Origin of the sequence: Paenibacillus sp. W2I17 (assembly GCF_030815985.1) — a bacterium.
GTDB lineage: Bacteria > Bacillota > Bacilli > Paenibacillales > Paenibacillaceae > Paenibacillus.
Genome location: NZ_JAUSXM010000001.1, coordinates 6,397,375 through 6,455,045 on the forward strand (window position 1 = coordinate 6,397,375; position 57,671 = coordinate 6,455,045).

At 45.1% G+C, this 57,671-nt stretch carries 50 protein-coding genes and 4 pseudogenes (1 of these 54 running past the window's edge); 38 read left to right on the forward strand and 16 right to left on the reverse strand.

The genetic code is table 11. The features are described 5' to 3' along the window. The first annotated feature begins 107 nt into the window (after positions 1–107). The 3 genes from QF041_RS28490 (at position 108) to QF041_RS28500 (ending at position 2,397) form a co-directional block, all read left to right on the forward strand. The gene (locus QF041_RS28490) at positions 108–752 is read left to right on the forward strand and encodes a hypothetical protein (RefSeq protein WP_307416524.1); all 645 of its coding nucleotides are present in this window, start codon (positions 108–110) and stop codon (positions 750–752) included. Between the two features lie 834 nt (positions 753–1,586). Continuing rightward, entirely contained in the window at positions 1,587–2,120 is a 534-nt protein-coding gene (locus QF041_RS28495; RefSeq protein WP_307416525.1) for a hypothetical protein, read from the forward strand. A 73-nt stretch (positions 2,121–2,193) separates the two neighbouring features. Then, positions 2,194–2,397: a hypothetical protein gene (locus QF041_RS28500; protein ID WP_047843932.1), complete on the forward strand. Its 204-nt coding sequence runs from the start codon at positions 2,194–2,196 to the stop codon at positions 2,395–2,397. 140 nt (positions 2,398–2,537) lie between these two features. Here the strand turns inward: QF041_RS28500 and QF041_RS28505 are convergent, their stop codons facing one another. Then, the gene (locus QF041_RS28505; protein WP_307416526.1) at positions 2,538–3,143 is read right to left on the reverse strand and encodes a GNAT family N-acetyltransferase; all 606 of its coding nucleotides are present in this window, start codon (positions 3,141–3,143) and stop codon (positions 2,538–2,540) included. 270 nt (positions 3,144–3,413) lie between these two features. Between QF041_RS28505 and QF041_RS28510 the strand changes: the two genes are divergently transcribed. The 5 genes and pseudogenes from QF041_RS28510 to QF041_RS28530 all read left to right on the forward strand — a co-directional run bounded on the left by QF041_RS28510 (position 3,414) and on the right by QF041_RS28530 (position 5,569). Further along, positions 3,414–3,902, forward strand: coding sequence for an NUDIX hydrolase (locus tag QF041_RS28510; protein WP_307416527.1), 489 nt, complete (start codon positions 3,414–3,416; stop codon positions 3,900–3,902). Positions 3,903–4,146: 244 nt separating this feature from the next. After that, positions 4,147–4,299: pseudogene (pyrH, locus tag QF041_RS28515) on the forward strand (UMP kinase); the annotation flags it as partial. A 259-nt stretch (positions 4,300–4,558) separates the two neighbouring features. Next, the gene (locus QF041_RS28520) at positions 4,559–4,726 is read left to right on the forward strand and encodes a hypothetical protein (protein ID WP_307416528.1); all 168 of its coding nucleotides are present in this window, start codon (positions 4,559–4,561) and stop codon (positions 4,724–4,726) included. 15 nt (positions 4,727–4,741) lie between these two features. Next, positions 4,742–5,029, forward strand: a complete 288-nt coding sequence (locus QF041_RS28525; RefSeq protein WP_307417072.1) for an NUDIX domain-containing protein — start codon at positions 4,742–4,744, stop codon at positions 5,027–5,029. A 114-nt stretch (positions 5,030–5,143) separates the two neighbouring features. Continuing rightward, on the forward strand, positions 5,144–5,569 hold the full coding sequence (locus QF041_RS28530) for a hypothetical protein (protein WP_307416529.1): 426 nt from the start codon (positions 5,144–5,146) through the stop codon (positions 5,567–5,569). A gap of 151 nt (positions 5,570–5,720) precedes the next feature. On the opposite strand, the gene QF041_RS28535 is transcribed toward QF041_RS28530, so the two are convergent. Next, positions 5,721–6,095 carry an iron-sulfur cluster biosynthesis family protein gene (locus tag QF041_RS28535; RefSeq protein ID WP_307416530.1) on the reverse strand — a complete coding sequence of 125 codons (375 nt, stop codon included), beginning with the start codon at positions 6,093–6,095 and terminating at the stop codon, positions 5,721–5,723. 277 nt (positions 6,096–6,372) lie between these two features. Between QF041_RS28535 and QF041_RS28540 the strand changes: the two genes are divergently transcribed. The 8 genes from QF041_RS28540 (at position 6,373) to QF041_RS28575 (ending at position 19,465) form a co-directional block, all read left to right on the forward strand. Beyond that, positions 6,373–7,401, forward strand: a complete 1,029-nt coding sequence (locus QF041_RS28540; RefSeq protein ID WP_076328228.1) for a LacI family DNA-binding transcriptional regulator — start codon at positions 6,373–6,375, stop codon at positions 7,399–7,401. 180 nt (positions 7,402–7,581) lie between these two features. Then, complete coding sequence (locus QF041_RS28545; protein WP_307416531.1) at positions 7,582–8,853, forward strand: ABC transporter substrate-binding protein; 1,272 nt, start codon at positions 7,582–7,584, stop codon at positions 8,851–8,853. Positions 8,854–8,954: 101 nt separating this feature from the next. Beyond that, on the forward strand, positions 8,955–9,842 hold the full coding sequence (locus tag QF041_RS28550; protein WP_036668619.1) for a carbohydrate ABC transporter permease: 888 nt from the start codon (positions 8,955–8,957) through the stop codon (positions 9,840–9,842). Continuing rightward, positions 9,835–10,680 carry a carbohydrate ABC transporter permease gene (locus QF041_RS28555; protein WP_017687022.1) on the forward strand — a complete coding sequence of 282 codons (846 nt, stop codon included), beginning with the start codon at positions 9,835–9,837 and terminating at the stop codon, positions 10,678–10,680. The genes QF041_RS28550 and QF041_RS28555 overlap by 8 nt, the downstream gene beginning before the upstream one ends. A 93-nt stretch (positions 10,681–10,773) precedes the next feature. Further along, positions 10,774–12,270 carry a glycoside hydrolase family 30 protein gene (locus QF041_RS28560; RefSeq protein ID WP_307416533.1) on the forward strand — a complete coding sequence of 499 codons (1,497 nt, stop codon included), beginning with the start codon at positions 10,774–10,776 and terminating at the stop codon, positions 12,268–12,270. 329 nt (positions 12,271–12,599) lie between these two features. Next, on the forward strand, positions 12,600–15,638 hold the full coding sequence (locus tag QF041_RS28565; RefSeq protein ID WP_307416534.1) for a beta-galactosidase: 3,039 nt from the start codon (positions 12,600–12,602) through the stop codon (positions 15,636–15,638). Positions 15,639–16,082: 444 nt separating this feature from the next. Next, positions 16,083–17,423, forward strand: coding sequence for a glycoside hydrolase family 43 protein (locus tag QF041_RS28570; protein WP_307416535.1), 1,341 nt, complete (start codon positions 16,083–16,085; stop codon positions 17,421–17,423). Between the two features lie 197 nt (positions 17,424–17,620). Continuing rightward, positions 17,621–19,465 carry an RICIN domain-containing protein gene (locus QF041_RS28575; RefSeq protein ID WP_307416537.1) on the forward strand — a complete coding sequence of 615 codons (1,845 nt, stop codon included), beginning with the start codon at positions 17,621–17,623 and terminating at the stop codon, positions 19,463–19,465. A gap of 130 nt (positions 19,466–19,595) precedes the next feature. On the opposite strand, the gene solA is transcribed toward QF041_RS28575, so the two are convergent. After that, entirely contained in the window at positions 19,596–20,729 is a 1,134-nt protein-coding gene (gene solA, locus QF041_RS28580; RefSeq protein WP_307417073.1) for an N-methyl-L-tryptophan oxidase, read from the reverse strand. Positions 20,730–20,860: 131 nt separating this feature from the next. Between solA and QF041_RS28585 the strand changes: the two are divergent. From QF041_RS28585 to QF041_RS28610, 6 genes and pseudogenes are all read left to right on the forward strand, one after another. Then, positions 20,861–21,417 (forward strand): annotated as a pseudogene (locus QF041_RS28585) (GNAT family N-acetyltransferase). Positions 21,418–21,527: 110 nt separating this feature from the next. After that, positions 21,528–22,283 carry an exodeoxyribonuclease III gene (locus QF041_RS28590; protein WP_036617303.1) on the forward strand — a complete coding sequence of 252 codons (756 nt, stop codon included), beginning with the start codon at positions 21,528–21,530 and terminating at the stop codon, positions 22,281–22,283. A gap of 234 nt (positions 22,284–22,517) precedes the next feature. Further along, the gene (locus QF041_RS28595) at positions 22,518–23,501 is read left to right on the forward strand and encodes an alpha/beta fold hydrolase (protein WP_307416538.1); all 984 of its coding nucleotides are present in this window, start codon (positions 22,518–22,520) and stop codon (positions 23,499–23,501) included. Between the two features lie 50 nt (positions 23,502–23,551). Further along, complete coding sequence (locus QF041_RS28600) at positions 23,552–23,698, forward strand: hypothetical protein (protein ID WP_221824551.1); 147 nt, start codon at positions 23,552–23,554, stop codon at positions 23,696–23,698. A gap of 32 nt (positions 23,699–23,730) precedes the next feature. Next, positions 23,731–24,312: a hypothetical protein gene (locus QF041_RS28605; protein ID WP_307416539.1), complete on the forward strand. Its 582-nt coding sequence runs from the start codon at positions 23,731–23,733 to the stop codon at positions 24,310–24,312. Positions 24,313–24,524: 212 nt separating this feature from the next. Beyond that, positions 24,525–25,502: a diaminopimelate dehydrogenase gene (locus tag QF041_RS28610; RefSeq protein ID WP_372238418.1), complete on the forward strand. Its 978-nt coding sequence runs from the start codon at positions 24,525–24,527 to the stop codon at positions 25,500–25,502. A gap of 153 nt (positions 25,503–25,655) precedes the next feature. Here QF041_RS28610 and QF041_RS28615 read toward each other — a convergent pair whose 3' ends face one another. Both QF041_RS28615 and QF041_RS28620 read right to left on the reverse strand, forming a co-directional pair. Beyond that, positions 25,656–26,510: a pentapeptide repeat-containing protein gene (locus QF041_RS28615; protein ID WP_307416540.1), complete on the reverse strand. Its 855-nt coding sequence runs from the start codon at positions 26,508–26,510 to the stop codon at positions 25,656–25,658. 84 nt (positions 26,511–26,594) lie between these two features. After that, positions 26,595–27,648: pseudogene (locus QF041_RS28620) on the reverse strand (LacI family DNA-binding transcriptional regulator). Between the two features lie 245 nt (positions 27,649–27,893). Between QF041_RS28620 and QF041_RS28625 the strand changes: the two are divergent. The 4 genes and pseudogenes from QF041_RS28625 to QF041_RS28640 all read left to right on the forward strand — a co-directional run bounded on the left by QF041_RS28625 (position 27,894) and on the right by QF041_RS28640 (position 33,398). After that, a complete protein-coding gene (locus tag QF041_RS28625; RefSeq protein ID WP_307417074.1) occupies positions 27,894–29,168 on the forward strand; it encodes a glycoside hydrolase family 140 protein in 1,275 nt (424 codons plus the stop codon). Positions 29,169–29,234: 66 nt separating this feature from the next. Beyond that, positions 29,235–30,278 carry a Gfo/Idh/MocA family protein gene (locus tag QF041_RS28630; RefSeq protein ID WP_307416541.1) on the forward strand — a complete coding sequence of 348 codons (1,044 nt, stop codon included), beginning with the start codon at positions 29,235–29,237 and terminating at the stop codon, positions 30,276–30,278. Between the two features lie 2 nt (positions 30,279–30,280). Further along, positions 30,281–31,369, forward strand: a pseudogene (gene eutH / locus QF041_RS28635) (ethanolamine utilization protein EutH). Between the two features lie 88 nt (positions 31,370–31,457). Then, a complete protein-coding gene (locus tag QF041_RS28640) occupies positions 31,458–33,398 on the forward strand; it encodes a beta-glucoside-specific PTS transporter subunit IIABC (protein ID WP_307416542.1) in 1,941 nt (646 codons plus the stop codon). Positions 33,399–33,522: 124 nt separating this feature from the next. Here the strand turns inward: QF041_RS28640 and gdhA are convergent, their stop codons facing one another. Continuing rightward, entirely contained in the window at positions 33,523–34,908 is a 1,386-nt protein-coding gene (gdhA, locus tag QF041_RS28645) for an NADP-specific glutamate dehydrogenase (protein ID WP_307416543.1), read from the reverse strand. 388 nt (positions 34,909–35,296) lie between these two features. On the opposite strand from gdhA, the gene QF041_RS28650 reads away from it, so the two are divergent. From QF041_RS28650 to QF041_RS28670, 5 genes are all read left to right on the forward strand, one after another. Continuing rightward, complete coding sequence (locus QF041_RS28650) at positions 35,297–35,770, forward strand: GreA/GreB family elongation factor (protein ID WP_307416544.1); 474 nt, start codon at positions 35,297–35,299, stop codon at positions 35,768–35,770. After that, the gene (locus tag QF041_RS28655) at positions 35,760–36,266 is read left to right on the forward strand and encodes a cation:proton antiporter regulatory subunit (protein ID WP_036617317.1); all 507 of its coding nucleotides are present in this window, start codon (positions 35,760–35,762) and stop codon (positions 36,264–36,266) included. Before QF041_RS28650 ends, QF041_RS28655 begins: the two co-directional genes overlap by 11 nt. 3 nt (positions 36,267–36,269) lie before the next feature. Further along, the gene (locus QF041_RS28660) at positions 36,270–37,475 is read left to right on the forward strand and encodes a cation:proton antiporter (RefSeq protein ID WP_017687037.1); all 1,206 of its coding nucleotides are present in this window, start codon (positions 36,270–36,272) and stop codon (positions 37,473–37,475) included. A 568-nt stretch (positions 37,476–38,043) separates the two neighbouring features. After that, a complete protein-coding gene (gene exlX, locus QF041_RS28665) occupies positions 38,044–38,712 on the forward strand; it encodes an expansin ExlX (protein WP_373461409.1) in 669 nt (222 codons plus the stop codon). 109 nt (positions 38,713–38,821) lie between these two features. Beyond that, a complete protein-coding gene (locus QF041_RS28670; protein WP_307416546.1) occupies positions 38,822–39,769 on the forward strand; it encodes an alpha/beta hydrolase in 948 nt (315 codons plus the stop codon). A gap of 69 nt (positions 39,770–39,838) precedes the next feature. Here the strand turns inward: QF041_RS28670 and QF041_RS28675 are convergent, their stop codons facing one another. Then, on the reverse strand, positions 39,839–40,717 hold the full coding sequence (locus QF041_RS28675) for a PhzF family phenazine biosynthesis protein (RefSeq protein WP_307416547.1): 879 nt from the start codon (positions 40,715–40,717) through the stop codon (positions 39,839–39,841). 195 nt (positions 40,718–40,912) lie between these two features. Between QF041_RS28675 and QF041_RS28680 the strand changes: the two genes are divergently transcribed. Next, the gene (locus tag QF041_RS28680) at positions 40,913–41,839 is read left to right on the forward strand and encodes an NADP-dependent oxidoreductase (protein ID WP_307416548.1); all 927 of its coding nucleotides are present in this window, start codon (positions 40,913–40,915) and stop codon (positions 41,837–41,839) included. Here the strand turns inward: QF041_RS28680 and QF041_RS28685 are convergent. Beyond that, positions 41,823–42,458, reverse strand: a complete 636-nt coding sequence (locus tag QF041_RS28685; protein ID WP_307417075.1) for a type 1 glutamine amidotransferase family protein — start codon at positions 42,456–42,458, stop codon at positions 41,823–41,825. The two genes, QF041_RS28680 and QF041_RS28685, sit on opposite strands and share 17 nt — an antisense overlap. 199 nt (positions 42,459–42,657) lie before the next feature. On the opposite strand from QF041_RS28685, the gene QF041_RS28690 reads away from it, so the two are divergent. Both QF041_RS28690 and QF041_RS28695 read left to right on the forward strand, forming a co-directional pair. After that, positions 42,658–43,395 carry a cyclase family protein gene (locus tag QF041_RS28690; protein ID WP_307416549.1) on the forward strand — a complete coding sequence of 246 codons (738 nt, stop codon included), beginning with the start codon at positions 42,658–42,660 and terminating at the stop codon, positions 43,393–43,395. An 850-nt stretch (positions 43,396–44,245) separates the two neighbouring features. Beyond that, positions 44,246–44,767, forward strand: a complete 522-nt coding sequence (locus QF041_RS28695) for a hypothetical protein (RefSeq protein ID WP_307416550.1) — start codon at positions 44,246–44,248, stop codon at positions 44,765–44,767. Positions 44,768–44,898: 131 nt separating this feature from the next. Here QF041_RS28695 and QF041_RS28700 read toward each other — a convergent pair whose 3' ends face one another. Together QF041_RS28700 and QF041_RS28705 are read right to left on the reverse strand one after the other, a co-directional pair. Continuing rightward, a complete protein-coding gene (locus QF041_RS28700; protein ID WP_307416551.1) occupies positions 44,899–45,252 on the reverse strand; it encodes a hypothetical protein in 354 nt (117 codons plus the stop codon). A 430-nt stretch (positions 45,253–45,682) separates the two neighbouring features. Beyond that, positions 45,683–45,883, reverse strand: coding sequence for a hypothetical protein (locus QF041_RS28705; RefSeq protein ID WP_091034774.1), 201 nt, complete (start codon positions 45,881–45,883; stop codon positions 45,683–45,685). 207 nt (positions 45,884–46,090) lie between these two features. On the opposite strand from QF041_RS28705, the gene QF041_RS28710 reads away from it, so the two are divergent. The 3 genes from QF041_RS28710 to QF041_RS28720 all read left to right on the forward strand — a co-directional run bounded on the left by QF041_RS28710 (position 46,091) and on the right by QF041_RS28720 (position 48,796). Then, entirely contained in the window at positions 46,091–46,546 is a 456-nt protein-coding gene (locus QF041_RS28710; protein WP_307416552.1) for a hypothetical protein, read from the forward strand. A 539-nt stretch (positions 46,547–47,085) separates the two neighbouring features. Then, the gene (locus QF041_RS28715) at positions 47,086–48,093 is read left to right on the forward strand and encodes an ROK family protein (protein ID WP_307416553.1); all 1,008 of its coding nucleotides are present in this window, start codon (positions 47,086–47,088) and stop codon (positions 48,091–48,093) included. A 58-nt stretch (positions 48,094–48,151) separates the two neighbouring features. Then, positions 48,152–48,796 carry a sugar O-acetyltransferase gene (locus QF041_RS28720; protein ID WP_307416554.1) on the forward strand — a complete coding sequence of 215 codons (645 nt, stop codon included), beginning with the start codon at positions 48,152–48,154 and terminating at the stop codon, positions 48,794–48,796. Between the two features lie 59 nt (positions 48,797–48,855). On the opposite strand, the gene QF041_RS28725 is transcribed toward QF041_RS28720, so the two are convergent. From QF041_RS28725 to QF041_RS28735, 3 genes are all read right to left on the reverse strand, one after another. After that, a complete protein-coding gene (locus QF041_RS28725; RefSeq protein ID WP_307416556.1) occupies positions 48,856–50,676 on the reverse strand; it encodes an ABC transporter substrate-binding protein in 1,821 nt (606 codons plus the stop codon). Positions 50,677–50,750: 74 nt separating this feature from the next. Further along, entirely contained in the window at positions 50,751–52,262 is a 1,512-nt protein-coding gene (locus tag QF041_RS28730) for an ABC transporter permease (protein WP_307416557.1), read from the reverse strand. A gap of 36 nt (positions 52,263–52,298) precedes the next feature. Then, positions 52,299–53,741, reverse strand: a complete 1,443-nt coding sequence (locus QF041_RS28735) for an ABC transporter permease subunit (RefSeq protein WP_307416558.1) — start codon at positions 53,739–53,741, stop codon at positions 52,299–52,301. A 151-nt stretch (positions 53,742–53,892) separates the two neighbouring features. Between QF041_RS28735 and QF041_RS28740 the strand changes: the two genes are divergently transcribed. Continuing rightward, positions 53,893–55,644, forward strand: a complete 1,752-nt coding sequence (locus QF041_RS28740; protein ID WP_307417076.1) for an ABC transporter ATP-binding protein — start codon at positions 53,893–53,895, stop codon at positions 55,642–55,644. A 109-nt stretch (positions 55,645–55,753) separates the two neighbouring features. On the opposite strand, the gene QF041_RS28745 is transcribed toward QF041_RS28740, so the two are convergent. The 3 genes from QF041_RS28745 to QF041_RS28755 form a co-directional block, all read right to left on the reverse strand. Beyond that, positions 55,754–56,533: a hypothetical protein gene (locus tag QF041_RS28745; protein ID WP_307416559.1), complete on the reverse strand. Its 780-nt coding sequence runs from the start codon at positions 56,531–56,533 to the stop codon at positions 55,754–55,756. A 114-nt stretch (positions 56,534–56,647) separates the two neighbouring features. After that, positions 56,648–57,409: a LuxR C-terminal-related transcriptional regulator gene (locus QF041_RS28750; RefSeq protein ID WP_307416560.1), complete on the reverse strand. Its 762-nt coding sequence runs from the start codon at positions 57,407–57,409 to the stop codon at positions 56,648–56,650. 26 nt (positions 57,410–57,435) lie between these two features. Beyond that, positions 57,436–57,671 carry the 3' portion of a suppressor of fused domain protein gene (locus tag QF041_RS28755; protein ID WP_307416561.1) on the reverse strand. The gene runs 829 nt beyond the window's last position, so 236 of the gene's 1,065 nt are visible here — the last part of the coding sequence; its start codon lies off the right edge, out of view; the stop codon is at positions 57,436–57,438.

Genomic DNA, 57,671 nt, shown 5'->3' on the forward strand with positions numbered 1-57,671 from the left:
ATCGGAAAGGCGGTGTGGCAATGCCAGCGACCTGGACATTTAGTGCAAACAAGAATAGACGTGCTCCCTTTTGAGAAATAATCTTAGACAAGGGGGATATTTGTATAATGAAAATTTCAGACCGACTATTAAGAGAATATCTAGATCACGTTTATTGGATATGTGGAGGCCCTTGCGGCGGAAAGAGCACGATGACTAATTTACTTTCTTCAAAATGGGAACTGAATTATTATTCCTCCGATGACCACACTTTCGATTATCAAAAAAAGGCTAATCCGCAGGATCATCCAGCAATTTTACGACACTTCATTGATTGGGAATGGTTCTTTTTAGGGCGTGGGAACGATAGAAGTCACTGGTTAAATTCAGTGTTTGATGAAAGCGTTGAGTTTATTATTTTGGATTTGTTACAGATGGGGAAAGAGAAGCCAATCGTAGTAGATACTTTTATGGAACCTGCTTATCTAAGGGAGATTGTTGACCCCAACCGAATTGTTTATATGTTTGCAGAAGATGACCTAATTCGAGCGGAGTATCTGGATCGAGATCATCTGAGAGGCATGGAGGATGTGTTCCCTAATTTATCAGATCCACAACGTGCACGGGACGAAACATTAAACACGGTGGTTCGAGCATCGAATCATTACCTGCAACAAGCAGAGCAGTATCAATTAAAATGGTTCATGAGAACATCTCAGTCCAATAAAGATCAGATGTTATTGGAAGTTGAAAAGCATTTCGGTTTTCGATGACTGAAGTGTCAAATACTGTCGGTCGTCATTTGTTTATACTAAAAGTATACGGTACTCAATAAACCCCAGAAAGTAGTCGATCAACCTGATCGGCTACTTTTGTTCAGTAACGGGCAGGTAACTCAATGCCATCTTGTGAATTATAGGTGTAACTTTTATTGATTGATAGCGTTGTTCATAACGAGGAACTTCTATAGGTTTTTAGAATAACTAAAAGAATACGAGGAATGAAGTAATGAAGAAAAAGAGACTTTTTTTTACTGTCGTAGCATTAGCTTTAACAACAGCGACCGTAACTGCCTGTGATTCAACAAGTCCAACTCAAGAGAATATGTCTACTCCAAAAACTGGTGTATTATCAAGAAAGTCCGAAAAGTACAACACTTTCTAAGTCTTTAAGCGAACAAGAGAGCAAACCGTCCCACTATATTGCTTCTGGAGGCGCAACACTACAGCAACCCTTTTCCGTAAATCCGGAATTTATACATATAAAACTGCTTATGAAAAACAATAGTAGCCATGAAGTCAATATTAGTTTAACGCACTTAGATACTAGTAAATTGTATTTCGCTAGAACGATTGCTCCCGGGGAATCTTTAGATTGGATAAATAGTAAAGAAGGTTTCACACAGGGTATGAGTACTGGAGACTACTTGCTTCAATGGAGTGGTGGCGGTTATCGCGTTGAAGGGGAACTATGGGGATCAGCTGGTGCAGACCCGGACGATACTGTTCATCTATCTTATTGAACTAACGGGCAGGTTAGTGTGAGGACAATGGAATAACATACTATCTCATATAGAATACTTTATCTTTAAAAGGGAGGGGAACACATTGCATAATATGATGAATAAGAGACAATTTATTGAGATGACAGTTAAAGAACAACATTCTGTAGTATTTAAAGTTAATAATCGAGATGAATTTTTCCGTGGTGTTGCTAAAGGATTAAAGGAAGGCTACCTAGTTGTTGAAACAGAAGAAGGTAAAAACTTTAAATTTAATATGGATGACATCATTGAGATTTATGCTATCAAGTCTTCATCTCCAAAGCATAGTGCTATCCAATCCCACAGTTTTATGAAAGATAGCAAGGATGACCTTGAAAACCTTGTACTCCAGTTTGAAAGTTTAAATGACGATGTAAAGAAACAAATTACCTCTTCTTTATCAAAAGTGCTTAGTAAGCAAGTGATCATTTCGAAAATGGATATAACTTCATACAATGTATCTGAAATTGAAATGATTACTAAAACGATAAATGGATATCTACTCACTATTAAAACACTGGATATTCATTCCGAATTTTTCGAATCATACAACCAAAAGACTTGTTTTGGGAAAGGGCTAGATCACAATCGAGAATAGCCTAAGGGAGGAAAAATTATAAATGCTAAAATAGCAGGTCGGGAACTGTCAAAAATCCCTGGGAGGTGAGTATGTGAAAGAAGGAATTAAAAATGTTCTGTTAGGTACTGTAGTTTTTGTTGTTGGCTTTTCCATTATTCTGCTTCTTACAAGCTCCGATATTGAAGCTGAACTTACATATTATGCTGCCATAGCATATGCTCTTTTATACTTAGCCAGTGTTATATCTGTTTGCACTGCGGTACTCCTGAAAAAGATGACTCAATTAAAAAAGTGAAATTACTCTTAAGCTAGCGGGAAACGTTAGCTCAATAAGAGCAGCCGATCATTTTGATTGGCTGCTTTTATTGAGCTAACAAATGGCATTTGGCTAGGAAAATATCAGGGTGCTTCTTTTACTTTCTTTTGTGCAAACATCTATCTTGTGTTTTCTGGCGAGTATTTAATATGGATCATATGTTCAAGAGTGCTTTTTACCTCAGGCCAGTCGTTATCCGTAATGCTATAAAAAACATTGTCATGAAATCTACCTTGAGTATCCCGCCTATGTTTCCTAAATATGCCTTCTTTAGTTGCCCCAATCCGTTCTATCGCTCGCTGTGACCTTATGTTATAGCCGCTGATGGAAAATTGCACGCGGACTAGCGCTAATTGTTCGAAGCAATAATTTAACAGTAAAAACTTACATTCCGTATTTACACCTGTACGCCAGTAAGTTGGTGTTAGCCATGTCCAGCCGATTTCCGCATTTTGATTGATCATATCAATATCTCCGATTCTTGTGGTTCCAATAATTTTTTCTGACATGAGTTCGACGATGCCGAAAGGGAGTTGGGTGCCATAAAGCTGGTTTTGTATGGCTTGTTCGATTAAATGCTTAATATCATCATATGTTGCATTTTTTCTCCAAGTAAATTCCCATATGTTTGGATTCATCAGAGTTTCAAGTAAATCTTCTTTATGTTTAGATTCTAGGGGTAAGAGTTTTATTGTCTTGCCTATTAAAGTAACATTTTGATTCATCTCATTTACACCTCCGATTCCGTTGTGATTCATTATCTTATTACGTTGTGGGATTAGTATATATTTATTGGTATCGACGTTGAATGCATTAACCGTTGAATTATTGTACTTTCATGCATCACAAATTCCATACAAGTGTTCTATTAAGTTCAACTAACGGCAAGTTAGTTCAATCATGTCGACAGTATCTTTTAGAAATTCACAAAGGCAGGAAAGTATGAGAAGTATGTGGAATAAATATACAAATTTATCTTATTTGGAGGTTGTAAAATGACGTTCCCGACACATATTGTATCTGCAGGTGGAATTGTAGAGGATGGAACTGGAAATATCCTTTTAGTAAAAGCCCATGACGATGGTTGGGTGTATCCTGGTGGGATAACTGAAGTAGGAGAAAACCTGATTGATGGTGTCATGCGTGAAATCAAAGAGGAAAGTGGAATAGACGCCACGGTTAGCTATTTGATTAGTGTTATTTCGAATACAGCCATCCATAAGTGGTATGACGGTGTGACTGATGTCCCTACGAAGGTCATGTTTGATTTCGTGTGTAAAGCTGTGGGTGGAGAGTTAGCTACTTCTAATGAAACGAGCGAATGCAGGTGGGTTCCAAAGGAAAATGTTCTGGATTTGATTACTTTACCTGGAATCCGCATGCGTTATGAAGCTTATTTGAACTTTAACGGCTCTGTGAATTATATGGAGTATGTCACTGCGTCAACGACAGAATTTAATGTCAAGCTTCAAAGAAGTGTTTAGTTGTACGAGGGATCGTGTATTGATCTAACGGGCAGTATAGTGGCAAGGTAGCTCTTTGATACTGCTCATCGTAAATCATTCTATAACTTATTGAAATTGCTTGTAGATTTAATATTGACGGTAATTGCATTTAGCCTCAAGTAATGTGTGGAATCATAAAACTTATATTCAGTCGGCTTGTGAAATTTCATATTTCCATTCCATTAGGACACTAAAGCATTTATTGCTTTAGTGTTTTTATTAATTGCCAAGGTATAAAAGAATTCTCGTTAAACTAAGTAGCGGAGCAGTCGCCGGAAACTCTGAATTTGGTTTTGAGTCGGAAAGATTGGACCAGATCGCTGATGAAATTATGTCAATAGTAAACTTAGGAGTTGAAGTATCATTAGTTATTGGTAAATGAGCAAAATTATAGACTTGACTCTAAAGTACTATAGTGGGTATTATTTCCATATATTGATGATTAGGAGAATGGCCGATGTTAATTCAAGAATTAAAACAATCTCACCATCATGAAAAGCGTTAATCCATTCCTAAAAAATTTGGGGTGGGTTAACGCTATTCGCGCTCCCCATCCTGTGATATATGAACGCGCAGGACTTAGGTCTAGCGCGTGTTTTTTTTATTTTTGTTACAAAAGAAATGGAGGAGTAAAAATGGCAATCATGACAGATTCAAGAGGTAACATTTTTTTGGAATTTATTCGTATCGAGTACGATAAGGTCATTACAAGCACACTGGATGCTCCACTAACACATGCTCTAATTGTGGTGAAGTGCCAAGGAAAGTATCTATTCATGCATAATAAGTGGAGAAACAACTAGGAACTTCCAGGTGGTATTATTGAAGCTGGAGAGAATGCTCAACAATGTGTAATTAGAGAATTGTTTGAGGAAACCAATCAAAATATGGATACGGCTGAATTCAAAGGGCTAATGAAGTTTAGACTCCAGCCAAGTTTTCATGGACCTGAACGGACGGAGTATGGAGCTCTGTTCATGGGTGAATTGTGCCAACTTGATGATTTTGTTGAAAACGATGAAGCTTCTTCAATTATCCTTTGGGATGGTACATCGGAGATTGGTGATATCGCAGAAATAGATAGGAAGTTAATTGAATTCGTGTGATACAGGATTGAACTAACAGTAAACGATAGTTCAGGGAAATCAAGGAACAAATTGAGCAACCCTTTCTATGTATCATTCGTTAGAGTATGAGAGAGGTGATATGAAATTATTAAAATGAGTAATAGTATCTTAATGTTGGTATTAGCGGTATCCATGATAATAGCTGGGTGTTCATCAACCGAAAAATATGAAGATACGGTTACTGAACGTGTAATAGCATCTGATTTTATTCTCGAAGTAACAACACCAACTGTTTTAAGTACGGGTGAGACAATTAAAGTAAAAGGAACTTTAAAATATACAGGTATTAAACCTGTTGAAGTACCTCATGGAAAACCTATCATTCGTTTTTTCTTTTCCGGTAGTAACGAGGAGCGTAATTATGCGGATGTGGGATATGTAACTGAGTTTAAGTCAGGTCAAGTGGTTGAGGTTGAAGATGAGTTTATAGTAACCAAAAAAGGGAAACAAAATCTCTTTGTGGATATGACCGTGGATATCTCTTTAACCATGAATCCAATTGAAATTCTTGTGAAGTAATCTGAGTAAAATTGAACTGACAGAAAACGTTAGCTCAAATAAAATGTTTACGAAAATAATGCCTAATTAACTCATTAAAATTGATAAAAAACCTCCCGTCCCGCATAATATCTGGGGTTGGGAGGTTTTGATTATAGTGCTGATTCAACGTTTATCGTACAAACCATCCGGTGGGCTGAGGGGCTACGTCTGCGGTATCTCGTAAATCATGGACTTTGACGTTGCTGCCATAGATCATGGAATCACTGCTTAGTCGAAACGAGGGGAAACTGTGCTCGGATTGCAGACGCAGACAGGGTTCAAAGTAAATCTGTTGCTGTTTGTTGATTACAAACGGAAGCGAACCCGCTTCTACAGTAACATCATCGCTATCCAGGTCGTTCAAGATCAGAAGTACCGCAATTCCGTCACAACCGCATCCATCGGTATCATAAAACAATTTGAAATAGCCCGGTCGATCGCCCAGCTTTTCAGTAAGTCTTGCTTCTGCCAGCGAACTGACTTGAATGATCATGACGTCGTTCACACTCCTCTAATCTCCAATGAATTCGCTTACAATTTAATATATGGACCATAAACGCAGATTAGAAGGTGAAATAAAGAAAATCAAACATATCCTGTGAAAATAATGACACTAATGAGTAATGCATCGGACAATTCACGTATGAATGTCATCCCCCAAACTTCTATTGGTCCAGTGTGAAATTATTCGCACATCAATGAAACCCATTTCATCGCCTTTCCTTATCTGGTATGATAAGCAGGGAAAATAGGGAAAATTAGAGAAAAAGGAAGGTTCCGCTATGACACCGATTACCATATACGACATCGCCAAGGAAGCAAATGTATCTGTAGCGACGGTCTCCCGGGTGCTGAATGATACGGCGCCTGTGCGTGCAAGCACCAGGGAGAAGATTATGTCCATCATTGAAAAACACCAGTTTCAGCCCAATGCGCAGGCGCGCAGTCTGATCAAGAAAGAGACGGGCACCATTGCCATCATCCTGCCGGACATTACAAACCCCTTCTTCCCGGAAGTCTTCTGGGGTGCGGAGAATGAGGCTCGCGGATTGGGGTATACCTTCTTTCTGTGTAATACCGCAGGCGACTACAACAGGGAATCTGAATATTTGTCCATCCTGCGAGAGAAGCGGGTAGACGGGATTATTTTTCTCGGCGGGCGAATCAATATGCAGGTCTGTCCGGATGACATGGCTCAGGAATTGATTGATATGGGCAAACGTATGCCGATCGTGCTGGTCAATGGCAATATTGCCAAAGGCGGGTTCCACCGGGTGTACACGGATGAAGGTGCAGGGGCAGCCCTTGCAGCTGAGCATTTGCTTGAACTGGGACATCGCGATATCGCCTTTGTTGGCGGTCTGAAAGAGTTATCCACCACTATGGTCAAGGTCAGAGCTGTGCAGAAGAAACTTCGGGAGCATGGACTCGAAATACCAAAAGAACGACAACTGCTCGGCAGCTTCTCCATCGACGACGGCAAACGGGAGATGTCCAAACTGCTGGATCGTGACAATCCGCCCACCGCAGTCATCTGCGTTAATGACAACACGGCGATTGGTGCCATCAAGTCGACGATTGAGCATGGGCTCTCCATTCCGAAGGATATATCCATTGTGGGTTATGATGATACACCGCTCGCCAGTGCCGTTATACCGGAACTGACAACTGTATCCCAGAACACGTATCAGCTTGGCAAACAGGCTGTGGACGTGCTGCATGAACTGATTAACCAAGGCAAACCGAAGAAGCAGATCGTTCTGCAACCGGAGCTGATTGTGCGTCAAAGTACAGGACCTGCTGCAAGATAAAGGGCCTGTAATTGGAAAAGAAAGCGTTGACATTTCCTCGAAGGGTGAAATATAATGAGTGCGTGAATGAAACCCCTTTCATAAAGTGGAACGGGTTTTATGTTTCAGCTTAATGAAACCCATTTCATGAAACGGGTTTCAGTGTAGTCATCCATTCATTATATCAAGGGGGCGTAACGTATGAGAAGAAGTCTAAAGGTCATTTCGTTATTGATGCTGGTCATGGTAATGGGTCTGACAGCCTGTAGCAGCGGGAGTAAAAACGGTTCTTCCGGCGAGTCCGGTGGCAAGGTTGATTTGAGCATGACGATCTGGGGCTCGGAGGATGAGAAGAAGATTTATCAGGAACGACTCGACATTGTGAAACAGACGTATCCCGATATTAACGTGAAGCTGAACGTGGTTGCAGGGGATTATGACCAGAAGGTACAGACCATGATCGCCGGAGGAACGGCACCGGACATCATGATGATTGCCGAGAACTATCAGGCTTACGCCTCCAAGAATCAGATTATACCGCTGGATGACATGATTCAAGCGAACAATGTGAACATGTCCGAGCGTTATTCCGATGATATCGCAAACCTGATGAAGTATGATGGCAAACAATTTGGTTTGCCGGATCGGGCAGGCGCGATGGTCCTCTTTTATAACAAAGATCTGTTCGACAAGGCTGGGGTGGAATATCCAACCAAAGATTGGACGCAGGATGATCTAATGGCGGCAGCTCAGAAGCTGACGGTGAAGGAGAATGGCAAAACGGTTCAATGGGGTTACTATCCGGGCAGCTGGTGGCCGCAGTGGATGCAGCTGATCTACCAGAACGGTGGCTCACTGTTCGATGAGAGTGGCAAACCAACCTTCAATACAGAGCCTGTGCGGAAAGCATTACAATTCATGAATGACCTGACCTTCACACACGGTGCGGGACCAACGCCAACCGAGATTGCCGACATGGGGAATATCGGAGCTGATCCGCTGTTCGCTCAAGGCAAGATCGCGATGGAAACGACAGGGTTCTGGAACATCGGTTCACTTGCCAAGGTGGAAGGCATTAATTGGGATATCTCTCCGGTATGGGGCGAAACAAACGCATTCTTTAACGGGTTAACGATTACCAACGCATCCAAACACAAGGAAGAAGCATTCAAAGTAATTGAAGCACTGACCACACCGGAAGCACAGATGCCAATGGTCAAAGCGGGTCAGGATGCTCCTGCAACCAAAGCAGGTCTGTCCAGTGATGAATTCCTCAATGCTGAATACGGCGGCAAAAAAATCAACATGGCTGCGTTCAGTGAATCAACGATCTATGCAGAACCATTCAACCCGCAATGGAACGAAATGATGAAGCTCATTAACGATAAGCTGGGTGTCTACTTCAACAACAAAGCCACGCTTGATGATACCGTAACCGAAATTCAGAGTGGACTGGAAAGACTCTACAAATAGAGGATTTTTCTGAACATGCACAAATAGCAGCGACAGCAGGACAGGTGGAATCGGCGTGAATGCGGGTTCCATCTGCTCTCTGCGTCATGGGAGGGCTTAACGTGAGAAAAAAGGACGGGAAATGGTTCTACATCTTCATCTCGCCTTGGCTGATCGGGTTTCTGGGGCTGACCCTGGGTCCGATCCTGTTTTCCATCTATATGAGCTTCACGAATTGGGATCTGTTCCAGTCCCCTGAATTCATCGGTATCGACAATTACAAAACGTTACTGACCGATGATCCGATCTTCTGGAAATCCGTCGGCAATACATTCTTCTATGCACTGATATCCATTCCACTGGGCATGTCGATCTCGCTCTGGATTGCATATTACCTGAACAAAAAAATCAAAGGGATCACCTTCTTCCGTATTCTGTTCTATCTGCCGTCGGTTGTTCCGGTGGTTGCGAGTTCATTGCTCTTCATCCACTTGCTTGCGCCAACTGAAGGATTGATCAACCAGGCACTTGCGATCTTCGGTATTCAGGGTCCTGCCTGGCTTCTTGATCCCAACTGGGTTAAGCCTGCATTGATTCTCATGTCCTTATGGGGTGTGGGTGGTGGCGTGGTATTGCTGCTTGCAGGGATGAAAGGCATTCCACAGGAACTGTACGAGGCCGCTGCCATCGATGGGGCGAAAAGTACACAATCGTTCTTCCATATTACATTCCCTATGCTGACTCCCGTCATCTTCTTCAATCTCGTGACTGGCATGATTGGGGCGCTCCAGACCTTCGCGCAGGTATTCATCGTTACTGCCGGGGGACCTGACAATTCAAGTCAGATGGTTGTTCCCTACTTGTTCCAGAATGCGTTCCAATTCTACAAAATGGGATATGCATCGGCGATTGCCTGGGTACTATTCATCATCATCATGGCGTTGACACTCGTTGTATTCCGTTCATCGGCGCTATGGGTGCACTACGAGGAGGGAAAAGCCAATGAGTAATCCATCGACTGTGGAGAAGACGATATCCTATATTTTTCTGATTCTGGTCGGGGTGCTGCTTGCTTCGCCTTTCCTGTACATGATCTCCATTGCACTGGCAAGTGACGCAACAACCGTCAAATCAGCCTTTACCTTCGTTCCAATGGAGTTCCAATGGTCGAACTTTTATACGATTTTTACGAATAACAATCTTGGCACGTATCTCAAAAACTCGGTCATCATTACCGTCTTTACGATTGTCGGATCGGTATTATCAGCTTCGATCGTATCCTACGGCTTTGCCCGCATCAAGGCAAAAGGCAGCCGTTTCCTGTTTATTGTGTTGCTCAGTACGATGATGATTCCGGGTGAGGTGACGATGGTACCGCAGTTCATCATCTTCCGTCATCTGGACTGGATTAATACATTTTACCCGCTGATCGTACCGAGCTTCTTCGCCGGAGCGTTCAACGTATTCCTGATTCGGCAGTTTGTCATGAGTATTCCCAAATCACTGGATGAAGCCGCCATGATCGATGGTATGGGGCACCCGGGAATCTACTGGAAGATCATCATGCCACTGACTTATCCGATACTTGCTGCTATTGCGATCTTCTCATTCTCCTATAACTGGGGGAACTTCATGGGGCCGCTCATCTATATCAATGATCCGGAGAAAATGCCGCTGGCACTCGGAGTGCAGCTGTTGACTACGGTAGGTGGCGGGCAGATGCCGCCATGGAACCTTGTGATGATCGCTTCCCTGTTCCTCACTATTCCGATGGTGCTGGTATATCTGTTCGGACAACGTTATGTCTATGAAGCCAACATTAGCGGCGGAAGCAGCGGAATCAAGTAACACAGATAGTGTCTGTAGTGATTGTATGTACTGAACCTGATGTTCAAGGTCAATGGAGTAATCAACGTACATGGAGAAAGGATTGTTTAGCCCATGGCGCATAAAGAACAACGCAGCAGAGGCAAACGGAACTATATCCTCATGGGTGTAGCCCTGATTGCCCTGCTGGCAGGAGGAGGAATTGTTATCAATCATTTTGCCAATGAATCATCCAAAACACTTGTATTCCAAGAGGAACCGGTACGTCTGAAGCTGGATCAGTCCTATGATCATTTTGAAGGTTGGGGTACGTCACTTGCCTGGTGGGCCAACGATCTTGGCGGTTGGAAGGATCAGGCGAAGGTTAGTGAAGTGATGGATCTGGTCTTTGACCCGGAGAAAGGATTAGGTCTTAACATCGTTCGTTACAATATCGGCGGTGAGGAAAATCCGGAGATGAAAGCTCTTCGTCCCGGCGGGGATGTACCTGGCTTCCAGCCTGAACCTGGAGAGTGGGACTGGGATGCTGATGCAGGTCAGCGTGCTGTATTACAAGGCTCGATGGAGCGTGGCGTGAACATTGCCGAAGCATTCTCCAATTCACCACCTTACTGGATGACGATCAGTGGATCCGTTACCGGAGCTGTGGATGGCAGCAATAATCTGCGTGACGATCAGTATGATGCGTTTGCCGATTATCTGACCGAAGTTGTGAAGCATTATCGGGACGAGTGGGGGATCACCTTCCGCACGCTGAATCCGCTTAATGAACCTTCCTCCGACTGGTGGAAGAAGGGCAATATGCAGGAAGGCAGTCATTTTACGAATGAGAAACAGGCCGAGATTATCAAGAAAGTTGCTGCATCGTTGAAGAGCAAAGGACTGGATGGAACCGTCATTAGTGCCGCGGACGATAACAGCATTGATGAGACGGTGTTTAATTTCAACCTCTATGATCAGGACGCGCTGGACGTAATCCAGCAGATCAATACCCACTCCTATAATGGTAGCAAAATGGAAGAGCTGCGCACGCTGGCAGAACGCCATGGCAAAAAACTGTGGATGTCCGAGTACGGAACCGGCGGCAGCGAGCCGCACAGTCATGAGGATATGACCTCGGTGCAGGAGTTGGCGGAGCGGATCATGTTTGATCTGAAAATCATGCAGCCATCCGCCTGGGTATACTGGCAGGCCGTTGAAGATGAAGGGGCCAATAACAATTGGGGCTTCATTCATGCCAATTTCAACGGAGAAGAGCAATATGAGATGACCAAACAGTATTATGGCATGGCCCAGTTCACGAAGTTCATTCGTCCTGGCGCGACAATTATTCCAACCGATGATGGACGCACGCTGGCTGCTTATGACGCGGAAGGTCAGAGATTGGTGCTGGTGATTCGTAATGAATTGTCAGCGGGAACAACGGCGTTTGAACTGGAAGGGTATACGTATGGAAAATCAGCCACCGCGCAGGTGTATCAGACTTCACCGGATCGGAACATGGAACAGCTTGAAGACATTCCGGTGTATGCCAACGGACTGGAAGTACCTACGGCCGACAACTCCATTACAACGGTTGTACTGGAAGGCGTGACCTTGCAGGGGAACTGATAGCAGCACTCGGAAGGTTGTTCGGTCATCTGAGTGCTGGTGTAGATTGTCTTTTAGTTCAACGGATTTGTTTCGCCTTATATTGTAAATGAACAACAGGACGTATGAACCTATATAAATTAAACTAAACATTTACACAGAAACGGAGAGGACAGAAAAAACCTGAAGAAGCGAAGCGTTCGCCTTTATCCCCGGATTTTCCCTTTGAGAAAAGGGAATCAAAAAAAATCTGGGGATAACAGCGATCGGAAGGTTGTTCTGTCATCGAAGTGTGCAGTGTAAATAATTTTAGTTCAATTTATATCAATAAAGAGAAGGAGGGGATAACTTTGACAGAGAAAGCATCCCTTTTGCTGCAGGAACAGGAGAAGAACATCGCCAGGGCTGAGAACGGTGTTCAATCTGAATTAACATACGATGCACGCAGCTTTTTCCTAAACGGAGAGCGTGTATTTCTGAACAGTGCCACGATCCATTATTTCCGTATGCCGAAGGAGGAATGGCATGAGGTTCTGCTGAAGGCGAAGCTGGCAGGCATGAATTGCATCGACACCTACTTTGCGTGGAATGTGCATGAACCGGAAGAAGGACAGTGGTCCTTTGAAGGGGACAACGATTGCGGCGCGTTTCTGGATTTGTGCGCAGAATTGGGCATGTGGGTTATCGCGCGTCCGGGTCCGTTTATCTGTGCAGAATGGGATTTTGGCGGTTTCCCATACTGGCTTGGTACGAAGGACGGCGTGAAATTCCGGGAAAATAATGAGACGTATCTGCACTATGTGAATTTGTATTTTGACCAGCTTGTGCCGATTATTCGGGAGCACCAGTTATCAGCTGGGGGTACGGTCATTCTTGTGCAGGTGGAGAATGAATACGGGTATCTGATGGATGACGCTGCTGCAAGTGACCATATGAATACGCTGAGAGATGGATTGTTGCAACGTGGCATTGACGCTACGCTGATCACTTGCGTTGGCGGGGCGGAAGGCACGATTGAAGGGGCTAATTTCTGGTCAGGTGCTGACGGGCATTATGAGAAACTTCGAGTCAAACAGCCGGACACCCCGAAGATGGTCACGGAATTCTGGACCGGATGGTTCGAGAATTGGGGAGGGCCTTCGGCCATTCAGAAGACAGCGCCTTTGCTGGAGAGACGTATCATGGAGATTCTGCGTTCCGGGTATACCGGAATCAGTCACTACATGTTCTATGGTGGCACGAACTTTGGTGGATATGGCGGCAGAACGATGGGTAGCAGTGATATCTTCATGATTACGTCCTATGACTATGATGCACCCCTGAACGAATATGGACGGGTGACACCGAAATATGCAGTAACCAAGAATTTGTCCTATTTCGTCCATGCATTCGGGGCTCTTCTGATGGAAACAGAGGAAATTCCAGAAGAACAGATCGTTGTACGTCATCCTGAAGGCATATCTGTACGAGGCAGACAGGCTGACAACCAAAAGATTTGGTTCTTGGAGAGTCGCAAGGATGAACGGGAGACGATGCACATTACGCTGGAGGAAGGCCGTACTCTTCCCGTATCGCTGAATCCAGGACAGATTGTTCCGTTGCTGGATCGAGTACAGGTTGCTGAACACGTATACCTGACTGCGGGTACGATGATTACGGGCAATGAAATGATAAACGGAGAATTGACCCTGTTCATCGTGGCCGATACGGGACAGCGTTCAGTTGTTGAACTGGAAGCCGGGGCACTATACGTCACGGGCAGTACGGTGCAAGTGCTGGTTGAACATGATTCAGCCAGGAACGTATACCGCTTCGATCTGTTCCATTTCCAAGAGCCGGGAATGATCCAACTGGAAGCAAACGGTACACCGATCCGTTTCGTCATTCTGGATCAAGAGACGATGAATCGAACATGGCGATTGGAAGCAACAGATCAGAAGGGACTACGTTATGTGATTGGGTTTGATGACGTGGACGTATTGCCATCTGGTCAGGTCAAGGGTATGATCACTAATCCGGATCGCACAATTACGCTGCTTGGTGACTGGACCGATGGAGAAAGGACGTTCACAGGTCACGAGTTTCTCGTCAGTCAGGAGTCCATCGCTGGAATACAGCAGCAGCTTCCATGGACATCGCCAATTGCACCGACGTTATCTGATTCTCCCGAATTGTCACGTGTTACGTTAACTGCGAAGCAGCGTCCGGCCAGTGGACAACCGGAAGACTTTTCCCGGTATGGACAAGATTTTGGTTATTTATTGTACGAATGTGATTTCGAGAGTCCAACCGAAGGGATCACTAACCTCATTTTGCCGGATATCCAGGATACTGCCAGAATCATTGTTAATGGTGTTCAGCAGGCATTAGTGCGTCAGGTGGGTGCCGCTGGAGTACAGTTGCAGGTGGCCAAAGGGAAGAATACACTTCAGATTCTGGTGCAGCATATGGGCAGATTGAACTTCTCCCCGTATTTGGGTGAGAGCAAAGGTCTGGCTGGTGCTGTGTATCTGGATGGCAAGGTTCAGGATATTCGTCGGGATTGGCGTATGGAGAGTGGACTTGTGCATCTCGATGAGGTGAACTCTCTCCAAGAATCTCCACTGCTGAGCAGAAGCTTTACTCTGGATGGCATGGATCGGGCGATTCTTGTGGGTGCCTTGAGCAAAGGTCTTTGTATTAATGGCATCGAAGTTCCGATGGAAGGATATCAGGATTGGTTTGCCTTCCAGACGTTAGACATATCCTTGTATATCAAGGCCGGAGAGACGAATACACTGGAAATGCCGTATAGCCGCTCTTCGCTGAATCGACTGGAACTGATCACATATCCGAGTCAGGGAGAACTGAAGGATTGGCGTATGGCAGGGACGGATGCATTGCTTCCGCAACAATGGGAGAGCTACGAGGTAGGACAGGAATCGATCCATCCTGGAGCACAGGGGTCAATCCAGCGTGCAGGACAGCCTGGCATCGCCGCAGGTGGCAATTGTACTGCCAATCTGGTTCCCCACACCACGAATGGATCGGTTAATCGTGCTACATTGAGTGAGAAGTCTCACCCTGTATCCCATCATACTCCAGTCCGAGGATCGTATGGTCAGCCGGTCTGGTACCGCTGGCGTTTCGCGAAGCCTGCGGTTTCGGAGCATCATAAAGTGAACCTGTTGCTTCGCCTGACCGGGATGAGCAAAGGAACGATTCATCTGAACGGACATCATCTGGGCCGTTACTGGCAGATTGGTCCGCAAGAGGATTACAAGATTCCAGTAGCCTGGCTACTGGAAGAGAATGAATTACTTTTGTTCGATGAAGAAGGCAGAACACCAGAACGGGTACGATTCCTGTTGGATGCATTATCCCGTTATCCGTGGGTTGTGGTGGAATAGTTCGTGTATTGATCGTTAGCTGTCTTACCGATCCAACTATGGTTGAGAACAAGAACTGGATCGAGATAGTTCGAGTTGGACGCAGCATTTCACCTTTTACCACAGTCACACTACCTCATTTTCTTAGTCAAATAACTCGAGCTTGTGAATCTTTCGGATTCAGTTTTGCGGAGTGAATTAGGCTAAGGGAATGGGGGGAACTGTGGTGACCAGGTCGGGTACAATGAACTAAGGTAACACTTGTAACTTTATTAATTGTAACCGTTTACATATATAAAAAGTGTTCATCCATGATCTGTGAAGGGAGTGATGCTTCATGTAAATGGAATTTGAACAGGTGGTCGTGAGGTGTTGCTCATCAGGGGCAGTCCCAGGTACGCTTTGTCTTTGGTAATACAGTGAGGTATTCCTCTGTTCATCACTCATGAATAAGGAGATGACCCAATGTTGACGAAGAAGGAAGAGGGAATAGGAGCAGGAAAGTCCAATGGTTTCAAGGCCGGAAAGATTCTGCTGCTTGGAACATTACTTCTATTAACGATGTTATTCCCCAATACAGCCAGAGCAGCGACAAGTGTATATACGATATCAGCCTTTACGAACACAAGTGAGTCCAATATGTATATCTACGAATCCTATAATGCGACCCACTATGGTTTGCTAAAAGGGCCAGCCTATACACCTCCGGCCGATCTGATCCGCGATCCCAGCATCATGAAGCACACAGATGGTCTATATTACGTTGTCTACACCACGAACTGGTCGGGTAACACCATCGGCATTGCCTCCAGCCCGGATAAGGTAAACTGGACATTTGTCCGTAACATTACATTATCCACACCTACCACAATTGCACACACCTGGGCACCAGAATGGTTCAAAGACAGCAACGGCAGTCTGAACATTATCGTGTCCCTCTCACCAGGCAACTATCAGAATTTCAAACCTTATGTACTCACAGCTTCAGGTAGCAATCTAACATCTACCTCATGGTCTGCACCTACTGAACTGGCAGGCATTGCTCCCAATTATATCGACACTTTTATCGTGAAGACAGGCTCAACCTATCATGCTTTTACCAAGAACGAGACCACCAAATACATTGAATATGCGACATCCAACTCGCTAACGGGTCCTTATACCTTTAAAGGCACAGGGGATTGGGCAGGTTGGGGTTCTTGGGTGGAAGGTCCGGCGCTTGTTCAGTTGGATAATGGTTCATGGCGAATCTACTTTGACGGCTATGCAACACAAAAATATTATTACAGCGACTCTGCTGACAACTTCCAGACTTGGGGTGCCAAACAAGAGATTGCAGGTCTTACCGGACTCGTCCGGCATATGACCGTATTGAAAGAGTCCGGGCAACCGGGAGATATCCGCAAGCTGGAGTCATTCAATGTACCGGGCAGCTTCATTCGTCACTATAACTATCAAGCACGGATTGATGCCAATGTCAGTCCGGAGGAGGATGCACAATTCCGTATCGTTCCCGGGCTGTCGAATGCAACAGGCATTTCGTTTGAGTCCATGAATTATCCGGGTTATTTCCTGCGCAATAATAATGGCAGCATCAAACTCGTGAAAAATGACGGCAGCACTACGTTCCGAAATGACGCCACGTTCAAACGTGTAAATGGACTTGCTAACGCTAGTTGGACATCGTATGCCTCGTTTAGTAACCCGAACCTGTATCTGAGACATTATAATAATGTGCTGAAACTGGAAGCTGTCGTTACCGCACTCGATAAGTCAGACGCGACTTTCCGCGAGGTTGCACAATAATAGGTGTTTATTTTCTAAGTTAAACTATACATTTACACGATAACGGAGAGGTCAGAAATAACTTGAAGAAGCGAAGCGTGCGCGTTTATCCCCGGATTTTCCCCTTTTTAAGAATAATTAAAAATCTGGGGATAACAGCGATCGGAAAGTTGTTCTGACATCGGAGTGCAAGTGTAAAATGATAAGGAGTGAAGCGGATGAAGTGGTTAAAACGAATGAGCTCGCTGCTGCTTGCAGGAAGTCTGCTAACAGGCAGTTTGGGACTGGGAACAGAGGTATCTGCTGCGGGAGCCTACACGGCTGTTGCCGATCCATCGAAGCAATATCAGACGATGGAAGGATGGGGGACATCCCTCGCGTGGTGGGGCAAAGTGGTTGGAGAATATTCCAATCGGGATGAGTATGTGGAGAAAATGTTCAACGCGAATACCGGACTGGGGCTGAATATCCTGCGGTACAACATTGGAGGCGGGGATAATCCATCGTCCAATATCCTTGAATATCGCAAAGCCGTTCCTGGTTACCAGCCTTCTCCCGGCGTGTATGACTGGAATGCAGATGCAAACCAACGATATATGCTGCAAGCTGCCAAAGCTCAAGGCGTGAATGTCATCGAAGCTTTTGCGAATTCCGCACCTTACTGGATGACAATCAGTGGTAATGTGTCCGGTTCGGCCAATGGTGGTAACAACCTCAAGCCCGATTACTACGATGATTTTGCCGATTACTTAACCGAGGTTGTGAAGCATTTTCGGGATAACTGGGGGATCACATTTGATAGCGTAACTCCGCTGAATGAACCAATCTCGACGTGGTGGAAGCAGGGCAATGACCAGGAGGGCATGCACTTTGACCGGGCGGATCAGAACACGATTCTGAGTCAGGTACAAGCTTCGTTGAATGCAAAGGGCCTGTCCACAAAGCTGAGCGCACCGGAAGAATACAGTATCGATGATACGAATGTGTCGTTCAACAGCTACAGCAATGCCGTTAAATCAGCGATCACTCAGATCAACACCCATACGTATGGCGGAAGCAATCGTACTGCTTTGCGCAACATAGCGACGTCTGCGGGCAAACATCTGTGGACCTCGGAATATGGAGACGGAGATGCAAGCGGACTTACGATGTCACGGACCATCCTCAAGGATATTCGCAATATGGGCGCAAGTGGATGGGTGTATTGGCAAGCCGTGGATAGTGCAGAAGGATGGGGATTCTTCAAGAACGTGTTGAACAATACACAAACGACCAGTTACACCGTGAACCAAAAATATTATGTCATGGGCAACTACAGCAAATTTATTCGTCCTGGATACAAGATTATCGGCATGAGTGATGCCAATACCCTTGCAGCCTATGATGCAGCTTCCGGCAAAGTTGTGCTGGTTACAACCAATTCGGAATCGACGGATACAACGGTAACCTATGATCTCAGTCGTTTTACTAACACAGGCACGTCTGCTCAAGTATACCGGACTTCTTCAACAGAGAAGTTGCAGCAACTGACCAATATTTCGGTGCAAAACAAAACCTTTACCGCTACGGCCAAGGCCAATTCGGTCACAACCTACGTCATTTCCGGTGCAACTTACAATGGCGGTACAGGATATGAATCCGGGGCCCTCTACAAATTAATCAATCGCAACAGTGGACTTGCACTTGATGTTAACGGTGCTTCTTCTACGGGTGGGGCAACAATCATTCAGTGGAATGATAATGGAGCAGCCAACCAGCAATGGAAGCTGGAGTCGGCAGGTAACGGATATTACAACATTCGCAATGTGGGCAGTGGGCTTTTGCTGGATGTGAATTCGGGTTCTACACAAGGCGGAGCCGCTCTGATTCAGTGGCAGGATAACGGGGGCAACAATCAGCAATGGCTGCCAATTGATGTGGGAGGATATGTGGTACTTGCGAATCGAAACAGTGGCCTGACGGTTGACATCAATCAAGGTTCTCTGACCGCAGGTGCCTCCACGATTCAGTGGGCCGACAATGGCGGAGCCAATCAGCAATGGAGCCTCGTCAAAGTTAATTAGTGTGAGTACGCATGAATTAAACGTTATTACGTGTCCTTTTTTCTTGGAGGTGCAGTGCTCTAAGCAACACTGCACCCTCAAGGAAATTAGCTATTTTAGACATACATATATTCATCCACCCGGCTGGTACTTAACGAAAACGGGATAGGGCGAACCTGCTAATATCCTGATCCGTGTGCCCCGTTTGCACCAAGTCGGATAGAATCTGCCCAATGGCACTTGCAAACTTGAAGCCATGACCGGAGAAACCGCCTGCGAGCCACACACGTTCATGGGCAGGGTGTCGGTCGATAATAAAATCTTCATCCGAAGTGAATTCATACTTGCACACACTACCACGTTTCAATTCTCCAGCTGCCTGAGGCATATGAAGTTCGAGCAGCCTGCGCAGATCCCCCTCGTCCGTTTCTTCCGTACCAAAAGGAGCCATTGTACTTCCTGGTGTCCACACCTGACCCGTATCATGACGACCCATCTTCAGACCTGATCCGCCAATGCTTGGAAATCCATAATATGTACCTTCTTTTCCCGCCAGTGTAAAACCGGGGAAGTGTGCCTCGCCGTACAAAGCTTCTGGTGCATCAAACCATCCAACCGTTTTACGCACTGCCTGAATGGGGAGATCCACGAAAGGTTTTAATGTCTGAAACCAGGCGCCAGCGCTCAGGATGATTTGATTCGCGTGGTATGTCTCACCACCTGAAGTCTGAACTGCAACGGAATGTGGTCCGTATTCGATATGCTCCACAAGCGTGTGCGTTAACAAGGTGGCACCGTGAGTCTCGGCTGCTTTGCGGAAGGCACGAATAGAGGGTTCACTATACAGATAACCCGCATCAGGCTCATACATGCCCTCGTAATGTTCAGGTACTGTAATACCTGGCCAGCGTTTCATCACCTCGGCTGCGTGCAATGTTTCATACCGAATGCCTGCATCATCTGCATGGCTCAATCGGTTGTGGAAGGAATGAATATCCGGATCAACCACATTTATTACACCGGAAGGAATAAATAGTTGGTCTCCGGTCGTTTCCTCCAGCTCGTGCCATAACTTCTGTGCAAGTAATGCCATGGCAATATAGTCAGGCCCACCACTGTACACATGGCGCATCAGTCTGCTATCCCCGTGATGACTTCCTTCCGTATGCGGAGGATCAAAGGCATCAATTAGTAAAGTTTTGCATCCACTGCGCGATAGATAATAACCTGCACTCATACCCATGGAGCCGGCTCCAACGATAATAACGTCATATGATTGTGTGATAATAGCACGTCCTCTCCTATGTAAACTTTTCTACAGTAATGCCTTAATAGAACATATTAATAGTAAAAGCTTGATGAAGGCAAGTGTAGTAAAATGGACTTCTACAATGAATGTTGCAAAGGAGACCTCGCATGAGTGAACAATTTAGGTTTGATCTATTTCCATTAATTCAGACAGAACGATTCATCCTCCGGTCGGCAGAGGCTGGGGACAGCCATGATCTGTTGGAGTTATATTCGGATGAATCTGTGGTTCAATATATGCCATTCACTCCCTTTGAATCCGTGGAGGATGCACAGGGTGAGATGAACTGGTATACGAAGATTTTCAAGGAACACACGGGTTTACGCTGGATGATTGAAGACCGTGAAACTCGTAAAGTGATCGGAACCTGTGGGTTCCTGAACTATGAAGATGTACATAACCGTGCAGAGATTGGATACGATTTGCGTTCCTCTTTCTGGGGCCGGGTGTTATGACTGAAGTGGCCCGTGCTGTGTTACATTTTGGATTCACAAGCATGCAACTCAACAAGATCGAAGCAAGGGTTGAACCGGAGAACGAGGCGTCAATTCGTCTGTTACATAAACTTGATTTTCAACAGGAAGGTGTACTGCGGCAGCATGAGTTTGAGAAAGGCAGATATATTGACCTTGCGGTGTTCTCTAAGTTACGAAGCGAAATATAGGCAAGCTAGCCCCATAAGGATTCCAATGACTCCATCTCATCCCATATCCGTAAGGCTTGTCCCCCGGAATGAGCCCATGCTATATTGGAGAGATGTGAGGAGATGAGGATATGAAGCTGGTGTCCTGGAATGTGAATGGCTTAAGGGCATGTGTGACCAAAGGATTCATGGATTATTATCAGGAGAGTCAGGCAGATATCTTCTGCCTTCAGGAGACCAAATTACAAGCCGGACAGATTGAGATGGACCTGGGGGAAGATGTTTATCAATATTGGAATTATGCGATCAAAAAAGGTTATTCCGGTACGGCTGTATTTAGCCGAATCAAGCCTTTATCCGTTCGTTACGGGATGGAGGAGGACAGTGAGCCGGAAGGACGGATGATTACACTGGAGTATGATGAGTTTTATCTGGTGAACGTCTATACCCCTAACGCGAAGCGGGATCTGACCCGGCTGCCTTACCGTCTGGAATGGGAGGATCGATTCCGGGGCTACATTCTGCAACTGGAGCAGACCAAGCCGGTTATCGTCTGTGGTGACCTGAATGTGGCTCATCAGGAGATTGATCTGAAGAATCCAAAGCCGAATCTGGGCAACTCGGGATTTACGCTTGAAGAGCGTGGCAAGATGACTGATTTGCTTGCTTCTGGTTATGTAGACAGCTTCCGCCATCTGTACCCGGATCGTACGGATGTATACAGCTGGTGGTCTTATATGCCAAAGGTTAGAGAACGGAACGTGGGCTGGCGCATTGATTATTTTCTCGTATCCAATCAATTGGCACCTAAGGTGGCAGATGCACATATCGACTGCCATGTGATGGGCAGTGATCATTGCCCGGTGGGTCTTACTTTGCAACTATAGGTAAAAGGATCATCGTGAGATAGATTGAGGTAAGAGTTTTAGAATACAAATATAGATGAACTGCAAGTTTCCTAAATGGGAGATTTGCAGTTTTTTTGCATCACAGGTAGGGGAATGAGACTGGACTTTGGTTGGGGAAAGGACTGGACTCGGGATTGTTTCAATCCCGCTATTTCTTGGGTACGATTGAAGCATACATATATAGATGAACCTTTGGGGTAAGGGGTAGAGAAGATGAAGAAGGGGTTACGGAGAGGGTTAAAAGTGCTGGGAGGCATCATGCTTGCCACAGGACTTTTGCTGCTGGCAGGTACAGCGTATGAAGCTTATCAATCCACGCAGGATATGAAGTCCTATCCCCCGCCAGGCAAGTATTATGAAGTGAGTGGTCGCAACATGCACCTCTACACCGCTGGCAAAGGAGAGGTAACCGTGGTGTTTGCCTCAGGCTGGGGTACACCCAATCCGTATGTGGATTTCAGTCCGCTATATGACAAGTTGAAATCACAGGTAAAAATTGCGGTATATGATCGGTTCGGGTATGGATACAGCGACTATACGGATGAACCTCGTGATGTTGATACCATCTCGGAAGAGATCCATCAATTGCTGCGCACATCCGGTCAACGTCCACCTTACATTATGGTCGGTCACTCCCTGGGTGCGCTGGAGACGCTTCGGTTTGCGCAAAGGTATCCTGATGAGGTAGCCGGCATGGTCATGATCGATGGAGGTAGTCCTGAATATTACAGTACGGTGGAAATGGATACGCCCGAATGGTATTTTACTTCAGTCCGATTCCTGGTTAAAACAGGCATTGCGCGTACATTGCTGCATTCGGATCAGATGATGGCAACACTGGTCATTGACCCGGAGTTGGTTTCTGCGCCGATGAAAAAGGCTGCCACCATTTCTACCCTGAAGCATGCATACAATGACAACGTGATGGATGAGATTCGTCATTCCAAGATCAACGCATTACGTGTGCTGGAGAACAAAAAGGAGTTTCCTTTCCCTCTGACGATCCTGACAGCCGGATCAGATCAACCCAGTGAGGGGAGTCGGGCATGGCAGGCAGATCAAGTGAAATTTGCTTCATGGTCCAGACAAGGAACCCAGCAGATTGTCCCGCACGCCGAGCATTACATCCACAACAGTCAACCGGATATTGTCGCTGCCGAGATCATGAAATTAGTGACACCGTCCAGTGACCTATGAGTAACATGACCCCACAAACACATGATGAACAGGATGAGGAGGAGGGATGGATGAAAAAGTTTAGAGTGATCACCCGCTTCCTGTCCATTCTCGTAGCCAGTTGTCTATTGTCTTTAAGTGTATTATCTGTATCTGTGATATGGGTTAAGAATAACGTTCATGCGGTGCCTGTGATCCAGCCTTTTGAACGTGATTAGCACATAAAATGAAGAAGAAGGAGTGATAACGGGTGGTGAAGAGAAGGAACTATTTATATGCCTGTGCGGCACTGGCGATGATGGTAGCCTTGAGTGCTTGCAGCAGCGCAGCAGATGAACCGACAGGTGATACTGAGAAGGTGGACACTGAAGTTTCCTCCGGAACTGGTGAACAAGCGACTGATGAAGGTGCAAGCGAAGCAACAACAAGTGCAGTGACCGAGACGGAGGGTACGACTGCGCCAGCCGACTCGGATTCAGATAGTGATGAGGAAGCCGCTGCTGGAACCAATGAGTTGCCGGAGAACTTGCCAAGTGATTTCCCATTGCCGGAAGATGCAACAATACGTTTAGCCAATTCTGGTGAGAATGAAGGCAAGCAATCGGCCATGGTGATTTTCTCCACTGAACAAGATATGAAAACCGTATCTGAGCTGTATAAAGATTACTTTAACGCCAAAAAATTGACGGATGCGGGTCAGACGATCGATGACAAAAATATTATCATTCAGGGAACCGATCCGGAGACGCAGGATGTCTGGTCCTTGATTGGAGGAACATTGGCGGGACAGGAAGGCGTCATTGAACTGACGTTGACCTGGACAGAATCATAAGCAGAAGATAAGGGCTATTTTTCTTTCCTGCTTTTTTTCTTCCTAAAATAACGAATGAACGCCATAATACCTTGCATACGGAGCCGCATTATTGCTGCACCGCTGCAAGGTATTTTTATTTCGAACTGGAAACCTGACAGGTTACATGGTATGTTATATCATTATAAACAGAGTAATAGACAACTATAGAAGAAGACAGGAGAGGATTGAACATGATTAGAGTGGGTATTGTTGGTTACGGTAACTTGGGTAAAGGTGTAGAGAAAGCCATTTCCCAGAACGAGGATCTGGAACTGATTGCTGTGTTTACACGTCGTAATCCGGAGCAGATGGTCGCTGAAAGCACAGAAGTACGTTTTGAGCATATCTCTGCAGCGGAGCAATACATAGGCAAGATTGATGTTATGATCCTCTGTGGTGGTTCTGCAACCGACCTTCCAGAGCAGACACCAGCCATCGCCAAATTGTTCAATACGGTAGATAGCTTCGATACACATGCGAAGATTCCTGAATTCTACAAGGAAGTTAATGCTGCGGCAGAGCAAGGCGGTCACGTAAGTGTCATTTCCACAGGTTGGGACCCAGGCTTGTTCTCCATGAACCGTCTGCTTGCACAGTCCATCCTGCCAGAAGGAAAAGAGTACACGTTCTGGGGCAAAGGTGTGAGCCAAGGCCACTCGGATGCTATTCGTCGTGTTCCAGGCGTTAAGGCGGGTGTACAGTATACTGTACCTGTTGAAGAGGTGATCAACCGCATTCGTGCAGGGGAGACACCAGAGCTATCTACACGTGAGAAACATCTGCGTCAATGTTATGTGGTAGCAGAAGATGGTGCTAATCAGGATGAGATCCGTGAGACGATTGTGTCGATGCCTAACTACTTTGCAGATTACGATACAACTGTAACGTTCATTAGCGAAGAAGAATTGAAATCCGAGCATGAAGGTATGCCGCATGGTGGATTTGTAATTCGCAGTGGGGTTACGGGTGCAGGTCAAAAGCAAATTATTGAATTTGGTCTGAAACTCGACAGCAATCCTGAATTTACAGCAAGCGTACTTGTAGCGTATGCAAGAGCCGCACAACGCTTGAGCGTGGAAGGACATAAGGGAGCGAAAACGGTATTTGATATTCCGCTCGGTCACTTGTCTCCAAAATCGGCTGAAGATCTTCGCCGCGACTTGTTATAATTCTGATTCGTTCCAGTGATTTTATAAAAAACAGCTCGTCCTTGGATACATAGGACGAGCTGTTTTTTGCTGTATACGATTCATACATTCGTATGAATTACCAAGGTACATTGCTGGTTATATTCCTGCTCATGCTCTTGTGGAAATGGCACCCTACACCCAGTGTGAGGGAATGTTGAGATGATCCGGCAACTTGGTATTCACATTACCTTTGGCTGCATTAATCTGGGATTGCGTCAGGAAGATGCCACCTCTCAGGTCTGCATCGCCCAGATCCGTATCCCGCAAGTCCGCGCCAATCCAATCCGCATTTCGTGTATCTGCATTTCGGAGATCGGCTGCGATCATTAAAGCCCCTCGGAAGCTTGCGCCCCGCAGGTCAGCCCCTTTTAAATTGGCACCAAAAAAGTCACTTCCGGTACGTTTTTTACTCTTCTTCGACTTCCCTTGTCCATGAGCGGTGGGTGGCACATTGGCGCGTACCATCTCACTTGCCTGGACCAAGAGTTGATTCACACTGGACCGATAATTGGCGATGTCCAGACGGAGGAGGGCTGCAGGCTCCAGATTGCTCAAGTGCTCAATCTCCTCATATAACTCACCGAATGCAGAGTGAAGGGATGAGGTCTCCGGTCTCATCATCATTTCCTTCATATAACTGAGCAACTCGTGAAGTTGTCGCAAGGCAGGCAGACAATCGAACATCTCCTTTGCAGACTCTGGATGATCACGCCAATCTTTGCCCGCGTAGGTCACTTGGGAGAGCTTCTGTCCAGCTCCGAAACAGTCGTAAACCGTACAACCTTTGAACCCTTTCTGCCGAAGTTGGGTATGGATACCACATCGATTGTCCGTACGCAGATTGGGACAGGGTGTGCCGCTGGCTTTATCAAATGCAAAGTCAGATGACTTGCCATAGGGCAAGGCAACACAGCACAAGCCAAAACATTGCTCACAGTCTGCGCTAAGATGAGGACTCGCAGTGCTGGCAAATGGTTGGTTAGACAATGTAAACACTTCCTTATAATAGTACAAATAGATGGAATTACGTCAGTACCACTGTACCATCTCACCGGAATACGATCAATTGCCTTATTCACAATTATTCAACACCGGGCGTGGCAACGGGCCACAGGATCTACGTTCCACAATTTCTGTATTCACATAGATGTGAGCACCATTTTTCTCGTTGTTCCCCAGGTTAGTCATAATCAGATTGACGGCCGTTTTGGCCATCATATCTTTTTTGACATGTACGGTGGTTAATTCAGGGCTGATTACATTGGCTTCGAAAATGTTGTCAAAACCCATTACCGAAATATCTTCGGGCACCCGGATGCCGATATTTTGCAATGATTTGATCGTGCTGATTGCCATATAATCGTTCTCGCAGAAAATAGCAGTAGGTCGTTCCTCTAGGTGGAGGATCGATTGCTGCAAATGTTCCTGCGCCATCACCAGCATGGGCTGCAGATGGAAGGTTAGTGTCTCAGCAACGGTCAGATGATGTTCGGCCAGCGCTGTGCGAAATCCATTTTTCCCGTTTGATGAAGTTTGGGATTCGTGTACCGGATTTCACATATCCGATGCGACTGTGCCCCAGCTTAACCAGATGTTGACCTGCCTGATATCCGCCCAATGTATTATTAATGGATACGAAATTTGCATCCACATGTTCAAATGACGTGTCCAGAATGACGACATTGTCATGAATGGATTGAATGGTTTCAATCATGGGCGCAGTCAGGTTGATCCCGAGCAATAAAAGGCCGGCGGACGGTTGTTCCTTTTCCAACGTTTGCAGTTCTTGCTGCAAATCCTGTACGTCAATGGAAGAGATGACAAGTGTACTGCCATGTTGCTTGACCTGTTCCGTGATGTGGTGGATCAATTCATTGAAGAACGGGAGAGAATCATAATGCTCTGTGACGATGTCGGAATTTTTGCAGGCAACAAAACGAATAATAGCATTGCTTTTCGGTGCTTCTCTTCCAACTTTGACTGTTCTTGGTTTGTAGCCATGTGCTTGTGCGATGTTAAGTATATGTTCACGTGTCTGTTCGCTGACACCAGGTTTGTTGTTAAATGCCAGAGAGACCGCTGCTTTGGAAACTCCAGCAAGCCTTGCAATATCATCAATCTTCAATAGGGAACCTCCTAAATAGTGTACATTGGTTCAGTATACCATGAATTAAGCGTTTAGTTTAGCTGATTACTAAACTAAACTTAACTAAAATATTTGGGGTGTAAACTAAAATTGTAATTGACTGTTTATGTTTACGGTGCTAATATTCAAATTGAAAACGCATTTATAATCCCTTTTGAATGTTTATTTATATTAATTTAACTAAAATAATATTAATTAGTTTAGTTGGAAGGATAGGTGAAATGATGTCTGTTGAGGTTACAACTCACCGCAGGACGTTTGAGAAAGAAGGCAATCCGTTCTTTTATTTGGCGGATACGGTTTGGAGTGCATTTACCAATGCTTCATTGGAAGAATGGGAAGAATACCTCGATTATCGCAGTATGCAGGGATTCAACGTCGTACAGATCAATATTTTGCGCCAATGGGATGCAAGTGGTTCTGATCTGAATATCGAACCTTTTAACCAGCAAGGAGATGGCTCGACGGACTATTTTTCACTTAATGAAGCTTATTTTGACCGTGCACAAGACATGGTTCGTATGGCAACAGAACGTGGATTCACACCCGCACTTGTGCTCCTTTGGTGCAACTATGTACCCGATACCTGGGCCACCATGTTTCAGAAGGATGGCAAGATGCCACTTGAAGCTGTTGAGCCTTATGTGACATATGCGGTAAATCGATTCTCGGAGTTTAATCCGATGTATCTGGTCAGTGGGGATACCGATTTTCCTTCCGAAGAGGCGAATGCCTACTATCAGATAGCGCTGGAGACTGTAAAACGCATCAGCCCATCCAGTCTGACGACGTTACACATCCAAGGCAGACTACGAGAGATTCCTGAAGTGTTTGCAAACCATGAAGGGCTGGACTTTTACATGTATCAGTCTGGGCATAACTCGGAATTCCAAGCCTATGCGCATGAGATTGCAGATCACTTCTATCATCAGTCGCCTGTACGTCCAGTGATCAACGGTGAGCCTTGTTATGAACAGATTAGTTATAGCCGCAACGTCTATGGGCGCTACTCTGCATTCGATGCTCGCAAGGCTGCATGGCAGAGTTTGCTTGCCGGAGGTGGGGCCGGTGTCACTTATGGGGCACATGGCATCTGGAGCTGGCACAAGAAAGGCAAGTCTTTTGGCATTGTGGAGGGTGAAGGTTTTGATAGCCCTTATGATTGGAGATCAGCTCTAAGGTTCGAAGGTGCGTGGGATTATTCCTTTATCAAGTATCTCTTTGAGCAGTACAAGTTGGTGGGTGTGAAGCCGATGGATATCGTATTAAACAAAACGAAGGAGATTCGTGCGGCAGGCACGGAGGACACGCTCGTGCTTTATGTTCCGGTAAATACCAAGGTACGTCTGGACTTCCCGGTTGAAGAATACGATTTTACGACCATTGATCTCGTACAGCGCCGATTTGCCAAGACAGCAGCTTATCGCGAGAACGAATATGGTGTGATTCCCATGCATGCTTTTGAAAATGACGTGGTGATGATTGGTACACGTAAATAAGAGTTACCAGAGAGAGGTGCCAAAGCTGGCACAAATAGAGATTTACATTATAGATGGGGTGAAGGTATGTGGAAAATTGGTATTGTCGGAACAGGGTACTGGTCAGAAAAACACATTAAGGCTTGGCAATTCGTTGCTGATGCCGAGATAACAGGAATTTGCGACAGGCACGAAGATACATTGAATGAAAAAGCAGAACAATTTAACATCCCGGCAACATTTCGTTATTCGGATGTGACAGTGATGCTAGATAATGCGAATCTCGATGTAATCGATATCATCACGCCACCGGAAACTCATCTGGAGCTGGTGAAAATGGCTGCAGCAGCGGGGAAGCATATTATGTGCCAGAAGCCGTTTGCCCGTTCTATTGAGGAAGCTGAAGAGATGGTGCGTATTGCGGAAGAGGCAGGTGTGCGTCTGATGGTGACGGAGAATTGGCGCTGGTTAGAACCTTTCCAGTTGATCAAGCAACTGCTTGAGGAAAGTACTGTGGGACAATTGAATACGATTCGGTATATTCATACGGATTATTATTCTCCGAGATTCGCACCGGGAGAGAAGTTGCCACAGCCTTTTTTTAGAGACATGCCACAATTGCTGTTCTATGAGATGGGTGTGCATTGGTTTGACACCTGGCGGTTCTTGTTTGGTGAGCCTGAACGTCTATATGCCGAGACCAGAAAGATTAGTAAATATACGTTGGGGGAAGACAGCGGTATGGTCATGCTGGGATACAGGGATTATGTCGGTCTCATGGATATGAGCTGGGCGACTCGTCGTGAACTGAGTGAACCTTTACCGAATCAGGTGCTTCCGGATCATAAGGAGCAACTCATCATTGAAGGGGATAAGGCTTCCATTAAGCTATATAAAGACGGAAGGTTGTCCATCATTGATAATGCTGGTGTGGAGACGGTATATGCTGAACGTACAGAGTTAAACTACGAGGACAGTCATCGTAAACTGCAATCCCACTTTATTGAATGTTTGAATACAGGTGCGGAATTCCAGACCAGCGGTTCGGATAATGTTAAAACGCTTCGCTTGGTATTCGATACGTATGACAGCGCAACCCATCACAACGTGAAGCGGTATGTACAGGAGTAATCATGCCCATTAACGATGTTGTCATGATTCTTATTGCATTTTTTCTGGTGCTTGGCGCTGTGGACAAGGCTTTCGGGAACAAGTTGGGCCTTGGAGCAGCATTCACGGAGGGCATTATGGCGATGGGCACACTCGCCCTGGTGATGGTGGGAATTGTATCCCTTGCACCATTCCTAGCGAATATGCTTATTCCGCTGATATCTCCATTATATGAAGCGATCGGTGCCGATCCGGCATCGTTCGCCAATACCATCCTCGCGGTAGATATGGGAGGGTACGCTTTGGCTGGACAGATGGCCCAGAGTGAACAGGCTGGCCTGTTCTCCTAGGCGTTCCTGGGGACCATGTTTGGGCCAACTATCGTGTTTACCATCCCTGTTGCACTGGGCATTTTGGATCGGAAGGATCATCCGTACTTTGCCAAAGGGGTACTGATCGGCATCAGTACCATTCCCGTTGGTTGTTTAGTCGGCGGTCTAGTAGCGGGCATCAATTTTACAGTGATATACCGAAATCTGATGATACCGATTCTGTTATCTGTAATTATTATGATCGGCTTGCGCTATTTTACGAATCAGACCGTGAGGTTGTTTAAAATATTTGGAAGCGGTATCACCTTGTTGTCCCTGATTGGACTGGTGGCTATAGCTGTCAAAACCCTTACAGGTTGGGCACTAATTCCCAATATGGCACCGCTCTCGGAAGGCATTACAACGGTAGGTACAATTGCGATTGTGCTGGCGGGTGCTTTTCCCATGGTTGCGGTAATCAATAAAGTCTGCCAAACCCCGCTTGAGCGAGCGGGCCGTTTGCTCAATTTGGATGCGCCAACAACCGCCGGACTTGTTGCTTCACTGGCTCACAATATTCCGACCTTTCGAATGGTCAAAAATATGAATCCAAGGGGAAAAGTTATTAGTATCGCTTTTGCAGTCAGCGGCTCCTTTGTGCTTGGGGGTCATCTGGGTTTCGTAGCAGGGATGGACAAATCTATGGTAACTGCCATGATTGTGGGCAAATTGACAGGGGGCATCAGTGCGGCGATGGTAGCAGCATGGGCTACACCAATCAAGAACGATATTCAAATATAAATCATTTAACAACGGTATTAAATACTAATTTGTCTGATTAAGAAATTATTGCAAGATATTATGGCATCCATGTAAAGGAGTATATGACATGAATCACGACCAAACAGCAAAGGAAATTCTCAGCGCCGTCGGTGGCAATGAAAATATCAATAACGTCATTCATTGTGTGACTCGTCTCCGATTCAACCTGAAAGATATGAAGGCACCCGACAAGGAAGAGATCAAGAAGATCGACGGAGTACTCACTGTTGTGGAGAGTGGTGGCCAGTTCCAGGTGGTCATCGGCAATGAAGTTCCCAAAGTCTATGAGTCCCTGATAGGAACAATGGGAAAAGAACCGATGTCAGCCACTTCAGAACAAAAGGGGCAAGGAGATAAGCATGGTCTGTTCAATCGCTTTGTTGACGTGATATCTGGCGTATTTATGCCGGTAATCGGTGTGCTCGCGGCAGCGGGTATTCTCAAAGGGTTGCTAGCCCTGTTCAGTACGTTGAAATGGCTTACGGAAGACATGAGCACATACAAGATATTGTTTGCAACCGCAGATGCACTGTTCTACTTCTTCCCGATTCTGCTTGGGTTCTCTGCAGGGAAAAAGTTTGGAGGTAATCCATTTATCTCTGCAACCATTGGTGCTGCACTCGTATATCCAACGATGACCGCTGCCGCTACGGCAGGGACAGGCATGTCCTTTCTGGGCATTCCGGTCATTTTAATCAACTATACACAATCGGTTATTCCAATTATTATTGCTTCTTATCTGGCAGCAAATTTCGAGAGATGGGTTACAAAAATATCTCCTTCTCCCATTAGAATGTTTGCCGTACCGCTGGTTACACTGACAGTAATTACCCCGGTTGTTTTTATGGCAGTGGGGCCGGTAGCAACGCTAATCAGTGACTATTTGGCCAAAGGAGCAATGTGGACTTACGGGCTAAGCCCTATTGTTGCCGGATTGCTTCTGGCTGGCCTCTGGCAAACCATTATTATTTTTGGGTTACACTGGGCATTTATTCCCATCCTGCTAAATAATTTGGTAACAAACGGATTCGATCCAATCAATGGTATGTTGTATGCTACTACGTTTGCCCAAACCGGGGCAGCATTTGCAATTGCGATCAAAACCCGGGATAAGAAGTTGAAGCCGATTGCGATGTCTGCGACAATTTCAGGCCTCATGGGTGTAACGGAACCCGCCATTTACGGTGTAACATTACCGGCGAAAAAAGCGTTTATTATGGCTTCCATTGCAGGTGGTATCGCAGGATCTGTCGCTGGTTTCATGGGTTCTACTGCGTATGGCTTTGGTGCAGGGGTGTTCGGTATTCCGTTGTTCATTAATCCTAATGGAATTGATACCGGATTCATTGGTTTCATTCTTTCTGTCCTTATCGCCTTTGTATTGGGCTTTATTCTGACGTACATGTTCGGTTACAAAAATGCAGCCACGTCTTCTGCTTCAATGAAGCTGGAAAAAGCAGAACAGGTGCAACCAAACCGTATATCATCGGATGACAAAGAATCTGCTGGTGATGTTTCTGCCACGACTCCAGTTCAGGCAACTACGGAAGTGTATGGAGAGAAGATCGTGTCCAGCCCGCTGACGGGCCAACTGATTCCGTTGACAGAGGTCGGGGATGAGGCGTTCTCTAGTGGAGCCATGGGTCAAGGAGCGGCGATCATTCCGACAAAGGGTGTGGCATATGCCCCGTTCGATGGTGTAGTGGTTACGATTTTCAAAACGAAACATGCCATTGGACTGTTGTCTGAGGATGGCGTGGAGATTTTGATTCATGTGGGTATCAATACCGTGACTCTCAAAGGCAAGCATTTTACTTCATATGTCTCTGATGGCGATACTGTTCGCAAAGGAGACAAGCTGGTGGAGTTCGATCTGGAGGGCATTACAGCCGCAGGGCTGGATATAATGACCTCTGTGATCGTATCGAATACAGCTATTTACACAGACATTCAGGCTAAACAACAAGGTAACATCGAACATGGTGAAGCTTTGATCACTGTAAAATAAAAACGTATGATATGTCAGAGTAATAGCATTTCAATATAACTACGTAAAAATACCAATAAGGGCAGTTCTCCGAATTTACGGGGAACTGCCCTTATTCATTCCGTATAGATTAGTGAGAGATGAATTAAACCACACCTTGAGCAATCATGGAATCGGCTACCTTGAGGAAACCGGCGATATTCGCTCCGGCTACGAGGTTGCCTTCACAGCCATACTCTTCAGCAGCTTCTACACAGCTGGTGTAGATGTTCTTCATGATGTCATGCAGCTTGGCGTCTACTTCTTCAAATGACCAGGACAACCGCATGCTGTTCTGTGACATTTCAAGAGCAGACACGGCTACACCGCCGGCATTAGCCGCTTTGGCTGGACCGAACAGCACGCCTGCACCGTGGAAGACGTCAATGGCAGCCAGGGTGGAAGGCATATTCGCCCCTTCGCCAATTGCCTTCACGCCACCTTTGATTAGAAGGGCCGCAGCTTCTTCATCGATCTCATTTTGCGTTGCACATGGAAGAGCAATATCACAAGGGATAGACCAGATGCCTTCACAGCCTTCGGTATATGTAGCATGCGGATGTTCTTTGATGTATTCGCTGATGCGAAGACGATCAACCTCTTTCAGACGTTTCACGGTATCCAGGTTGATGCCTTGTGGATCGTGTATGTAGCCACCTGAGTCACTACACGCCACGACTGTAGCTCCAAGCTCCTGTGCCTTCTGAATGGCATAGATGGACACATTACCAGAGCCAGAGACAACGACTGTGCTGTCTTGGAAGCTGAGCCCCTTGGATTGCAGCATCTCCTTCACGAAGTACACACAGCCGAAGCCAGTCGCTTCCTTACGTGCCAAGCTTCCTCCGTACAGCAGTCCTTTTCCTGTCAACACGCCTGCTTCATGCCCGCCATGAATACGTTTGTATTGGCCGAACATATAACCGATTTCCCTTGCGCCTACACCAATGTCACCTGCCGGTACATCGGTATCGGAACCGATATATTTGTACAGCTCTGTCATGAAGCTTTGCGTGAAACGCATGACTTCCAGATCCGATTTTCCTTTGGGATCGAAGTCAGAACCGCCTTTACCACCGCCAATGGGCAGACCGGTCAAAGCATTTTTGAAGATCTGTTCGAAGCCAAGGAACTTGATGATGCCCGAGTATACAGAAGGATGGAAGCGAAGTCCACCTTTGTAAGGGCCAATGGCACTGTTGAATTGCACCCGGAATCCACGGTTAACCTGAACTTTGCCCTGATCATCTACCCATGGGACACGGAATGTGATTACACGTTCGGGTTCAACAAGCTGTTCCAGCAGACTATGGTTCCTGTACTTGGGGTGTGCTTCAATAACAGGAATAAGGGAATCCAGAATTTCTTTGACAGCCTGATGGAACTCATCTTCGTGCGGATTTCTGGCGACAACCGACTCGTAAACGGAATGAACATAATCTGCGGCAGTAACTTGAACGGACTCTGTAGTTTCTTTTGTTATCGTGGACACTTTTTCGATGCACTCCTTTATTGTGTTAAAGTCTGTAGATGCTTATTTGCATAAATTGAATAAAAGTTTGTAGTTAAATATACAGGAAAGCAAATAAAAATACGAGATAAAAAACCATAAAATGTTTTTTATGCAGTAATTAAAATGTTCTATGGATCTACCATATGATGTGAAGAATTAAGTTATTAAATGGAAGATATGACCACAAATGATAATAAAAAAGCAAGTTAGACGAATATACTGGATTAAAATATTAGTTTTGGTAAGATGGTAAGAAGGTCTCGTATCCCGGGGTCTTTTTAAAATAAAAAGGAGGAAAACAAGATGATGAAGAGAAACATGCCAATCAACATGGAGAACAAGGCTTGTATAGGGGGTGAAATTTATTATGAACCATAGGACTTCCCGCCATAATTGCAGAGAGAAGCTGGTGAGCCAGCTATTTACATTCGGTGAAGAGAAAAGAACATTTCTCGACGCCTATTTCGACGTGCGCGATCCAGAGCGGATACAATTGGAAAAACAATTGTCGGCATATAAGGAGTATGTGGAAAAACTGCTCCTGGGCCCGGATGAAGATCTGGACTCGGCGGTATTGATCGGTAGTCATATTGATTTTGAATATATCGATTTTCATACGTCAGATTCGTTCATGATTGTTATGCCAGAAGATACCAATCCTGATGAGGGTCGTATTTCCTTTCTCTCTCCAGTAGGGAGTCAATTACTGCTTGGCAGTGTAGGGGAAGTTAGGTCTGTTCATACACCATCAGGTTCTATGAGAATCCGCATTACGGGGATTGAGCTGAGGAGCGAAACCTTGAACGAACCGGCCCTAGGGGGTGCAGATCATGCACTTTAAAGAGACGGACTTACCAGGGATTGGGCGTAAATACTGGCTGCATACCCGTAGTGGTGAGCACTTGGTCATTGTGATTCATAACGACGAGCGACGTGACCTGTTCCATATGGAGTCAGGGGATACACCTGAAGAGGTGGGTGATATGGTATCCCTTGTCACCCTGGATGATGATGAAGCCCGGGCGGTAGCCGCCATCGTTGGTGGTATGACCTATAAACCGAAGTTTCAGGATGAGCGTGAAGTGATGCTTGAAGGGCTGTTAATCGAATGGCTACGAATTGAACCTCACGCAGCAAGTGTAGGCATGACGATTGGTGAACTGGATATCCGTCAGGCTACGGGCGCCGTTATTCTCGCTGTTGTGACCAAGGATAAGGAGAAGCATTTTAATCCAGGTCCGGATTATGCTTTTACCGCTGGAGCTACAATTGTAGTTGCCGGTGAACGAAATCAGATCAAACATCTCAAACAATTGTTGACTGATGGACGGACTTAGCCTATGGATATGCTCATATTCGAAGTGGGAATTGCCGTTGCGCTGATTACACTTACTGGGCTGATATCTTCACGATTACGATTTTCGGTCATTCCTTTCTATATCCTGATTGGTATGGCTGTTGGACCACATGCACCACAGATCGGCATAGTGGATTTACGTTTTATCGAAAGTTCGACCTTTATTGAATTCATGGGCAGGCTTGGCATTTTGTTTTTGTTATTTTATCTGGGTTTGGAGTTCTCGGTCTCCCGTTTATTAAAGTCTGGTAAAGCCATTCTGACCGGGGGGATGTTCTATGTTGGCCTGAATTTTGTCTCTGGATTGCTGTTGGGGTGGTTCATGGATCTGCCCCTTCAGGAGACACTTGTTGTCTGCGGGATCATGACCAGCTCTTCTACAGCCATTGTAGCTAAAGTGCTCGTTGATCTGAAACGCACGGCAAACCCTGAAACAGAGATTATCATGGGCATGATCATGTTTGATGACTTGTTCATCGCGATTCATATCTCCATCCTGACTGGGCTTGTGCTCAGCGGGGCAACTTCATTCTTAAGTGTTCTGCTGGTATCGCTGTCTGCCCTGCTGTTTATTGTGCTGTTCCTGATTATTGGCAGGAAAAGCATCAAATATATTGATAAGGCACTGAATATCAAGTCATCAGAGTTGTTTCTGCTTACTGTCATGACACTGCTCTTCCTGGTGGCTGGTTTCTCGGAGACACTGCATGTAGCGGAAGCTATTGGAGCGTTGATGATGGGGCTTGTGCTGGGCGAATCAAGACATGTGAGTCGGATTGAACATCAGATCATGCCTTTCAAAGATTTTTTTGGTGCAATTTTCTTCTTCAGTTTTGGCCTGACCATCGAGCCGGCTTCACTTGGCGGAGCTGTTGGGATGACGATTATTGCCGTTATTCTGACGATTGCCAGTAACTATGGTGCAGGTATGATTGCTGGCAGATTGGCTGGAATGAGCCCTAAGGCCTCGTTGAATGTGGGCTTTACCTTGGTCTCGCGGGGCGAATTCTCCATTATCATGGCGAACATCGGCAAGGCCGGAGGGCTGATGGCATCCATCCAATCGTTTGCCGTGTTGTATGTGTTAATTCTGGCTGTGCTGGGGCCTATCCTGACAAAAGAATCTCCGCGGATCTATGCTCAGTATGCGCGGCTAAGGAAGCGGATGAAACGAAGGGAAACAGGTTGAGTCAAACGCTGGCTGTCCTTGGACAGACCGGGTATTCTGACCGTAGTGTTTAATAGGCGCCACACCATTCGGAGAGAGAAATTACTCCGGGGTGTGGCGTTTTTTTTATTATTGGGAATCGTCCCAATGTCGGCTTGTAATTATGCTCATTCCACCAAATTATGGTATGTATCCATATCTTGTGCGTGGTCGTGAATATTTAAGTCCAGAGGCAGGACTATAGATGTGATTTAGTAGAGAAGGATTGAAAATAAGAAGTTATTATGTAAAATAATGTTATATTCAAATCTAGCAGTTGAACTAACCATTTACACGAGAACGTAGAGGATAGAAGAAACCTGAAGAAGCGGAGCGTTCGCCTTTATCAACAGATTTTCACCTTTGTAAAATTGAATCAAAAAATCTGGGGATAACAGTGATCGGAAGGTTGTTCTGTCATCGGAGTGGCAAGTGTAAATATTCTTTAATTCAACTTATGTTTCAATGTAACAGAAGGTAGAATGACGAGGAGGAATAGCTCATGAACAAGAGAAGTAGATTTCAACGGTTAAAATGGGCCAGTACAGGGATGTTGCTCAGTCTCGTATTATTTGCTCTACCTGCATCTGCTGCTTGGAACGATACATATCAGGGTTACGCGACGTATACGGGCTCAGGTTACTCGGGAGGTGCAGTATTGCTTGATCCCATCCCGGCGGACATGAAGATTACTGCACTTAATCCGTTCCAACTCAATTATAACGGTGTCAAAGCCGCTTTAGCGGGAGCCTATCTCGAGGTGCAGGGTCCTAAAGGCAAAACAACCGTCTATGTAACAGACCTCTATCCAGAAGGCGCCAGCGGAGCGCTGGATCTCTCACCGAATGCCTTTAACCTGATCGGTGACCCAAAGGCAGGCAAAATCGATATCAGTTGGAAAGTGGTCAAAGCTCCAATTCAAGGCAACGTCTCCTATCGGATCAAGGAAGGCAGCAGTCAGTGGTGGGCAGCCATTCAGGTTCGTAATCACAAATATCCGGTGCTGAAGTTCGAAGTGAAACAGAAGGATGGCACGTGGCTCAATCTTGAAAAGCAAGACTATAATCATTTCCTCGGAACTGGACTGGGCAAAGAAAAACTAAACGTTCGTATTACCGATATTCGCGGTCAGGTATTAAATGACACGATCCCGGCTCTGCCTAATGATGGGTCAGGCGGAGCATATATCGTACCGGGCAATGTACAGTTTCCCGATTGACAGATATACGGAGTTGTTATAAAAAGAAGTATGGTCATAGACGTATTCTTAACGAAAAGTCGTACACTGTACGGCTTTTTTTGTATACGAAAAGAGGAGAATGTAACGTATGAAAAAAAGTTTGCCTTCATATCAGACAACACATCCCTATTGGAAACAGTATCAGGGCTTTTTCCCGGAAGAAGTGAGGTTAGGGGAGCATACAGCTCCTGAGGAAGAATGGTGGGAGTCAAATGGGGTTCATATGCATATCGATCGTTTACCTGCGCCGGAGTCTTCAATCAAAATTCTGTTCATTCATGGTGCGGGAGGCAATGGCAGGTTGCTCGCTCCGTATGCCCGCATGTTACAGCGACATGGATACGAGGTGGTATCGCCAGACCTTCCACCGTATGGGTTAAGTTATGCAATGTCTGGTACACGTATCAACTATGAACTATGGATAGAGCTGCTTGTTTCACTCATCGAACGGGAATACAAGAATGACGGTAAGCCAATCGTTGTATTGGGAAGTAGCATCGGAGGTATGCTGGCCTATCACACCAGTGCACGCAGCAAGCGTGTTAAGGGTCTGATCGCAACTACATTTGTAGATACGAGTAATCCGGAAATGCGTGACCAGCTTGCACCGAATCGTCTGGTGAGCCGGGTGGGAAAACGGATGATGGATCTGTTCCCAGGTCTGCTGGATCATGTACGTATTTCGGTCAAACAGGTATCCCGAATGCAACTGATTACTAATAACAAGGATTTAACCCGACTTATTATGAATGATCCACAAGCGGCAGCTACACGTATTCCGTTGGAATTATTAAGAACATTCCTTAATAAAAAACCGGAGGTAAGCCCGGAACAGTTCAACCAGTGTCCGGTCCTGTTGGTTCACCCTGAACTGGACCCCATGACACCGATCAGGTTCAGCCAATCTTTTTTTGATCGTCTGGTGGTGGACAAGGAATGTGTGATCTTGGAAGGGGCAGGTCATTTTCCTATAGAGCAGCCAGGACTGAACCAGTTGGAGGTAGCGGTACTACGATTTTTACAACAAATTCAATGATGACCACAGGCTACTACACTGCTTCGCATAAGATAGTTTACATATCCTACGTACATAAAACACCTCCCATTAAGGGAGGTGTATTTGAATGTTTTCGATATGAATTGCATTACCGCCAACCTGAATCTGTGTAATTTCATTAGAGCTGCCCAGCGTTAATCTGGCTCGGATCTCGGAGGGGCGGTTCATGGTATACCCTTGTCTGATCGTGTACGTGTGAAGATGAGGATCTGTAAGCTGGTTGTACTGGAATAAATAACAGAGCATTGCACCATTGGATGTGCCAGTTGCGCTCTCTTCCGGTATATCATAAAGCGGTGCAAAATTACGGCATTCTGCCAGAACGTCCATATCATCTGATTCGAGTGTAAACACGTGATAACCTATGGCATGATGAGCCTTGCTTATTTCAGTGATACGCTGGAAGTCAGGGTCGATTTTGGTCAGAACATCAACATCCCTAACAGCTATCAGGATATCGGGTAGCCCGGTAGACACAATCTGTACAGGTAGCTCGGAATGCAAATCCTCCATAGAAATACGTAACGAATCGGCAATCTGCTGTCGATCCACGATCTCCCCATACTCCGGCAACGTCTGAGACAGATAGACTTCTCCATTGACTTCGATATCAACTTTAAGAATTCCGGCCAGTGTCTCCAGTGTATATGTACCAACATTAACAAGCTGCTGTGTCTTCATTAGATAAAATAATGCAATTGTGGCATGTCCACATAGATCGACTTCATCACTTGGGGTGAAATAACGCACTTTGAAATCAGCCTGATCCGATGGCATAACAAATGCAGTCTCTGAAAAACCGACTTGTCTGGCAATCTCCTGCATCTGGGTTTCAGACAAATACGCTGCTTGTAAAACAACACCTGCGGGGTTTCCGCCATGAGCCTTGTCCGAAAATGCATGTAATGTACTTACTTCTACTTCCATCGTGTTACCTCGCTTGTTCAGTTATTGGGTTAAGATTTAACGTAATCGATAATCGACATTATATCACGATTGTTGAACGGGCTTGTGAATCCCAGATTGCTGTGAATTTTGAATGATTAGGTCAAGTGATCGCTGGGAAAGGGTAATGATGGAGGAGAGCATAACGATAATCCAATGGAAAGGCTGGGATCTCTAATGAAAGCAATTGTCATTGAGGAATTTGGTGGAGCGGAACAATTGAAGGAACAAGAAGTAGCCAAGCCAGCATGTGGAGTGAATCAGGTGTTAATCCAAACGTATGCCACGTCGGTGAATCCGGTAGACTTCAAAATCAGACAAGGTGATATGAAAGAAGCAGCGGAGAATTTTCCGTTGATTCTGGGCGGCGATGTTGCGGGTATTGTGGCTGAAGCAGGCTCGAATGTCACTCGGTTCAGAGAAGGTGATCGGGTATTTGCGCGTCCGCGTCAATTCGGAACCTATGCAGAATATGTTGCTGTTGATGCGGATATTATTGCCCGTATACCGGAGCTACTGAGTTTCGAGGAAGCAGCAGCGATCCCGCTGGCGGCGATGACGGCATGGCAGGCACTTGTGGATCACGGACGTTTAGGCAAAGGGCAGAAGGTACTCATTCATGCTGGTGCAGGTGGTGTGGGAACGTATGCCATTCAGATTGCTAAGTCCCTCGGCGCTGAAGTGGCTTCCACGGCGAGTGAATCAAACGAAGCGTTGCTTCGTTCGTTGGGTGTGGATCATTTTATCAATTATAAAAAAGAAGATTTCTCGGAGAATCTCTCCGGTTATGATGTAGTGCTGGACACCATGGGCGGTGATATTCAGCGCGATAGCTTCAAGGTGTTAAAGTCTGGCGGGCATCTGGTATCCTTGGTGGAACAACCGGATGAGAAGCTTGCCAAGGAAGCCGGAGTAACGGCCAACGTCTTCATGATGGAGCCCAAAGGGGATCAACTGGATCAGCTGGCTGAACTGGCTGCGGAAGGCAAGCTCAAATCGATTATTGATGGAACGTACCCGCTAACTCAACAGGGAGTAAGGGAAGCACATGAGAAGAGCGAAACCCATCATACCCGCGGGAAACTGGTTATTCAGGTGCAATAGAATTCATTAATTCGTAGAAGTATTTGGACTCATGAGTCTGATATAGATTATACCAGGCCTGTAATGTTTCTGGTGCAAAGACATTCAACAGCTTCAACACATGCATTGTAAATTCTAACGGAGCTATTCCAGATGCAGTAACTACATTTCCATCGGTTACTGCAGGCTCCGTTTGATAATATGTTTCTCCAGCATAATCTGGGCATATCATCTTCAGATATTCTAAATCATTGCTTGTATGCTGTCTGGAATCCAGTATCCCTATTTTTGCAAGTGCAACTGTCGCACCGCAAATCGCCGCAATAACCGTACCCTCTTCTATAGAGGCAGCAACTTTTTTTAATAGGGGATCATGGATGGTGTCCATCCAGGTGTTTCCTCCCGGAAGAATGATGACATCGTCACCTTTCAATGTACATTCATCAATAGAAATATGAGGAAGGATGTTCAATCCGCCCATGGTAGTTACCGGATGTTTATCCACGCCTACGGTTACGACCTGTAAAGGCTGGATCTCTTTCCTGAAATACCTTCCCGAGTTCAACTCAGCAGTTAGATATCCTACCTCCCAGTCTGACATCGTATCAAATACATATAGATATACGTTCTTTGTTTGCATCATACATGCTCCTTTTGTTTTCATGATTGAATGGATTACTCTTGTATTATAAATAAACTTCACTGACAACTACGGTCAGTGAAGTTTTTGAATTTGAAATTTATAGCCCTAAGAACCAATATAGGGACTGCTCCCCAATTGCAGTGGAATAAGATATAATAGGAGAAATTTATTCCATTTTGTGCATGAGGTGATTAGGATGTCCAACGAACTCATTCAAGCCATTCAATTGTTAAAAGAAAAGAAATGGGTGGATCTGACCCATACGTTTGGTCCAGGCTCTCCACATTTTTCAGCTTTTGAGGCAGCACAATTCGATACACTGTTTGATCACGATCAAGGTTTCTTTGCCCAGAGCTTCAAGTTCCCGGGTCAATACGGGACACATCTTGATGCGCCGATCCACTTCGTTCGGGATACCCGGTATCTGGATGAACTAGGTTTGAAGGAGCTTGTGCTCCCGCTTGTGGTCATTGACCAGTCCGCTGAAGTGCAGAATAATCCGGACTTTACACTGGATGTGGAGCATATTCTTGCATTTGAAAGAGAGCATGGCGTGATTGAAGCTGGAAGCTTTGTAGCCTTACGTACCGATTGGAGCAAACGCTGGCCTAACCATGAAGCATTTGATAACAAGGATTCGGAGGGTAACAGTCATGCACCCGGATGGTCGGTTAGTGCGCTCATGTTTTTATTCGAGGAAAGAAAAATACAGGCGATCGGTCATGAAACCTTTGACACGGATTCAGCGGTGGATTATCAGAAGAATGGAGCACTTCTGGCAGAATATTATGTACTTGCCCAGGATACATACCAGGTCGAGCTGTTAACTAACCTGGATCAAGTGCCGGCTAAAGGCGCGGTAATCTTCAACATTGTACCGAAGGCGGAGAAAGCATCTGGTTTTCCAGTCCGATCTTTTGCCATTTTGCCTTAAACTAGATAGATCAAAAGCTGAATTAGATAAATCAGGCACTAACAGTTATGAATTAACTCATAGAGGGATCATTCATTTACTCAAAAGTGTGGCGTACATTGTAAGGTGTAGCTTAACAATGAATTCAATAAACATTTAAAATAATCTTGGAAATAGTGTTGTAAATACAAATCTGAATAACGCTCCCAAAAAGAAATACTAAATACTCTTCAACTAACGGGAAACAATAGCACAGTAAAGAGCACTAACAGCCGATCATTGTGATCGGCTGTTAATTCTGGCAGGTTAACGCAACATAACAATTATCGGAAGCGTCTAAAGAAAACGAGTACGGAGGTGTAAGATGATATTATGGTCTATTTGCATAATATTCGTTACTATTTCGATCGTCGTTCTAAGAAAAGCTGGTGTGCTATACCCTTTCTCTAAGGGATTCGCATTGGCTGCTGGTATATCCTTGTTAGCTGTGGCTTGTCTTGCCCAAAACTACACTCAGAGTTTAATTCCCGTGGCTAACGATGGAATAGCCATATCTAACCAGATAGCTTACTGGATAATAGGTGAAGATGGTTGGTCTCATGATTTGTTTTTGAATACACTTAAACTATCGATTTTTTTCACCGGAATCATTATCATACTTTATCCAGTAATTCTTGTAGCTGAGTCGAAATTTTGTTCAAAGGCTTGATGCTCTGACATTACGCTAACGGGATTATTTCAATAAAACAAGGAAGCAGCCGATCAAAGTGAATGGTTGTTTTGTTCAAGTAAGGGCAGGATAGCACAACCATTGTAATGAAGCAATCGTCAAAATAATTAATTAACTACTGTACGTTGCAGGGGGATCTTGGTGTATTTTAGACATATCAGTATTGTATTGGGGCTAGTTTTTTTAATCATTACTGGATGCAATAACGAGGGCGCGAAGTTGGGTGCAGATGAGTTCAAAATAACAGGTGATGAAAAGACTGCCACAGAATACGTTAAGGCAAAAGGTTATAAAATTTCTTTGTACGATGGTCACGTTCAGAAATACACCTTAGACAAAGAGAAACTACTTTACGGGATAGCGGAAATGATGCCATATAGACAGACATGGGGGGTTCAAAAAGTAGAACCCGAAAAGTATTTCGGAATGGAAATATCCGTATATAGCTTCACAGTAACAAACCATCCTTTGGAAGAGCTTTACGATACTAAAACCAAAGTTTCAATATTGCTTTGTGAAGGCAAAGTTATAGGGGGAACATCCTTCCCAGATGCAGCAATGGATGGAGCACCATATTCGTTGGATGGAAAAACACTGGAAGAAGTAACAGGAAAGAGTTTTCACAAATGGAGTGAAGAATGGAAAAAGAAATACGGTACTTAAAAAGACTAAGCTAACGGACAGGATAGTGCAACAAAGTATACAAACAAGCTGTAAAAAAACTACTTATGGATGAGCATTTCCATAAGTAGGAGAAGGAAATTATTAATGACAGACCAAATAATTCATAGTAGCTATCTTAACTTAGTTATATAGTAAGGTATAACTATTTGAAAATCTGAAGTATCATTCCAGACAGTTATGACCCATTCTCTACTAGTTCTAGGATAAGATTCTGTTGCGAACACTCCCTTGGTTTTTGGATCACCAGGTCTAATTGACCATCCTCCAGAGATTACCCTTCTATTGATTGGAGCTAACATACTGAGTTCTCTGCTACCTCCTGGTGGGATCTCTACTCTAGTAAAGACAAAACGGTCAAAGCCATTCCCAATGTTTTGCGAAATACGTGCTTTTGTTGCACTTAATCTAATGATACTTTTCTGTTTTACAATTGTCTTTCTTGTAACCTTCTTTTTAATTGCCATGATATAACCTCCTCAAGTTTCATATTTGTTACAGTAGTTAATAGATGTAAACTAAAGGGATTTTGCTTGTGTGTGTATCTAGTTAATTTGAATAAAATAGGGGAGTCGTAGGCATAGTCAAGAGATAAATTCTGAAAGCAATGTAAATGGCAGAGCCATATTGAGCATTCTTCTTCTCCATTTTCAACTATGGCACTCGTAACGTTAGTTCAAAAAGCATGGGGCAGACTGCAGGCTGCTCTTTTTTCATTTAGCTAACTGGCAACAGGTAAGTAAGCTTATCAGGAACCAAGTCCAGCTAGGATTTGACTTATTAGAAGCATAAATGTGTGTTTTGGCAAACTTATGGGTTGAGTCACAACTAATGAATTCTAAATAATTCACTTATGTAAATAGCAAGGGAGGCGTATTCCGCCTCCTTTTTATGTTGTTACTTTTGATCCGAGTGAGGATCTTGATTAAATCTTTGAGAGATTTTTTTCTCTGTTTTCTTACGCCGTATCCAGCGCTTGAGTAAGCCTTCTTCTTTGCGTTCTTGCAGTGTTTCCTTCAAACCTTGAATCATAAATTCCGATCTTCGTCTGTCATCCCGACTAATCTCGCGTAATTCCTTAATAAATTTGTCGTCCATATCTGCCTCTCGCTTATTCAGGATAATCCCATTATACCGAACGTACGTTCTTTTATCAAGTTTTTCCATTACGAATGATTTTCGAGATCAATATAGTGAAAAGAAGCACAGGAACAATACGTGGCATGTGTGAGAATGATACTAGAGGGTTTGAGCATAATCCTCCATATATAAAGTTGAGAAACGAGAGAACGGAAGGAGCAATTCATGATGAAGCAGCGTATAGGCAGATCGTGGTTACTCATGTTGATGCATGGAATGCTGGGGATTGGTGCGATTATTGGAGGCGTCATTTTAATCATAGACCCATCCGGAAGTAAGGTGAATTTGCCCGCATCTTTGTTGGAGAACTCTCCGTTTTCCAGTTTTTTGTTCCCTGGGATCATCCTATTGCTGGTACTTGGCGTGATGCCTACAATAATTGTTATTTCGCTCATCTGCTACGTTCATTGGGGGCTGGGTGAGAGACTGAATCTCTATCCTGACCGCTATTGGGCTTGGACTTTTTCCTTGTATACGGGGTTTGCTCTCATCATCTGGATTATGGCGCAAGTGTACTGGATTCAGGATGTCTCTATTATTCACTTGGTCTATTTTGCATGGGGAGTGGGTATTCAAGTTGTGACCTTATTGCCCGGGGTACAGCGAATCTATTCGAAATAAACTGCTCGCTTGTTGAACAAATGGCTGCCAACGGAATCGGTTAATGATTCTGTCTGCGGCTATTTATTATGAGTATCGAGATGATAAGTGTTGCTGTAGTGATGCTGTCCACTTGTTTCTTGGACGGAAAGGGAATCGGATAAATCATATTGACATAGAACTATTATCCTTGCATACTTACGTAATATACTTTATAAAGTATATTTATTAACTAGAGGAATAGTCACATGTGGTAAGCATCTCAAAATCATAATCCGTATGAAACAGGGAGGTAAGTATGGATGGTTTACGTTATTATGGCAGTTATAATATGGGCAGGTACCTATGCAAGTATGGTCTTGTCAAAGCAACCGATTGAAGTGAAGCCTGTGAAATCGATGGATGATTTGTTTGAGTGAACAGTAGCTCTGCCGATTTCGATCCTTTTCCAGCACGATGGAACTCATGTGTTCGAGTAAGGCATTATGTTATGATATGGTGTGAATGACATCCATACCATTGCTTTGGCTCAATTGAACCAGAGTAGAAACGAGAGGGTTATGAAAAAAGCCAACGCTACAATGATGAAATATATCAATTTGAATAATGTGCGTGAAGTCATGCAGCAGATTGAGACGGCGACCAAACCGCAATTAGCTTTATTAACCAATCTTAGTGTTGTTACCATTAATGCGCTGATTCAGGAATTATGTGATGGCGGAGAGTTGTTCCAGGATAAAGTGGTTCCCTCTAACGGCGGTCGTCCTGCTCAGGCATATCGATATAATTATAACTTTAAGCTTGCTTTGGTTCTTTACATCAAAGAAATGAAAGGCCAGGAGTTGATTTCGGCAACGGTCATGAATCTGGAGAATAAGGTTGTGCTGAAGGAAGAGAGTATCTTGCCTGCTTTTGATAAACAGCATATGCTGCAACTTATCGCGCGTTTCATTAAGAAGTATCCCTCCATTGATATGATCGGCATCGGTATTCCGGGGCAAGCCGTGGATGGGGACATCACGGTGAGCAGTCATGAAGAGCTTATCCATTCACATCTGATACGGGAGATCGAGAGCGAGTTCCAACTGAACGTTCTCGTGGAGAATGATGTTAATGCAGCGATTAGCGGATACTGTACACAGCATGCGGATATGAAGGAACAGAGTGTAGCAGGAATTTATTTTCCGAACCGATACCCGCCGGGTATGGGCATGATGTTGAATGGACAGATGATCCGCGGGAAAAACGGGATGTTTGGTGAGATCAAGTATCTTCCTTATTCACCTGATTGGAAACGTGACATGAGCAAAGATGATTTTGTAGTGAACGTATGTCACATCCTGCAAACGATTAATGCCGTCGTTGCCCCGCACCAGATTGTCATTTATCAGGAACGTATGGAGAGAGAAGAGCTGGATTTGGCGTGGAAGCAGTACGGGAAGGATCACCCCATGCCGTCGTTGCCCGAGATTGTACATCAGGACTCGTTCCAACATGATTTTGATGCTGGGTTACGAGGAATGGTGCTTCAGGCGTTGAAGTCAGGCATTCTATCAGAAGCCTTATAACCCACAGGTCATGTCTGTGGCTTTTATTTTATAAGCTAACTCTTGTAGAGGAGGATTCATGATGCGTGAAGAAGAGAGAATCATGAAGGGCGTGTTGTTCAGTCCAAGTGATCCGGAATTAAAGATCATCAAAAGGCGGGCCCATAATCTCAGTCAGCGTTACAGCCAGACCTTTGAAGAACAGACTGAGGAGAGGAATCAGATATTGCAACAGCTACTGGGAGAGATTGGAGAAGGCGGATTCATGCAAGGCCCCATCTTCTTTCATTATGGTGTGCATACCCGAATAGGCGATCATTTCTTCGGTAATTACAATCTGACGATACAAGATGACGCGCTAGTGACGATCGGGGACTATACCAGTTTTGGACCCAACGTCACGATTATTACCCCCATTCACCCCATGATTGCCAGCGAGCGGAGACAGATGGTGGACCAAAACGGTGATGTGAAGTCACTATGTTATGCCAAACCGGTCACGATTGGAAACGATGTATGGATCTCGGCAAACGTCACAGTGTGCGGGGGCGTAACGATTGGAGACGGCTGTGTGATCGGAGCAGGTAGCGTGGTGACTCGTGATATTCCACCGCATTCTTTTGCAGCAGGCGTACCGTGCAAAGTTATTCGCAAAATTACTGATACGGACAGCATGCGAAACTATCCCGATGTTCTGGCAGATTGCCGTGTGCTGGAAGAATAAAAAAAGGTTGTCACCAGGATCTGTAGATGATCCGGTGACAGCCTTTTGTTGTTGTACGTTTACTTGGAAGCGTTATAGTTACTCAAGAATTCTTTTACTTTTGCAGGATCAGCTTTCAATTCATTCCCGGTCTGAACGAGCGGGCTTACTGTAGAGTATGCTTTGAGTTTATTGTTCTTGTAGAAACTCAAAATCTCATCCTGATTAATGGAGTATAGCACGGCTTTTCTCAGGTCACTGCTCTTGGCAACTTCACGATTGGCCGTGTTGAACAACAGATAGGAGACAGCGTTACTTGGCAGACTTTGCAGTTTCAGTTTGCTGTCATTTTCGATGATGTCATACTTGGTTTCAGGTACACCGTAGTATAAGTGAATTTCACTGCTGCGAAGAGCAGAGAGGGCGCTGTCTGCATCCGCGATGAATCGGACGTTAACCTGAGCAATTTTTGGCTCATCTTCCGTGCCTTTCCGGTAAGCCGGATTTTTTAAGAATACACCTTCATAGTCATTTTTATAAGACAAAATATAAGGTCCGCTAGTATAAAGGGTGTTATTGTATGCTGCGCCTTCAGTCACCGTGTTCTGATCACCGTAAGGAATATCTTTGTTGACGTCAAAGGAAGCTACATCATATGTGTTGATGCTCTCCACCTGTTTTTTGGACACGATACCCGCAGATTGGTGAGCCAGGTAGTTCAGAACTTGCGGGAAAGGTTCAGTTGTGGTCAGTTTAACGACCTGATATTTACCTGCGCTATTATCTGCTTTGGTTTTGTCCGTCACGAGTTCTGTAATTTTGCTGCCCAATCCTTGTTCCAATGCTTCGAGGATTGTGCCGTTACCGCTGGATTGTTTGATGGATTGTAATGCACTCAGATCCGTTACAACCTCAGCTTCTTTGATGTGTTCATGCAGACTGTACGTCCGGTGATCCGGAACGGAATCTTTATTTTTAGCACGATCCAGGGAGAAGATCACATCATCTGCACCGACACGTTCTCCTGTATCTACAGCTTTTTTGTTATCAATTTTCGCAAAGTTGATATCGTCTCTGAGAATGAAGTAGTAGTCCGAATTACCTTCAGCAATACTGAAATTATAGGACAGTGATCCTTCTGCTGTCAGCTGATCGTCATCTGTCAAGTTAACGAGACGTACATACATATTGGTGTTCAACTGGTTGATGGAGCCGTCGTTTCCTTTGATGGGATCAAGGGAAGTCAGTACGGATGCACTTTGCGTCAGAATCAACGGGTCTGTGGCATTTTTGGAGCTGTCCTTGAACTCAATCGGTTCCCAAGCCATGGCGCGGGATTTGGAGAGACGAACGGTGTCGACATTCAGAATGTCTTTGTTAACAGCCTGACTTTTCAGGGAAATGTACAAAGGCGCGATATACGCCTGGTCAGTTACCAAGCGATCTTCCAATTGTTTGTACGTGTCTTTGTACTCATCTGGAGTTTGAGTAGCTGCCTGATCGATGAGTTTATCAAGTTCCCCATCGGCAAGGATACTGTAATCTCCACCTGTTTTGAAAAGGGAACGTACCGCATAATCGGGATTTCCCGTTACCGTTGTCCAGCTGGACAAGGCGATGTCATAATTCCCTGCATCCTGCTGGGATTTGAAGCTGCCGTAATCCGGCTGCAGGTTCAGTTTCACATTGAAGCCGTTTTTGGTCAGCTGGTCGCGGACAATGTTTACATCATTTTCGGAAGAACTCATGGCGAGCAGTTCAATGTCTACCGATTTTTGTGCAGTTTCAGTTGTATCCGCTGGTGCGGTCTCCGCCTGAGATTCGGTTTTCGTTTTTACACTGCAGCCGGAAATCACAATGACGAGAATTAATAGCAATGAGATCAGTGTACGTTTTTTCATGGGATTACCCTCCATATCTTTAATGTGTGATGTGTGATTTCTTTTTTTCTATATCATTTATTTCAACAAATCATTTAGGCCTTCTCCAGCTTGGGATCAAGCGCATCACGCAGACCGTCACCGAGAAAGTTAAACGAAAGAACCAGCAAAATAATAGCCAAGCCTGGATAAATCGCCAGATAAGAGTGGGTCTCCAGGTATGTACTGCCGAGCTTCAGAATATTACCCCATTCCGGAATATGCGGCTCCACGCCGAGCCCCAGATAACTCAAACTGCTGGTAGCGATAACCGCTCCACCAATCGTGAGTGTGGACTTGATAATCATGGGCGCAAGGGAGTTGGGAATAATGTGTTTGAAAATAATCGTACGATTGTTGTACCCCAGTGCACGTGCAGCTTCCACAAATTCAAAAGTAGATACATAGAGCACGCTGGCTCTCATGGTACGAGCGTAAGTTGGAATCGAACCCAGACTCAGCGCCAGAATGAGATTGACTGTATTGGCTCCAAACGCCGCAATAATCGCAATGGCGAGTAGAATTCCCGGAATCGCATAGAGAATATCGAGCAGCCGCATGATGATGTTATCCGTATGCCTTCCGTAGAAGCCGGAGAAGGCTCCGAGGATTCCGCCGATCAACACAGGAATGATGGTCGACATGCAACCTACGATCAAGGAGATCCGGGCACCAAATACAATCCGGGAAAATAAACATCGTCCGAAGTCGTCCGTTCCCAATGGATACGCAAGGGAAGGGGGTTGAAGCAGAGCCGAGTAGTTATTTTCCACAGCCATGCTGTAATCAAAAGTAAAGAAGCTGCAGATCGATATCGAGAACAGAAAAATGATAAAAAACAAACCGGACATGGCGGTCATATTCGGAGCAAGACGCTCCCATAGATCGTTCCAAAAGTTTGATTTTTGTTTCCCCTGTCTGCGAATGCGTCCAATGATGGAAATGCCGAGCAACAGTGCAAATACATTACCTGTGATTGAGGTCAGAATCAGTACTACACTGACACCGATCATCCAGCGAGGGAGGATAGAGGTCGCGTTATATCGGGATACGATAATCAGTACGACTAGGTCAATGACGAGAATAAATATCAGCACCGCCATGGCTGGTAGAAAGTTGTCAGCCACATAGGGTTTGAAAACATTTAACGCGGATACACCGATAACGAACAGCTGGGTTAACAGCATATACACCGCAAAGGTATACTCCACATTCCTGACTTTTCGAATCAGATGAAAGGCTGCCGTTACGATAAATATATTGCCAGAAATAATAGCAAACAGTTGAACCCAGGCGATCCTGCGAGTCAGAGCAGTGACCGTACCAGTTCGGATCAAGTCTTTTCGAATCCGAAGGGTGATGATACTTTGGACCAGTGTGAAGAATACATAGATCCCAAGTATCGTTAGCAGAAATGGTTTGAACGTCTGCCCGCTCCAGTCATAACTGTTGAACAGCAACAAGGCAGTCAAGAGAAGGGACGTGATCCAGGCGAAGCTCGCCTGACTGTATTCTCGAGAAGACTTAAGTCGGAAACGCATTTCTTGTGTTAAGGACGAGTTTGTCATAATACACCTGCTTTAAGAGGTAGTTCAACACACACTTTAATATTGTTTCATCTTGGAGCGCACTCTTGGATCAATAAAAGCGTACAGCAGATCAACCGCTACATTGATAATGGAGATCGTAATTGCTGTGTAGATTACTCCGCCCATGATACTCGGAATATCGGGGATAAATTGTTTATCCACAATATAGCTACCGAGACCGCTGATATTAAACACTTTCTCCGTCACTGCTGCCCCGCCAAGCATGGCACCGAATTGGAGTCCAACCACAGTCACGATTGGAATCAATGCATTACGTACAGCATGTTTCAGCATGACCTGACGTTCGCTTAACCCCTTGGCGCGAGCGGTCATCACATAATCCTCATGAATGACTTCCAGTGTAGAAGACCGGGTCATCCGTGCCACCGCAGCTGTAAGTCCCGTGCCCAGAACAATGGTTGGCATAATGATCGACAGCCAGTTCTGCGGGTTGAAGGTGGCGGGAAGCCACTGCAATTTGATCGAAAAGTTCAGAATGAAAATAAGTCCTTGCCAGAAATTTGGGATCGATAATCCAATCAGAGCGATGAACATAAACGTATAATCGAACCATGAATTAGGCTTAATCGCTGAGATGATACCGATGGGTAACGCAATGACAAGTGCTAATAGCAGGGAGATGACCGCTAGCGTCAATGTAATTGGAAACTTTCTTGCAATCGTTGCTGTTACGTCTTCATTTCCTGCAAAAGACTTGCCAAGATCGAAGAGAGCAACTCCCTTAATATTGTTCCAGAGCTGTGTAAGATAAGGCTGATCCAAGCCATACACCTGATTGAATGCTGCAATCTGTTCCTGCGTTGCTGTCTCTCCGAGAATGTTAGCTGCCGGGTTGAACGGAGACAGATACAAAATCGTAAATACGAGTGTGGCTACGCCCAGAATGACAAATACTGTCATCAGTATTCTTTCAAATATGTACTTTAGATAAGGATTTCCATACAAAAACAGGATGCCATACATCAGACAGCCGGGAATAATCGATATCGCGAAAAACCATGGTTTGTCGATAAGGGTGTGGAATGTATCGGCCATCGTAAGACGTTGACTTCCCTGTTCCTGAAGTATGAGAGAAGTCCGCTCTTTCAACTCTTTCTGAACCGTTTCTTCCAACCATTCCTCGGTCTGACGTCTGAATTCTTCCTCACTGACCTGCTGCTGGAAAAAACGATGTTTGCGCCGCAGCTGTTCTTCGACTTCCAACTTCAGCTTGTTCCGATAGGAAGAAGCGAGCAGTTCTTGCTCAGCCGTCTGCCTGGCAGCTACCCAGCCGTCATTTTTTCGATTCGAACGCCATATTAGAAACACGACCAGATTGATCGGTAATCCAAGAATGAACAGAACATATCGGTAGGAAGGATGAAGCAGCATTTTGCCATAAATAAAACTTAAATTGTGCACCAACCGCGAGAGTCTGCTGCCTTCTGCAAGATTCAAACCAAGCGTGCCTCCTTTCATTCAGGTTTAAATTGCATTATTCCGATTGATATAGTATATATTATTTAGGGTCTAAACAATTGTCAAGGAATTAAATGGTATACATATGAGATGAGTGAATGTGAAAAAACGGATGAGAGCTGGTGATGACATGGAACCTTTACTGAAAGTTAATGATCTATCGGTCTCTTTTCATTCTGGAGAGAGTGAGTTTCAGGCAGTGCGAGAAGTGAGTTTTGAAGTGCGCAAAGGCGAGACGCTGGGGATTGTAGGCGAATCGGGCAGTGGAAAAAGTGTAACCGCACGTTCCATTATGAGGCTGCTTGCATCGCCGCCTTCACAGATGAAAAATGGAGAGATTCTGTTCAAAGGGGTCGATCTGGCGAATAAAACGCAGAAAGAGATGGAGAGCATCCGTGGGCGTGATATTGGTATGATCTTTCAGGACCCGATGAGTTCTCTTAATCCGACTATTAAAGTGGGTAAACAGATCTCCGAAAGTCTGATCAAACACCAGAAGGTGTCCAAAAGGGAAGCCAAGAAACAGGCGATTGCCATGATGGAGCGGGTGGGGATAACTCGCAGCGAAATACGCTATAACCAGTATCCGCACGAATTCTCCGGAGGCATGCGCCAGCGGGTCATGATTGGTATTGCACTTGCTTGTCGTCCTGAATTGCTCATTGCCGATGAGCCAACAACCGCACTGGACGTTACAATTCAGGCACAGATTCTGAGTTTGATGAAAGATATGCAGGATCAACTGGGTACATCGATTATTCTGATCACGCATGATCTGGGCGTAGTGGCAGGCATGTGTGATCGGGTTGTTGTTATGAAAGAAGGGCAGATCGTGGAAACCGGGACTACAACAGAGATTTTTGCTAATCCCAAACACCCGTATACGATCAGACTTCTGAATGCATTACCACGTCTGGATCAGAAGAAAAAGCCAAAACCGGTATCGTTGGTCCCGAGAGATCTCGAGGATGATCAGCCGTTGCTTGAGGTGAAATCGCTCAGACAACATTTTAATCTGGGGAAAGGCAACACCTTAAAGGCTGTGAATGATATCAGTTTCCATATTCGTCAAGGAGAGACACTCGGCGTTGTAGGGGAATCCGGCAGCGGAAAATCAACCACGGGGCGTGCGATTTTGCGATTGCATGAGCCAACAGGTGGAGATGTACTCTTTAAAGGAGTCCCGCTCAATCGCTTGTCAGCTTCGGAGATGAAAACGATGCGCAGACATATGCAGATCATCTTCCAAGACCCATATGCATCTCTGAATCCCAAAATGAGGATTATGGATATCATTGGAGAAGCCCTTGATATTCATCAACTTGCAGGTACAGCATCTCAGCGGGAGAAGCGGGTGGAGGAACTACTGGAGATGGTGGGTCTTGATCCTACCCATGCGCAGCGTTATCCACATGAATTCTCGGGTGGACAGAGACAGCGGATCGGTATTGCACGAGCTCTGGCTGTGGAACCTGAATTCATCGTATGTGATGAGCCGTTGTCTGCACTGGATGTGTCGATACAGGCTCAGATCGTACAATTGCTTGAAGAGTTACAGCAGCGACTCGGATTGACGTATCTCTTCATCGCGCATGACTTGTCCATGGTTAAACATATCAGTGACCGAGTAGCTGTCATGTATAACGGGAAAATTGTGGAGCTGGCCGAGAGTGAAGAACTCTATTCCAATCCGCAACATGCCTATACCAAGGCATTGCTGTCCGCTATTCCTGTGCCTGACCCAGCGGTAGAAGCGAAGAAAAAGAGACATGTTGTCAAAGAAACAACAAGAGAAAATGTTGAAGTAGAGGACCGTTATAATCTGGAACATTCCAAGTGGGTAGAAGTCACGGAAGGGCACTGGGTAGCTATATCTAGCTAGTGCAATATATAGTCTTTTTAACTACAAAAGAACCCCGACGATGATCTCCACAGATCGTTATCGGGGTTGAGTTATATGTTCTTTGTATAATGGCAGTAATCAAAAGCGATTATTTGAATTGAACCGATTTCTTGATGGTATCAATCTCGGCTTTGGTCTTATCATCCACGTAAGTGAATATGAAGTTGAAAGCATATCCTTCAATAATTGTACTATAGTAATCTTGAGTAACGGTTGAACCGTCACCTGGATCCATCGTGATTTGCATCAGATCCATCTCTTTACCACCGATGGTTTCCGTTGTCATTTCCTTATAATCGTAAGGGAACTGGCTATCCACCATGAATTTTTTGGTTGCTTCCAGGTAGTCTTTACCTGTACGAATGCCTTGCAACAAGCTTACTTTCTCAGCAATGGCCATAGCGGAAGGGCCAACTTGACCTCCGTCCAATGGGTACTTTGAAGCCATAAGCAGATTCAATGTTTTGGTCTGAGACAGTTCAATTTGTTTTTTCTTCGTTTCATCATCACCAGCAATCGCTTCGGATGAAGCACTTGTCAGCTCATTCATGCCTGCAGCATCCTGGAACTCCCATGCTTCCGGGAATTTCAGAGATACGCCAAAATAGTCATTGGTGTAAGAACCTTTTTCCGTAGTCCCCAGCTCAACGTCTTGGGAATTATCAGTTTCCTTGGACTCTTCGCTTGCTGGTTCTGTGTTTTCTGTTTCTTCTGTATTCGCTGTATCAGAATCAGTACCAGTCGTTGTTTCTGTCGGGGTAGGCTCTTCTGTTGCAGCTGTGTTATCTGCTTTGTCACCGCAAGCGGCTGCAACCAGCATAATCATAATGAGCATGGCGAATAAAGAAGCTTTTTTTGGAATTGTCATATTACCCTCCTGAAATGTGTGTGTGTTTGTTTCTCTCTCTCTACATGTTGCCTGCTTCCTAAATTGTAGCACAAACGTTCTCATATACTACCTATAGGAATCTATAGGGGTCTTCTATACATAAGACATTCGGCTGGCAATTGAAACAGCTTCTGTGCTGGATTGCACACCTAATTTGTTAAAAATCACTTTTTTGTGATGATTCACGGTGCATTCCTTGATCTTTAATTTCAAAGCAATGGCTTTTACCGTGAGGCCTCCGGCTATCATCTCCAGAATGGTTAACTGACGCTCGGTGAACTCCACTGCCGGTTTGTCGCACAGTTCAGCAGTCTGTTGACTCTGGTAACAGTTCTGCATGTACGCTGGAATTAGCTTGGCAATGGCGATCAGTTCACCCTGCATATCCGCATTAATGGTGGACACATCCAGATAACCGACATGTTGCGAACCCATGGACAGAGGTGCGGCGTAACAATGCCAGCTTTGAAAATAAGGACTTTCATGCTGCTCGGGGAGCAGCAGTACAGGCTTATTGTTATCCATCGTTTCTGATATGGCGTTAACTCCACAGCTCTTTGCAGTGAAGAACATGCCCGGACGAATGGGGGAATGTTCTACTACAGCTTTTAGATCTGAACTGTAATTCATGGAGAGGAGCACACCGTTGGTATCGGCGAGTAGAAAAAGATAAGTGCCCGTTAAATTCTCTTTGATAACCGAGATACTGTTCTGGAATGCATGAATCAGGAAATGATTGATTTTACGAAGCCTATCCAGACTGGATTTTGGTAAATAGTCGAACGGGGCCGTTCCTGCTGCATGAGAGCAAGTTGGGGACTCTTCGTGTTGTGAGGCAAATGTAATGGCAGGCATGTTGTTACCTCCTTGCTGTACAGTTCTCATCCAATCGTTTGAATGACATGTCCTTCTTGGTCCTTGATTTCTGTTCTAACAATCTGAACGAGAATATGATCCAATGAAGTTATCTCAAATGTTCCTTCAACCGGGCGAAGGTTCTCTGCCAGCTCCTCAACAATTTGTTTGTTCACCGTCAGGGTAACTTGTCTGTCCGATTCCAATACGGCTGGCTGTTCTCCTGCTTCGAATAGAATATTCGTATCAGGTCCGATCAAGG

Coding starts and splice junctions, on each gene's coding strand:
- QF041_RS28710 (WP_307416552.1), top strand. CDS start 46,091: ATGATGAAGCAGCGTATAGGCAGATCGTGGTTACTCATGTTGATGCAT.
- QF041_RS28680 (WP_307416548.1), top strand. CDS start 40,913: ATGAAAGCAATTGTCATTGAGGAATTTGGTGGAGCGGAACAATTGAAG.
- QF041_RS28560 (WP_307416533.1), top strand. CDS start 10,774: ATGGCGCATAAAGAACAACGCAGCAGAGGCAAACGGAACTATATCCTC.
- QF041_RS28660 (WP_017687037.1), top strand. CDS start 36,270: ATGGATATGCTCATATTCGAAGTGGGAATTGCCGTTGCGCTGATTACA.
- QF041_RS28625 (WP_307417074.1), top strand. CDS start 27,894: ATGTCTGTTGAGGTTACAACTCACCGCAGGACGTTTGAGAAAGAAGGC.
- QF041_RS28740 (WP_307417076.1), top strand. CDS start 53,893: ATGGAACCTTTACTGAAAGTTAATGATCTATCGGTCTCTTTTCATTCT.
- QF041_RS28675 (WP_307416547.1), bottom strand. CDS start 40,717: ATGGAAGTAGAAGTAAGTACATTACATGCATTTTCGGACAAGGCTCAT.
- QF041_RS28595 (WP_307416538.1), top strand. CDS start 22,518: ATGAAGAAGGGGTTACGGAGAGGGTTAAAAGTGCTGGGAGGCATCATG.
- QF041_RS28575 (WP_307416537.1), top strand. CDS start 17,621: ATGAAGTGGTTAAAACGAATGAGCTCGCTGCTGCTTGCAGGAAGTCTG.
- QF041_RS28655 (WP_036617317.1), top strand. CDS start 35,760: ATGCACTTTAAAGAGACGGACTTACCAGGGATTGGGCGTAAATACTGG.
- QF041_RS28545 (WP_307416531.1), top strand. CDS start 7,582: ATGAGAAGAAGTCTAAAGGTCATTTCGTTATTGATGCTGGTCATGGTA.
- QF041_RS28590 (WP_036617303.1), top strand. CDS start 21,528: ATGAAGCTGGTGTCCTGGAATGTGAATGGCTTAAGGGCATGTGTGACC.
- exlX (WP_373461409.1), top strand. CDS start 38,044: ATGTTGCTCAGTCTCGTATTATTTGCTCTACCTGCATCTGCTGCTTGG.
- QF041_RS28650 (WP_307416544.1), top strand. CDS start 35,297: ATGAACCATAGGACTTCCCGCCATAATTGCAGAGAGAAGCTGGTGAGC.
- QF041_RS28690 (WP_307416549.1), top strand. CDS start 42,658: ATGTCCAACGAACTCATTCAAGCCATTCAATTGTTAAAAGAAAAGAAA.
- QF041_RS28730 (WP_307416557.1), bottom strand. CDS start 52,262: ATGACAAACTCGTCCTTAACACAAGAAATGCGTTTCCGACTTAAGTCT.
- QF041_RS28600 (WP_221824551.1), top strand. CDS start 23,552: ATGAAAAAGTTTAGAGTGATCACCCGCTTCCTGTCCATTCTCGTAGCC.
- QF041_RS28720 (WP_307416554.1), top strand. CDS start 48,152: ATGATGCGTGAAGAAGAGAGAATCATGAAGGGCGTGTTGTTCAGTCCA.
- QF041_RS28705 (WP_091034774.1), bottom strand. CDS start 45,883: ATGGACGACAAATTTATTAAGGAATTACGCGAGATTAGTCGGGATGAC.
- QF041_RS28555 (WP_017687022.1), top strand. CDS start 9,835: ATGAGTAATCCATCGACTGTGGAGAAGACGATATCCTATATTTTTCTG.
- QF041_RS28570 (WP_307416535.1), top strand. CDS start 16,083: ATGTTGACGAAGAAGGAAGAGGGAATAGGAGCAGGAAAGTCCAATGGT.
- QF041_RS28745 (WP_307416559.1), bottom strand. CDS start 56,533: ATGACAATTCCAAAAAAAGCTTCTTTATTCGCCATGCTCATTATGATT.
- QF041_RS28750 (WP_307416560.1), bottom strand. CDS start 57,409: ATGCCTGCCATTACATTTGCCTCACAACACGAAGAGTCCCCAACTTGC.
- QF041_RS28715 (WP_307416553.1), top strand. CDS start 47,086: ATGAAAAAAGCCAACGCTACAATGATGAAATATATCAATTTGAATAAT.
- QF041_RS28630 (WP_307416541.1), top strand. CDS start 29,235: ATGTGGAAAATTGGTATTGTCGGAACAGGGTACTGGTCAGAAAAACAC.
- QF041_RS28490 (WP_307416524.1), top strand. CDS start 108: ATGAAAATTTCAGACCGACTATTAAGAGAATATCTAGATCACGTTTAT.
- QF041_RS28540 (WP_076328228.1), top strand. CDS start 6,373: ATGACACCGATTACCATATACGACATCGCCAAGGAAGCAAATGTATCT.
- QF041_RS28725 (WP_307416556.1), bottom strand. CDS start 50,676: ATGAAAAAACGTACACTGATCTCATTGCTATTAATTCTCGTCATTGTG.
- QF041_RS28530 (WP_307416529.1), top strand. CDS start 5,144: ATGAGTAATAGTATCTTAATGTTGGTATTAGCGGTATCCATGATAATA.
- QF041_RS28510 (WP_307416527.1), top strand. CDS start 3,414: ATGACGTTCCCGACACATATTGTATCTGCAGGTGGAATTGTAGAGGAT.
- QF041_RS28610 (WP_372238418.1), top strand. CDS start 24,525: ATGATTAGAGTGGGTATTGTTGGTTACGGTAACTTGGGTAAAGGTGTA.
- QF041_RS28505 (WP_307416526.1), bottom strand. CDS start 3,143: ATGAATCAAAATGTTACTTTAATAGGCAAGACAATAAAACTCTTACCC.
- QF041_RS28640 (WP_307416542.1), top strand. CDS start 31,458: ATGAATCACGACCAAACAGCAAAGGAAATTCTCAGCGCCGTCGGTGGC.
- QF041_RS28520 (WP_307416528.1), top strand. CDS start 4,559: ATGGCAATCATGACAGATTCAAGAGGTAACATTTTTTTGGAATTTATT.
- QF041_RS28685 (WP_307417075.1), bottom strand. CDS start 42,458: ATGCAAACAAAGAACGTATATCTATATGTATTTGATACGATGTCAGAC.
- QF041_RS28670 (WP_307416546.1), top strand. CDS start 38,822: ATGAAAAAAAGTTTGCCTTCATATCAGACAACACATCCCTATTGGAAA.
- QF041_RS28700 (WP_307416551.1), bottom strand. CDS start 45,252: ATGGCAATTAAAAAGAAGGTTACAAGAAAGACAATTGTAAAACAGAAA.